Source organism: Blautia glucerasea, from assembly GCF_013304385.1.
Classification (GTDB): Bacteria; Bacillota; Clostridia; order Lachnospirales; family Lachnospiraceae; genus Blautia_A; species Blautia_A ammoniilytica.
In genome coordinates this window covers 57,672-115,342 of record NZ_JAAITU010000005.1, presented here as the reverse complement: position 1 = coordinate 115,342, position 57,671 = coordinate 57,672, and the positions used below count along the sequence as shown (strand labels likewise).

Sequence of the window (57,671 nt, the reverse complement as noted above, 5' to 3'; positions counted from 1 at the left end):
TTTTTGACAGGAGGTAGTTTAATGGGAAAACTAAAAGGTGTTATTCCGGTCATACCAACTCCTTTTACTGATGATGGTAAATATGTAGATTATGGCAATTTTGAAGATATAGTAGACATAGCAATAAGGGATGGAGCGCATGCAATTTGTCTATTTGCTGCTGGTGCAGAATTTTATAAGCTAACAATGGATGAAAGAAAAGAACTGTTCCAGAGAGCCATTCAGGCAAATAGAGGAAGGGTTCCGATTATTGCAACTGTAAGTAGTCATGCTACTGTTTTAGCAATAAGAGAAGCTACTTACTATGAGAAAAAGGGAGCGGCAGCATTGAATATTATGCCACCTAGTTATGCATCACCAACATCGGGAATGTTAGTAAACCATTTAAGAGAAATATCAGAAAATGTAAAAATTCCAATTATTATTCAGTATGCACCTGCTTTAAATGGAATGGCGATTTCGCTTCAGACATTTGAGGAAATCAGTGAACATCATTCTGGAGAGTTGTATATTAAGCTGGAAGCATCTCCTACAGGACCAGCGATTACAGCACTAAGAACAGCAACGAATAACAAATATGATATCATAGTAGGTAATGGAGGTGAATGCATGTATGAAGCACTACTTCGTGGCGCCTGTGCTGTAATGCCGGGAGCGGCATTAATTCGCCCATATCGTATGATTTATGATGCATTTGAAAATGGAGAGAAAGAAAAAGCTTTTGAGCTTTTTAATAAATATTTGCCCCACATTCACTTTATGCAAAGAGATATAGAATCCTTTGTTGCTCTTGAAAAAATCATTTTAAAGCGGAGAGGAATTATGAAAAATGCTGTATGTCGGCAACCGGGAAATTATCCGGACAAACAGACATTGTCACTTTTGGAGCAACACTTGGAATATGTATACAGAGAATTTCCTACGATATAAGAAGTGTTACATAATAAAAACATGCATGATTGAAATAGCTTGAAGAGTTCTTGTATTTATAAATATAATAAACTTGTTCGCTCTAGAAAAGAATCTTTAAAGAATAAGTGGATTGTGTAAATACTATTTACCTACAGGTTTGTTTCACATACAATTCATGACAGAGGATCTTCTTTTGGTTGGTTAGTTTTCATCTGGCAAGATGCAATACTAATCTTACGGGAAGATCCTTTTTTATTGATGAATATGTATTATGCATTATTGGTACATTGCGAATTTGTGTCATGTCAATAGTTATAAAACAAACGAAGTATAGCAAAGATAAGGAGGTTCCTATGGAAACAGTAAAAATCTGGGAGGAAGATGTGCTCATTCCTACTTATGAAATTGGTGTGGCAGAGAAGAATCCTATTTTTTCAGAAAAACGAGTTTATCAGGGGAGTTCAGGGAGAGTGTACCCGTATCCGGTAATTGAAACAATAGAAGATGAAAAACATGATAAGATCTGGAAAGCGTTATATCTGGAAAATCAATATTTGAAGGTAATGGTGTTGCCACAGCTGGGAGGAAGAATTCAGCGGGCCTATGATAAGACTAATAATTATGATTTTGTATATTATAATCATGTGATTAAACCAGCACTGGTTGGCCTGACAGGACCATGGATTTCCGGAGGAATTGAGTTTAATTGGCCGCAACATCACCGCCCAACAACTTATCTACCGGTAGATTATACCATGACAGAACACAAGGATGGCAGCAAGACCGTGATGGTCAATGACGTAGATCAAATGTACGGAACTAAAGGTATCACATCCTTTACTTTATATCCGGACAAAGCATATATTGAGATTCGCGGACAGCTTTACAACCGTACACCAATGGCGCAAACTTTCCTGTGGTGGGCGAACCCGGCAGTACCTGTAAACGACTATACACAATCTGTTTTCCCACCAGATGTACATGCTGTTATGGATCATGGAAAACGTGATGTATCTAAATTTCCAATCGCTACGGGTGTATATTATAAACATGACTACAGTGCAGGTGTGGATATTTCCAGATATAAAAATATTCCGGTTCCTACATCTTACATGGCAGAGAAATCCAACTTTGATTTCGTAGGAGGATACGATTATAGAGAAGAAGCAGGAATTCTTCATGTAGCAGACCACCATATTTCTCCTGGTAAGAAACAGTGGACATGGGGGTGTGGAGATTTCGGAAGGGCCTGGGATCGCAATCTTACAGATGAAGATGGTCCGTATATTGAGTTGATGACCGGTGTTTACACAGACAACCAGCCAGATTTTTCCTGGTTAAAACCATTTGAAGAAAAGACATTTAAGCAGTACTTTATGCCATACAAGAAAGTGGGCTATGTAAAGAACGCCACTATTGATGCAATGATAAACATGGAAATTGAAAACGATGAAATTTCTTTGTGTGTTTATGCAACAGGAGTGGAAAAGAATGCAAGAATAGTTCTGGAGAAGAAGGGTGAAGAGGTATTCGAGGAAATCGCAGATATTTCTCCTGTAGCTGTATATGAGAAGAAACTCAGCCTTCCAGTAGAGAATAAGACAGACATTACTGTCCGTGTGTTCAGTGCAGATGGCAGAGAACTTGTAGAATTTACTCCACTGGAAGAAAAGATTGCAAAGATCCCTGAGCCTGCAAAAGCAGCAAAAGACCCGAAAGAAATCCAAACCTGCGAAGAACTGTATCTGACAGGACTGCACATCGAACAGTACCGCCACGCAACCTATCTCCCGGACGACTATTATCTGGAAGGTCTGAAACGTGATGAAGGAGATGTCCGTCTAAATACTGCCTATGGCATGCTTCTGTTCCGCCGTGGCCTGCTGACAGAGAGTGAGAAGTATTTTCGCAAAGCTCTGGAGCGTATGACCTGGAAAAATCCCAACCCATACAACAGTGAAGCTTATTATGATCTTGGGTTGACTTTATTCTATCAAAGACGTTATGATGAGGCCTACGATGCATTCTTCAAGGCTACTTGGTCCAATGAACAGCAGGGGATGTCTTTCTATTTTCTTGCTGCTATTGCAACAAAGCAAGAAAAATTTTCACAGGCATTGGAACTGATTGAAACAGGTCTGATAAAGAATAGTCATAATGTTAAAGCACGTGGTTTGAAGGCAATAATTTTAAGAAAGCTTGGAAAAATCGAAGAAGCAAAACAGTGGATTGCAGAAAATCTTAAGATAGATCCATTTGACTATGTATCTGGTTATGAAGCAGTTCTTCTGACCGAAGGAGAAGAAAAAGCTATAAAAGAGCAGGCATTGAAGATTCAGATGCGCAATTTTCCACAGAACTTTATTCAAGCAGCCATTGATTATAGAGAAAGCGGATGTTTTGAAGAGGCAATTGGCATTTTGAATCTGTGTGATGTACAATGGCCAATGCTAGATTATTATAGAGCTGCTTGTCTGATGGATATGGGAAATACAGAAACTGCAAAGAAAAAGGTGATTATAGCTGATAAAATAAATCCATTTTGCTGTTTTCCAAACAGTCTGGAAGATATTGCAGTACTGGAATTAGCAATAAAACTACAACCACAGCTACCAAAAGCATATTATTACATCGGGAATATCTGGTATGACAAGCGTCAGTATGGAAAAGCACAGGATGCATGGGAGGCTTCCACAAAGCTGGATGATACTTATCCAACAGTACTACGAAACTTGTCCCTGGTTTATTATAATCAGAGCAACATGCCGGAAAAAGCAAAAGAAGTATTGGAAAAAGCCTTTTTTCTGGATACTACAGATGCACGTATTTTCCTGGAACTGGATCAGTTATATAAGAAACTTGGTTATTCTGTGGAAAATAGGATTGCATTTTATGAAAAATATCCGGAAACGTTTGCGAAAAGAGATGATGTGTTTATTGAATATATTACAATGCAGAATTTTGTAGGTCACCATGAAAAGGCATATGAACTTTTGATGGGACGTAAGTTCCATCCATGGGAAGGTGGGGAAGGAAAAGTTACAACTCAATATACCACTTCTTTGGTAGAACTGGCAAAAAAAGCAATCGTAAAAGAAAATTTTGCTAGTGCAAAAGCACTTTTGGAAAAAGCAATTACTTATCCGGAAAATCTTGGAGAAGGTAAACTGGAAGGAACAAAAGATAATCATATTTATTATTATATGGGACTGGCGGAGAAGGCACTTGGTAATGTTGAAAAATCCAAAGAATTGTTTGATAAAGCCAGCACAGGTACTTCTGAACCGGCAGGTATGATGTTCTACAATGATCAGCCAGCAGACATGATAATGTTCCAAGGTATGGCTCTTTTGGAACTGGGAGAGAAGGCAGCATCGAACTCCAGGTTTTACAAATTGATTAGCTACGGTGAGGCACATATTTATGACAAAGTTAAAATGGATTACTTTGCAGTATCATATCCGGATCTGTTAATTTTTAAAGAAGATTTTACCAAAAAAAACAAAGCTCATTGCTATTTCCTTATGGGTCTTGGAAATATGGGTCTTGGAAATACTAAGAAAGCAGTTGAGTGCCTGAAAGAAACATTGCAACTGGATCCACATCATCTGATGGCGAAGTTGTATTTGAAAAGTATAGAATCTGTTTGGTAATGTATAAATAAGCATTTGAGCAGGGTAGAAAACAGAGTAGTAGTTGAATTTCTGCCCTGTTCTTGTTATTATGAGCAAGTAGCGAAAGGAATTGCAGAATATCCGTTTGATTAGATTTGATAGTTATACTTTGAAACAAAGATTACTACAAGAAAAAACGCATCTGCAGGATTCAGTCTTTGAAAATCGGAATCCTGTAGATGCATTTTTGAATTGTATGGTAGATTTTATAAGTGATGCTCGACTTGAATCTATTACTTATTTCAACCTTCCTGGCCTTCTGTGGCAACCAAGCTGTAGAAGTTCAGCAGATACAGGCCGCAAAGGCCTACCAATGCATATATGATCCTGGAAAGCCAGGACATGCTTCCGAACAGCAATGCCACCAGGTTAATGTCAAAGAATCCGATCAATCCCCAGTTAATGGCACCAATCACTACTAAAGTCAGAGAAAAATATTGCATAAATTTATTACCCATAAATACCATCCTTTCTGTAACGAGGCAGGTTTACTCGTTCCTGCCCTCAGTATTCCCGGATCTCGGTGAAACTATGTACAGAAATATACAGGAGGAAACGTGCTTACAGAAATATATATCCAAAATCAAAATGAAAAACTGAAGGTTCAGGTAGTACGTTCCGGTCGAAAGACCATTGGTTTGGAAGTGAAACAGACAGGCAATATATATGCGCGGATTCCCTACAGTCTGTCAGATCCTAAACTGGTTCACTTTGTAAAAGAACATGAAGAATGGATCTTAAAAAAATATGGGGAAACGAGAAATACAGATTCAGGGAAAAAAGTGCCGGCTCCACCAGTTACCAGCCTGACAGCAGCAGACAAGACAAATATTGTGGGAAAAATTGCAGAGAGAGTAGAATATTACTGCAGAATTATGAATGTACAGGTGGGAAAGGTCACCATCCGCAATCAGAAAACAAGATGGGGAAGCTGCAGCTCCAAAGGGAATGTGAATTTTAATTATCTGCTGTATTACCTGCCAGAAGAACTTCTGGATTATGTGGTAGTCCATGAACTGGCTCACAGGCGGCATATGGACCATTCCCAGCGATTTTGGGAGGAAGTGGAAAAATACTGCCCAGACTACAGAAATTGCAGAAAAAAGCTAAAAGAATATCATACAGAATAAAAAACTGTGACTTACCTGATTATTGCTCAAAATCAGATAAGCCACAGTTTTTTATCTCAGTCGAGAAGACTCCCACCTCTTTCAGGTGGTGAGTAACAGCAAGTTCGTCTCAGTGGGAGTCCAATCTCCGACTGAGATAAACGCTCCGCAAGGATGCGCAGTGATTCTGTAAAGAATATGTCAGCTTACGCTGACCAGAATCACGCGCCAAGTCTCGCGGCTGCTCGACTTGAATTATTGCAACTTTAGAATCTGGGAAGTAGTAGCACCGCCGCCGAAGCTTAAACCTTCTCCAGCGACCAGAGTAACATCACTGGTATCATTCAGGGAAAAGGCCTGGCATACGCTGACCGTTTCACCAGGCTGGATCTCAGCCATATAATGGTCAAGGGCATCATCATTGGTATCCGGAATAGCAGCGGACAAAACCGTGTCATTCTGGTAAGCACTAAGAGAAACATCCACCATTGCACTGGAAGGTACAGAACTCAGGTTTGTGTAATCATAGTAAACAAGCAGACAGGGATTTCCTGCATAATCATTTGTTGTCTGATGTCTGGTATAACGGATCTGGAAATTAGTAGTTGTCATGTCAATAGAATCTGTCTGGCTTCCATCGGTACCGGAAGCAGCAGGATCATCTGACGTATTTTGCGCTGAGCCGTCCAAAGTCTGGTTGATCTCATTTTCTATATTTTTAACATTGGCAGACATAAGCTTTACCGTTGCATCATCCAGGGAAACAATCTTCCAGGTATCATCCGTTTTGATCACCGGATAAAGAATATCTGTTTCACTGTAAACCGGTGTTGTGGTTTTTACTTTTTCACAAAGGATGGAAGCAAGCTGAGTCTGAGCATCCTCCTGAGTGGGACTTTCGCCGGAAAGAGCCTTAGAAGCAATCTGACGGAGAAACTCGATGACGGTTTCCTTATAAATCTCAGTGCCGTCAATATAATGGATCCGGGCAGTGATCCGGGCAGTACCGTTATTCAGGCTGAAATCATTACGGATGATCTTGAAGGTCATCTTCTCGTTAATGCTTTTGAAAAACTCTGTATAAGCTTCATTTCGCAGATCAGCATCATCCAGTGCAGAAAGGTCATTGCTCTGCAGCATACCCTCCATTGCGGTAAAATCAAGCCTTTGAACAGCTGACAGATATTCCTCCACAGCCTCCTGAGGCTGAGTGCGCAGATACATATAATAACCGACAGCCCCGCCAGCTGCCAGAATCAGAACCAGCAAAAACAAAATCAGACCAGTACGCTTCTTTTTCTTGCGCTTTCGCCCCGATAAAACTGGCTCATCAACCGTTACATCCTTATCCTCGGCGTCAGATTCTTCAGTCTCATCTTCAACATCCGGGGTGTAATCGTCATCTTCAACCTCTGGGGTGTAACCGTCATCTTCAACCTCTGGGGTGTTCTCGTTATCTTTAACCTCTGGGGTGTAACCGTCATCTTCAACCTCTGGGGTGTTCTCGTTATCTTTAACCTCTGGGGTGTAACCGTCATCTTCAACCTCTGGGGTGTTCTCGTTATCTTTAACCTCTGGGGTGTTCTCGTTATCTTCAATATCTGGGGTGTTCTCATTGTTTTCAATATCCGGGACGCTATTGTCCTCCTCAGCCATATCACCTAACTGCTCATCGTATTTATTATCGTCCATAATACCTCCTGATAAAATTTACACAGTCAACAAATCATACCACAGATACAGTAAAATAACCATTGGCAAACTGAACATTTGATACAGAGTAGTGTTCGGTATAAGCAGAAAAGTATATGGATTATATATCATGCGAGGCTTTCGCAGATTTCGACCGGGCTAGCTTCTCTGTTATTTGCCGTGTCTGAACGCCGTAGGCGTGAGTTTGGCAAATGACAGAGATAATAAGCGTACGGGAGAAATCCGAAAACGAAGCCCTGATATATAAGACATATCTTTTCTGCATTATTATTTTATTATTACACACGTCTCGATAACTCAACGAAACATTTGCCAATCGTTACTTTACTGTATCCCAACCGCCCCCATTATACCAGAATCCGTTGACAATGGCAACGCAGCACCTTTATAATAATTAATATCTACACAAGGCGCAGAAAGGGGAAGAACATGAGCAAAAAATATGAAGGAAGCTTTTATTCCCAGGCAGACGGGCTGGAGATCTCGGTACTTGCTTTGATTCCGAATGCACACCCTTACAAAGGAATCCTGCAGCTGGTCCATGGCATGGCCGAACACAAAGAACGATATCTTCCATTTATGGAATACATGACACAGCAAGGCTTTTTGACGATCATCCATGATCACAGAGGCCATGGGAAAAGTGTGCGGAGAAAAGAAGACCTGGGGCACATGTATGGTGGCGGTGCAGATGCACTTTTGTTAGACATTCATACTGTGAACCAGGGACTAAGAGAAAGATTTCCGGATCTGCCCCTGATCCTGATGGGGCACAGCATGGGATCACTGGCAGTACGTGCTTACACAAGAGAGCATGATGATTGTATGGATATGCTGATCGTATGTGGCTCTCCAAGTAAAAATGTAGCCAGGCCATTAGGCACAGCCATAGCAAAAGTAGAGGGGAAGCTTTGCGGGATGGATCATAAAAGCAAGCTTTTAGAGACAATGTCCTTTGCTTCTTATTATGCAAAATTCCTGAAAGATGAGCAGTGTAAGGACTGGATCTGCTCAGACAAGGAAGTATGTGATGCTTATCACCAGTCAGACTACTGTGGTTTTACCTTTACAGATGATGGTTTTATTACTTTATTTGAACTAATGAAACGGGCTTACGATGTAAAACATTGGGAATGCAGAAAGCCTAAAATGCCAGTACTGTTTATCAGCGGAGGGGATGATCCTTGTATGGTCAATGTGCGTCATTTTGCAAAATCCGTGCAGGCTATGCGTCACGCCGGGTATCTGGATGTAAAAGGGAAAATATATCCTGGAATGCGTCATGAGATCCTTAATGAAAAAGGAAAAGAAAAAGTTTACCACGATATTTCCGTATATATCAAAAAGAAACTTTTTTAAAAATGAATAAAGAAACATCTGTTTGCAAATAATGAAGGTATAGAAACAATCCAAAAGGGGAAAACAGATGAAGAAAAAAGGATGGATCCTGCTTCTTGTGCTGGTATGTGTAGCTTTTCTGGTAAGCTGTGGTAAAAAAGCATCCAGTGATGATAGGCAGGGCGAGCTGGTATGGTCACAGGCAGAGGATAGGTTTCCCTCTGCCTGCATTTGTCATGTTTCCCAGTTTCATGGATTTCTTACATAAAGCTAAAAATAGCAATATTGACCTGCAATCATGGGATTGTTATAATTAATCGGTATGTCAATTTTAATAAACAGGAGGAACAACAAATGAGAGCCAGTGGAGTATTACTTCCGATATCCAGCATTCCATCCGATTACGGGATCGGATGCTTTTCAAAAGAAGCTTATGAATTTGTAGACCAGATTGCAAAAGGAGGACAGAAATACTGGCAGATCCTGCCGTTGGGACCTACCGGATATGGAGATTCCCCATATCAGGCCTTTTCCACATTTGCAGGAAATCCTTATTTTATAGATCTTGAAGCATTTATCTCTCTTGGACTTCTTACAGAAGAGGAATGCAGCAGCTGCGACTGGGGCGGAAGTGAAAGTTACGTAGATTATGAAAAGATGTACAATTCCCGTTTTCGTCTGCTGAGAAAAGCATACGAGAAATATAACTGTGAAGAAGACGCAGATTTCCAGGAATTTGTAAAGAAGCATAGCTTCTGGCTTGAGGACTACTGCCTTTATATGGCTATCAAAAATGAGCAAGACAATATTGGCTGGAATGAATGGCCAAAGGAGTTAAAGGTACGTGATCCGCAGGCCATGGATCAGGCAAAGGAGCGTCTGGCTGATGAGATCCAGTTCTACCGTTTCCAGCAGTACTGGTTTTACAAACAGTGGAGTGCACTGAAGACTTATGCCAACAAAAAGGGCGTGGAGATCATCGGAGATCTGCCAATCTATGTAGCCTTTGATGGGGCAGATGCATGGGCCAATCCATTGCTGTTCCAGTTTGATGAAGAGAATCAGCCGGTAGCGGTAGCTGGCTGTCCACCGGATGCTTTTTCCGCAACAGGTCAGTTGTGGGGAAATCCTCTTTATAACTGGGGTTATCATAAAGAGACAGGATATCAGTGGTGGATCCAGAGAATGAGCCATTGCATGGAAATTTATGATATGGTCAGGATCGATCATTTCCGTGGTTTTGATGAATATTATGCGATTCCATATGGTGATTCTACCGCAGAATTCGGAAAGTGGGAGCAGGGTCCAGGACTGGAACTGTTTAAAGTCCTTAGAAAAAATATCCGTCATTTGAATGTGATTGCAGAGGATCTGGGATACCTGACAGATACAGTTCTTCAGATGCTGAAGAAATCCGGTTTTCCCGGCATGAAGGTTTTACAATTTGCATTTGACAAAAGTGAGAATAGCGCTTATCTTACTTATAAGTATGATCATAATTGTGTGGTGTATACAGGTACTCATGATAATGAGACCACAAAGGGCTGGTACCGTGACTTAAGTCGTCATGATGCAGCTTTTGCCAGGGAATATACAGGATGCAAAGGGAAAAGTGCCGATGAGTGTGTATGGGGGATGATCCGTGAAGCCATGTCCTGTGTGGCAGATCTGGCGGTGATTCCAGTACAGGATTATCTTTGCCTGGGCAATGAAGCAAGGATGAATACTCCATCTACTTTAGGCAACAACTGGAAATGGAGACTGACAAAGGGTCAGTTTGACGAAGAGACCATCAAACGTATGCGCCGGATGACAAAAATTTATGGAAGAATCCAGGAGCAATAAAAAAGAATGAAAAAATTAATACGGTTTTTGAAAGGCTATGGGAAGGAAACTTTTCTGGCTCCTTTGTTTAAGATGCTGGAAGCTACTTTTGAACTGATCGTTCCGTTGGTGGTGGCCGGGATCATGGACATAGGGATCAAGAATAAAGATTCTGCCTATATTTGGCATCAGTGCGTGATCATGGTGCTGTTAGGCATGATCGGACTTGTGTGTGCACTTACAGCACAGTATTTTGCTGCAAAGGCAGCCACAGGTTTTAGTACGGCTCTTCGCAGGGAGATGTTTTCACATATCAGCAGCCTTTCATACCGGGAACTTGACCGGCTTGGTACACCTACGCTTGTAACCAGGATCACCAGTGATATTAATCAGGCACAGACTGGTGTAAATATGGTTCTGCGTCTGTTCCTGCGCTCACCTTTTATTGTGGTGGGAGCAGTGATCATGTCCTTTACTATTAATGTAAGGATTGGGGTTATTTTTCTGATCGCAGTACCTGTGATCTCCATTGTGATCTACCTGATCATGAAATGGACGGTACCTATTTACAAAAAGGCACAGGCTTCCCTGGACCGGATTTCGCTGATCACCAGGGAGAATCATGTAGGTGCCAGGGTAGTTCGTGCTTTTGGACGACAGTATGAAGAAAACAAAGATTTTTCAGAAGTAAATGACCAGTATACAGCCATCCAGATCCGTGCAGGAAAGATTTCCGCACTTCTGAATCCGGCAACAACTGTGATCATGAATTTTGCGATTATTGCTATTTTGTGGTACGGTGGGATCGAAGTAGGAAACGGGATTATCAGTCAGGGTGAGGTAGTGGCTCTTGTAAATTACATGAACCAGATCCTGATCGCACTGATCGCGCTTGCCAACCTGATCGTTGCAGTGACAAAGGCCATGGCTTCTGCTGTACGTATTAATGAGGTGCTGGATACCCAGTCTACTCTTACAGATGAGGGCACCAATGCACAGAAGGATAAGGCAGATACAGCAAGGGTTGAGTTTCGCAATGTGACCTTTACCTATGCCGACAGTCAGGTACCGGCGTTAACAGGGATTTCCTTTACAGCAAAGCCTGGGGAGACCATAGGTATCATTGGCGGTACAGGCTGTGGAAAGTCTACCCTTGTGAATCTGATCCCCAGATTTTATGATGTAACACAGGGAGAGATCCTGATCGACGGTAATTCTGTAAAGGCATATCCTTTTGCACAGCTTCGCACAAAGATAGGAATGGTTCCTCAGCATGCAGTGTTGTTTAAAGGCACCATCCGTGATAATATGAAATGGGGCAAAGCAGACGCAACAGACCAGCAGATCGATCTGGCTCTTTCCATTGCCCAGGCAAAGGATTTTGTAGATAGTAAGCCTGAAAAATTGGATACCATGATCAGCCAGGGTGGTGCCAACCTTTCCGGAGGCCAGAGACAGAGGCTGACGATTGCCCGTGCTCTTGTAGGAAAGCCTGAGATCCTGGTTATGGACGACAGTGCTTCTGCTCTTGACTTTGCCACAGATGCAGCCCTTCGTCATGCGATTCATGAGCAGACAAAGGGGATGACCGTATTTATTGTTTCACAGAGAGCAACATCCATCAAACAGGCTGACAAGATCCTGGTGTTGGATGACGGGGCATTGGCTGGTGTAGGAACACACAAAGAATTGATGGAATCCTGTCAGGTTTACCGCGAGATCTGTCTGTCACAATTATCAGAACAGGAGGTGAACCGATAATGGGAAAGAACAAAGATACAATGAGAAGGGTGTTGAAGTTTATCAGTCCTTACAAAGGAAAGATCATCCTGATGCTTCTCATGGCTCTTTTTACAGTGGCTTTTACCCTGTATACACCTATTCTGATCGGTGAGGGAGTTGATACCATTATCGGGCCCGGGAATATCAAAACAAAAGCATTGCTCAGGATCCTTGGTACTTTGGCAATGGTTGTGCTTGGAACGGCTGTCACGCAATGGATCATGAACCTTCTTACAAACCAGGTAACCTATGGAGTGGTACAGGATATCCGCAGTCAGGCATTTTCCCATTTGCAGGAGGTGCCGGTTTCCTATATTGACAGCAACCAGCCTGGTGATATTTTAAGCAGGATCGTTGCAGATGTAAGTCAGTTTTCCGATGGTCTTCTTATGGGCTTTACCCAGTTTTTTACAGGTGTGATCACCATTTTAGGAACCATTGGTTTTATGATGTCCATCAGTGTGAAGATTTCTTTAATCGTTATTTTGCTTACACCGGTTTCTTTATTTGTTGCCAGCTTTATTGCAGGCAGGACCTTTCAGATGTTTAAAGAGCAGTCTGAGAAGCGGGCTGAGATGACTTCCCTTGTGGAAGAGCTTGTGGGGAACCAGAAGGTGGTACAGGCTTTTTCCTACGAGGAGCGTGCCAGGGAACGGTTTGGAAAAGTAAATGAAGAACTTCGTGTATGTGGGATCAAGGCTATTTTCTTTTCATCCATTACAAATCCATCTACCCGTTTTGTAAATGGCCTGGTATACACCAGCGTAGGGATTTTTGGAGCTTTTGTGGTTATGCGTGGCGGTATGAGTGTGGGACAGCTGACCAGCTTCCTGAATTATGCCAATCAGTACACAAAGCCTTTTAATGAGATTTCAGGTGTGGTGACAGAGCTGGAAAATGCTCTTGCCTGTGCAAAAAGGATTTTTGATTTTATTGATACACCGGCACAGGAGCCAGATGTGGCTGACGCTGTAGAATTGGAAAAAGCAGATGGAAGTGTAAATGTGGAGAACATTTCTTTTTCCTACCGAAAAGAAGTTCCGCTTCTTCAGAATATTTCCATTGATGTAAAGCCAGGACAGAGGATTGCCATTGTAGGACCTACCGGATGTGGAAAGACTACGATGATCAATCTTCTTATGAGATTCTATGATGTGGATAAAGGACAGATCGTAGTAAGCGGCCATCCTATAAGAGAACTTACCAGAGACAGCCTTCGCAGGAATTTTGGTATGGTACTTCAGGAGACCTGGTTAAAAGCAGGTACGATTCGTGAGAATATTGCATATGGTAAGCCGGATGCATCTATGGAGGAAGTGATCCAAGCTGCAAAGCATGCCCATGCCCATAGTTTTATTAAGCGTATGCCCCAGGGGTATGATACTGTGATCACAGAAGACGGTGGTAATATTTCTCAGGGACAGAAGCAGCTTCTGTGCATTGCCCGCGTCATGTTGATGCGTCCTACTATGCTGATCCTGGATGAGGCTACCTCATCTATCGATACACGTACAGAGATAAAGGTCCAGCAGGCTTTTGCAGAGCTGATGGAAGGAAGAACAAGTTTTATCGTTGCACACCGTCTGTCCACCATACAGGAAGCAGACAGGATCCTTGTAATGAAAGATGGGAACATCATTGAGCAGGGCAGACATGAAGAACTGCTTGCAAAGGGAGGATTCTATGCAGGTCTGTATGAAAGTCAGTTTGCTGTGTCATAAATAAAGGAGGATAAGGGATTGGAAGAACCAAGAAAAGAGGAAAACCAAAATACAGGCGAAGAAAACCAGAATCAAAGTGGTCTGCCTGTGCGAAGCTGTATGCTGATGTGTCTGGCAGGTATATACCTGCTTTATACAGGCTATAAGTTGTGTAAAAATGTCATTGATGGCGTAGATGGGGGTGCCTGGTACTTTATGGTTGCAGGTATTGCATTCCTGGTGATCGGGGCAGGTATGCTTTTCTACGGCGGTAAAAACGTGATCAAAGATGACAAAGAAAAGCGTGCAAAAGAAGCCGAAGAAAAGGCCCGTCTTGCAAAAGAAGCTGCTGCAGCAGGAAATGCCAAAAAATCCATTTCAGACAGAGCCAATCTGGTGAAAGATCTGAATGAAGAGGCAGAAACTGAAGCACAGCCAGAAGAGCAGGAACAGGAAAAGACTGAAGAATGACCGGAAGAACAAAGGCAGACATACTCTGCCCTGGATGCCATCCGGAATCCTGGAAGTAAAAAAGATGCTGTATCTTTACAGAACCTTTGGAGACTGTAAAGATACAGCATCTTTGCATTTGGGCTATGTTCTTTTTTGGGGATTGTGCAGGGTTGACCAGCAAAAAGCCTGCACCATCAGGATTCCAATCAATGCGCCTATGCTGTCGATCCCTACATCCCGCAGGGAAGGACCACGGTCAGCCACAAAGGATTGGTGGTATTCATCCAGGCCTGCAAAGCCTACGCATATAATGCCTGCCAGGATCACCAGCCAGATCCCACGCACACCGTAAACGTAAAGCGGGAAGGAGATGGCTACAGCAAGCAGGAAATATTCGGTCATATGACCTGCCTTACGTACATAAAAATGGATAGTATCTGCAGAAACGGCAAGCTCTGCACTGCTTTTGTTCTCATTCAGAAGCTGATTCTTTGTTTCAACGATCTTGTATGAAATCTTGTAGCTTAATTGCCCGGACACCTCCCCGGTCTGGGCGGAGAAAGAATAGATTACATACATCATCAGGATCGCCGGAAGAAAAGAAAGGGGCTTCAGTAAAGTAATCATCAGCTTTTTCATGGCTATTAATATAACACCTGATAAATCAGATGTAAAGAAATATGTTGAACTGCACCGCCTTTTTTTATATAATGATGCCAGGCTTAAATGAATGATATGTGTGACATAAGCAGAGGATCTGGAGGTATATGAAGATGAGTTATGCAGATGAAGTGTTTATAAAGATGTGTCAGGATGTGATCCAGAATGGTACCAGCACAGAAGGGGAAAAGGTACGTCCTGTATGGGAAGACGGTACGTCCGCTTACACTATTAAACGATTTGGCGTAGTGAACCGGTACGATCTTCGCAGGGAATTCCCTGCACTGACCCTTCGTAAGACTGCACTGAAAAGTGCTATGGATGAAATCCTGTGGATCTGGCAGAAGAAATCTAATAATATTAAGGATCTTCACAGCCATATCTGGGACAGTTGGGCAGATGAGAACGGATCCATTGGCAAGGCTTATGGTTATCAGCTGGGTGTGAAGCACCAGTACAAAGAGGGGATGATGGATCAGGTAGATCGTGTACTGTATGATCTTAAGAATAATCCTTACAGCCGCAGGATCATGACCAATATTTATGTACACCAGGATCTTCATGAGATGAATCTATATCCATGCGCTTATTCCATGACCTTTAATGTGACCAAGGAGCCGGGCAAGGACAGGCTTACTCTGAATGCAGTGCTGAATCAGAGATCCCAGGATATTCTGGCTGCCAATAATTGGAATGTATGCCAGTATTCTATTTTGTTGATGATGATCGCTCAGGTATGTGATATGGAGGCAGGAGAACTGGTACATGTGATCGCTGACTGTCATATTTATGATCGGCATATTCCTGTAGTTAAGGAACTGATCGCCAGGACTCCATATCCGGCGCCTATGGTTAAACTGAATCCTGAGATCAAAGATTTTTATGATTTTACTACAGATGACCTGATCGTGGAGAATTATCAGACCTGGCCGCAGATCAAGAATATACCGATTGCTGTATAATAATTATCACAGGAGGAAAAGTTATCATGAAAATGATTGTTGCAGTAGATAAAAACTGGGGAATAGGAAAGAATAATGATCTTCTGGTCAGTATTCCGGCAGACATGAAAATGTTCCGTACGGAGACTTCCGGCAAGGTAGTTGTAATGGGAAGGAAGACTCTGGAAAGCTTTCCTGGAGGATTGCCATTAAAGAATCGTACTAATATTGTCCTTTCCGGAAATCCGGATTATCAGGTAAAAGGTGCTATTGTTGTGCACAGCCTTCAGGAGCTTCTGGAGGAAATAAAGAAATATCCAAAGGATCAGGTTTACTGCATCGGCGGTGACAGTGTATACAAAATGCTTTTGCCATATTGTGATACTGCTCAGGTGACGAAGATTGACTTTGCTTATGAAGCAGACAGGTATTTTCCCAATCTGGACGAGATGCCCCAGTGGCAGGTGGCAGCAGAAAGCGAAGAGCAGACATACTTTGATCTGGAATATCGTTTTGTCCGTTACGAAAGATGTAAATAAAACCAGCAAAAAAGGAGCCGTACGGCTCCTTTTTGTATGCATATATTGGAATTATATATGGGCTTATTCGATCACCTGGATCCAGCCTTCTGGAGCTTCGATCCGGCCCATCTGGATACCTGTCAGTGTTTCATACAGTTTCTGGGTAACAGGTCCCATTTTTTCCATTCCGCTTGGGAAGCAGATCTCTTTGCCATGGTCTACGATCTTTCCTACAGGAGAGATCACTGCAGCAGTACCGCAAAGACCACATTCTGCGAAATCTTTCACTTCATCAAAGTAAATCTCTCTTTCTTCTGCTTCCAGTCCAAGATAATGCTGTGCAACATAGATCAGGGAACGGCGTGTGATGGAAGGAAGAATGCTGTCAGACTTAGGAGTAACCACCTTTCCGTCTTTTGTGACAAAGATAAAGTTTGCTCCGCCGGTCTCCTCAACCTTGGTACGTGTTTTGGAATCCAGGTACATATTCTCATCAAATCCCTGTTTGTGGGCATCTACAATGGCATGTAAGCTCATTGCATAGTTCAGTCCTGCTTTGATATGGCCTGTACCGCATGGTGCAGCACGGTCAAAATCACTGACACGGATGGTGATAGGCTTTGCACCGCCCTTGAAGTATGGACCAACAGGTGTGGTGAATACACGGAACTGATATTCGTCAGCCGGCTTTACACCGATCACTGCGTTGGAACCGAACATATAAGGACGTACATATAAAGTAGCGCCTGAACCATAAGGCGGAACATAAGCAGCATTGGCTTTGATCGTCTCAACAACAGCCTTTACAAAACGGTCTTTTGGGAAAACCGGCATTTCCAGTCTTCTGGCGGAATTCTCCATACGCTCTCCGTTTAAGTCAGGACGGAAAGTAACGATATGGCCGTCTTCTGTAGTATAAGCTTTCATACCTTCAAAAACAGTCTGTGCATACTGAAGTACACCTGCACATTCGCTGATGGTGACAGTATCATCTGTGATCAGACCACCCTCATCCCATGCGCCGTTTTTAAAGTTAGATACATAACGATAATCGGTTTTTACATAGCCGAAGCCAAGATTGCCCCAGTCGATGTTCTTTTTTTCCATAACCAAAGAGCCTCCTCTTAATACAAATTCACAGTTCCCTGCCTTTATCTTTCATTAAAAGAATGATACTGTGTTTATTCTTTCACATTGTAAAACTTTTACGTGTCAAATTCAATAGCAAAACTGTAATTTCATGTTCGCTCTCTTGTTTTTTTTTATTGATTTCGCTATAATGAAAATCATACAGGCAACGTGGAGAAATAGGAAAGCCTGATTGGAGGAATACATGGAACATCAGGAGTGGGATGATCTGGGCGCAAAGATCCAGGACATTATTAACAGTGCAGTGAACGAGCAGGATTACCGAAAGCTCAGCAGGAATATTAATCAGACAGTAAATAAGGCTATTGATTCCGGCAGCGAGGCATTAAAGGGTGTACTGAACGGTGCTTTCGGAGGCGGTCAGACGCAGGATTACCGGACAAATGAGAACCCGGAGCATAATGCCAGAGCCTATGAGACGCATAAAGACCATGGATACCAGCAGCCGCCTTTTGGCAGATCTCAGGGGATCCCACCGAGAATGCACAAACAAAGCGGATATGGCTTATCCATGCCAGGGCTTTACAGGAAGACCGGGGGTGAGCGCGCCAAAGGGATCCTGATGACTGTTTTCGGCGGTGTTTTTACTGCCGGCTTTGGTGTTGCTTTTCTTGTAGCAGAAATTGCGGCAGCAGCAGGGGCAGCAGTTACGATGAGCACTGCAGTGACCCTTGGCGCCTTTACCGCAGCTGGTGCAGTGCTTCTTAAGGAAGGATGTAGCCGGATCGGCAGGGTTGGACGTTTCAACAAGTATATCCGTGCCCTTGGTCAGAGAACATACTGCAATTTTGACCAGCTGGCCAGGATCGCAGGCAAGCCTGTAAAATACGTAAAAAAAGACATTAAGAAGATGATTGGTAAAGGATGGTTCCTGGAAGGTCATGTGGATCAGCAGCAGACTTGTCTGATCACCAGCGATGAAACTTATCAGCAGTATATACAGACCCAGCAGGCTCTTGAAGAGCGGGCAGCTTCAGCACGGAAGGAAGAAGAGAAGAAGGCGTCAGCCGGGGCAGTAAGCGCCCAGGTGCAGGAGGTGCTTGATCGGGGAAATCAGTTTATTGACAAGATCCACAGGAGTAATGATGCTATCCCAGGAGAAGAAATATCAGCCAAGATCTCCCGTATGGAACTGATCGTCCGCAAGATCTTTGAGCGGGTGCAGGAACATCCGGAGGTGATTCCAGATCTGAAAAGGCTGATGGATTATTATCTTCCTACCACAGTGAAGCTGCTGGATGCATATGAGGATATGGACAGCCAGCCTGTCCAGGGAGAGAATATCCAGAACTCCAAGCTTGAGATCGAGAAGACTATTGACACCCTGAATACAGCTTTTGAGAAGCTGTTGGATTCTATTTTTGAAGATACAGCCATGGATGTGTCCAGTGATATTTCCGTATTACATACGGTGTTGGCACAGGAAGGCCTGACAGAGGATGAATTTACAAAGATGCGGAAAAAAGATGCACTGTAATTATCTGGCAGGTAGTATCCGACCAAGAGTTTTGGCATGTTTTTTGCCGGAAGTCGGAGATATACAAGGCATTCAAAAAGTAAAAGGAAAGAGGAGAACGTAATGGAAAAAGATTTTAAAGATTTTGAAACAGAAGCACCAACACTGACACTGGAGCCGGATTTCGGACAGGAAGAGACACCGAAAGTGGAGAAAGAGCCTGCAGAAGCTGCAGTAAAGAAAGAGATGGAGGAGACGATTCTTACACCGGAAGAACAAAAGCTGGTGGCTGATTTTGCAGCCAGGATCGATATTGAGAATACCAACCAGATCCTTCAGTATGGTGCAGGTACCCAGAAGAAGATGGCGGATTTTTCAGATGCAGCCCTTGCAAATGTAAAGACCCAGGAGCTGGGAGAAGCAGGAGATCTGATCGCAGAGGTAGTAGGAGAACTGCGTGATTTTGACGCCACTGAGGAGAAAGGGATTTTCGGCTTTTTCAAGAAACAGAGCAATAAGATTGAGGCAATGAAGAACCGTTATGCCAAGGCAGAGGTGAATGTACAGAAGATCGTTGATTCCCTCCAGGAGCACCAGATCCGTCTTATGAAGGATTCTGCTATGCTGGATAAGATGTATCAGCAGAACCTGAACTATTATAAAGAGCTTACCATGTATATCCTGGCAGGTAAGAAGAAGCTGGAGGAAGTGCGGAACGGCCGGCTGTCACAGCTGGAAACCAAGGCTCAGATCAGCGGATCTGCCCAGGATGCCCAGGAAGCAAAGGATCTGGATAGTAAATGTAACCGGTTTGAGAAGAAGCTGCATGACCTGGAGCTTACAAGAACCATTTCAATGCAGACTGCACCACAGATCCGTCTGGTACAAAATAACGATACCACTATGGTTGAGAAGATACAGACTACCATTGTAAATACCATTCCCTTATGGAAGAGCCAGATGGTGCTGGCACTTGGTATTGCCCATTCTACAGAAGCAGCAAATGCACAGCGGAAAGTGACAGACCTGACCAATGAGCTTTTGAAGAAGAATGCGGAAGCCCTTCATATGGCATCTGTGGAGACAGCAAAAGAATCTGAGCGCGGGATCGTTGATATAGAAACATTAAAGAAAACAAATGCAGATCTGATCCAGACTCTGGATGATGTGATGAGGATCCAGAAAGAAGGCAGGATCAAGCGTCAGCAGGCAGAGGTTGAGATGCAGCGTATGGAAGCAGAGCTTAAGAGCAAGCTTTTGGAGATCCGTAAGTAATCATTCATTATCCGGAAAGGGGTTGTGGCACATATATGCAGCAGCCCCTTTCTGGACGCACAAAGCGTAACAGGTTCCTCAAAAATTGAGAGGTCCTGGGAGTTTGAAGCGGACTTGTCCGCTTTGTTCAGAAAGGCAGATAAAAATGAGCACATATAGAGAGCATACAAAAGTAATACAGATTGGGAACAGGAAGATCGGTGGAGGAAATCCTATACTGATCCAGTCCATGACCAATACCAAGACAGAAGATGTACAGGCAACCACAGCACAGATCCTTGCCCTGGAAAAAGCAGGATGTGATATTATCCGTTGTGCTGTACCTACCATGGAAGCTGCACTGGCATTAAAGGAGATCAAAAAACAGATCCATATCCCGTTGGTGGCAGATATCCATTTTGACTACAGACTGGCCATTGCAGCTATGGAAAACGGTGCTGATAAGATTCGGATCAACCCGGGAAATATTGGAAGCATCCAGAGGATCAAAGCAGTAGTAGATGTGGCAAAAGAGAGGAATATCCCCATCCGTGTAGGCGTAAACAGTGGTTCCCTGGAAAAGGATCTGGTAGAGAAATACCACGGGGTGACAGCAGAGGGGCTTGTGGAAAGCGCACTGGATAAGGTGCATATCATAGAAGATCTTGGATATGACAATCTGGTGATCAGTATTAAGTCATCAGATGTACAGATGTGCGCCAGGGCTCATGAGCTGATCGTACAAAAGACCAGATATCCTTTGCATGTGGGAATCACAGAGGCAGGTACTCTTTATTCGGGAAATATCAAGTCAGCCATCGGACTTGGGATCATTTTATATCAGGGTATAGGAGATACGATACGTGTATCTCTCACAGGAGCACCTTTAGAAGAAGTGAAGTCGGCAAAGCGTATCCTGAAGACGCTGGGTCTTAGAAAAGGCGGGGTGGAAGTAGTATCATGTCCTACCTGTGGACGTACCAGGATCGATTTGATCGGTCTTGCCAACCAGGTAGAGACTATGGTTCAGGATATTCCACTGGATATTAAAGTAGCAGTTATGGGCTGTGTGGTAAATGGCCCTGGAGAGGCCAAGGAAGCAGATATCGGTATTGCAGGCGGAGATGGTGTTGGACTCCTGATCAAAAAAGGAGAAGTTGTACGTAAGATACCGGAGGACCAGCTTCTGGCTGTTCTTCGGGAAGAGCTAATGAATTGGAGTGAATAATGGAAAAGTCTTTTTTTGATGTATTTCCAGGACTGAAATTAAAGACAGAGCTTCAGGCGCTGCTTGAGGATGTAATAGTCACAAAGGTATCCTGTAATGCTGGAAAGACACAGCTGCGAGTATACATTAAAAGCAGCCGCTGGATCCATAAGAAACATATTTTTGAGTTGGAAGAGCAGATCCAGAGACAGTGCTTCCCAGGGATCGTCATGGGTGTTACTTTGATCGAACGGTTCTATTTGTCAGAGCAGTACACTCCTGAGAATTTTATGGAGGTTTACCGTTCCAGCATGGAGCTTGAACTTAAAAATTATAATATGCTGGAATACAATCTGTTCAAGCGGGCACAGATCACCTTTCCGGAAGCGGAAACGATGCAGCTGCAGCTGCCGGATTCTGTGATCGCCAGGGAAAAAAGTGAGATCCTGCTGGAGTATTTTCATAAGGTTTTCTGCGAACGGTGTGGTATGAACCTGAAAGCAGACATTGATTTTATTGAGACAGGAGAAAGCAAATACCGTAAAAACGCAGCCCTGCAGATCCAGCAGGAGGTGGAGAATGTGCTTCGCCATGCCAAGCTGGATGATGAGAAAACAAAAAGCGAAAGCCAGGAAAAGAAACAGACAGCTGATTCCGGCCAGGAAAAGGCCGCATCCGGTGAAACAACAAAAGGCAAAACCGTGCAGGCTCCTAAGGAGAAGAAGCCATTTGAGAAAAAAGGTAAATGGGGCGACCGTGGAAGCTACCGCAAGGATCCAAATCCGGATGTTATCTATGGAAGGGATGTGGAGAATGATCCTGTTCCTCTGGAATCCATTGTGGAAGTTGTGGGAGAGGTGACCATTCGTGGTCAGGTAATGGATGTGGAGGCAAGGGAGATCCGAAATGAAAAGACCATTCTGATCTTCCCTGTGACGGATTTTACAGACTCCATCACTGTAAAAATGTTCCTGCGAAATGAACAGGTGCCGGAAGTAACAGAGCATTTGAAAAAGGGAGCCTTTATTAAGCTGAAAGGTGTTACCACCATTGACCGTTTTGACAGTGAGCTGACCATTGGTTCTGTAAGTGGGATCAAGAAGATTGGAGATTTCCGCAGCACAAGGATGGATACAGCACCACAGAAAAGGGTGGAACTGCATTGTCATACCAAGATGAGTGATATGGATGGTGTTACCGAGGCCAAGGCACTGGTGAAACGGGCATATGAATGGGGACACCCGGCGATTGCCATTACGGATCATGGTGTAGTGCAGGCATTTCCTGAAGCAAATCATTGTTTTGACAGCTGGGGCGGATGTGTACCCAAGGACTCGGATTTTAAAGTATTGTATGGCATGGAGGCCTATCTGGTAGATGACTTGAAAGGTATGGTTACAAATCCAAAGGGTCAGACTCTGGATGGACGTTTTGTTGTTTTTGATATAGAGACTACCGGATTTTCACCTCTTACCTGCAGAATCATAGAGATCGGTGCAGTGCTGGTAGAAGGAGGAAAGATCACAGACCGTTTTTCCACCTTTGTAAATCCGGAGGTGCCTATCCCATTTCGTATCGAGCAGCTTACCAGTATTAATGATGCAATGGTTATGGAAGCACCAAAGATCCAGGAAGTTTTGCCAAAATTTCTGGAATTTTGTGAGGGAGCTACCATGGTAGCCCATAATGCTGATTTTGATATGAGCTTTATTATTGAAAACTGCAACCGGCTGGGAATAGCCCATGATTTTACTTATGTGGATACAGTTGGCATGGCCAGGTTCCTTCTTCCTGCCTTGAACCGTTTCAAGCTGGATACTGTGGCAAAGGCAGCTGGCGTGGCTCTGGATCATCACCACAGAGCAGTGGATGATGCAGAGTGTACGGCACGTATTTTCGAGAAATTTGTGGAAATGTGCAGAGAAAGAGATATTTTTGATGTGGATCAGCTGAATGAACAAGGAAAGGTTTCTACAGATACCATCAAAAAGCTGCCCACTTATCATGCCGTGATCTTTATGCGTAATGAAACAGGCAGGATCAATCTGTACAAGCTGGTAAGCCAGTCCCATATCAAATATTTTAACCATAAGCCAAGAGTTCCCAAAAGTGTATTTGAAGCACACAGGGATGGACTGCTCATTGGAAGCGCCTGCGAGGCCGGTGAGCTTTACCAGGCATTGCTTCGGAATGCACCGGAGCCGGAGATCGCAAGACTTGTGAATTTTTATGATTATCTGGAAATCCAGCCTTTGGGAAATAACTGGTTTATGATCGAGGATGAGAAGAATGATACCATCCACTCTAAGGAAGACTTGATCCAGATCAATAGGAAGATCGTTAAGCTGGGAGAGCAGTTTAATAAGCCGGTAGTGGCTACCTGTGATGTGCATTTTATGGATCCTCAGGATGAGATCTACAGACGGATCATCATGGCTGGCAATGGCTTTAAGGACGCAGACAATCAGGCACCTCTGTACCTTCGTACTACAGAGGAAATGCTGGAAGAATTTTCTTATCTTGGCAGCGAAAAGGCAGAAGAGGTGGTAATCACTAACACCAATAAGATCGCAGACATGATTGAGAAAATTTCCCCTATCCATCCGGACAAATTTCCGCCTGTTATTGAAAATTCCGACAGGGATCTGAAGGATATATGTTTCAAGAAAGCTCACGAAATGTACGGGGAGACGCTGCCGGCCATTGTGGAGGATCGGCTGGAGAAAGAACTGCATTCTATTATTTCCAATGGATATGCGGTGATGTATATCATTGCACAGAAACTGGTATGGAAGTCCAATGAGGATGGGTATCTGGTTGGTTCCCGTGGATCGGTTGGCTCCTCGCTTGCAGCCACTATGTCCGGTATCACAGAGGTCAATCCTCTGCCGCCCCATTACCTGTGCCCTAATCCGGAATGCAAATACAGTGATTTTGATTCTCCTGAAATCAAGGAATTTGCTGGAATGGCAGGCTGTGACATGCCGGACCGGATCTGCCCTAAGTGTGGTACAAAGATGACAAAACAGGGTTTTGATATTCCATTTGAAACATTCCTTGGATTCAAGGGAGACAAGGAGCCGGATATTGACCTGAACTTTTCCGGTGAATATCAGACAAATGCACATAAATATACAGAGGTGATTTTTGGAAAAGGCCAGACCTTTAAGGCCGGCACCATTGGTACCCTGGCTGATAAAACAGCGTTTGGTTATGTAAAGAATTATTTTGAAGAGCGAGGCCAGCATAAGCGGTACTGTGAGATCAATAGGATCGTGCAGGGCTGTACCGGAGTACGCCGTACCACAGGACAGCATCCTGGAGGGATCATTGTTCTTCCAAAAGGCGAGGAGATTGAGAAATTTACACCTGTACAGTATCCGGCAAATGATTCCAGCAGTGGTTTTATCACTACTCATTTTGATTATCACTCTATTGACGGTAATCTTCTGAAGCTGGATATACTGGGGCACGATGATCCTACCATGATCCGTATGCTGGAGGATCTGACAGGTCTTTCTGCCAGGAAGGTTCCGCTGGATGACAAGGCAGTGATGTCTTTGTTTGCCAGCACAGAGGCATTAAAGATCAAGCCAGAGGATATCGGAGGCTGTAAGCTGGGATGTCTGGGGATTCCTGAGTTTGGTACAGACTTCGCCATGCAGATGCTGATTGATACAAAACCAAAGTATTTCTCTGATCTTGTCCGTATTGCAGGACTATCTCACGGAACGGATGTGTGGCTTGGCAATGCACAGACATTGATCGAAGAAGGAAAGGCCACTATTTCCACTGCTATCTGTACCAGGGATGATATTATGATCTATCTGATCGGACAGGGTGTGGAAAGCGGTCTGGCATTTACCATCATGGAAAGTGTACGTAAAGGAAAAGGCCTGCGTGATGAATGGATCACAACCATGAAAGAGCACGGGGTTCCGGACTGGTATATCTGGTCCTGTAAAAAGATTAAGTACATGTTCCCAAAAGCTCATGCAGCAGCCTACGTTATGATGGCTTACCGTATTGCCTGGTTTAAGGTTTTCCAGCCACTGGCTTACTATGCAGCTTACTTCAGTATCCGTGCCACATCATTTTCCTATGAACTGATGTGTATGGGTAAAGAAAGACTGGAATACTATATGGCAGAGATCCGTAAGAAAGGGGATCTGGCTACCCAGAAGGAGCAGGCAACCCTGAAGGATATGAGGATCGTACAGGAGATGTATGCAAGAGGATTTGACTTTGTTCCTATTGACCTTTACAAGGCAAAGGCCCACAGGTTTCAGATCATGGATCAGAAGCTGATGCCTGCGCTGGATACCATTGACGGTTTGGGGGACAAGGCAGCAGACGCTGTTGTAGAAGCAGCAGCAAAAGGAAAGTTCCTGTCAAAGGATGATTTCCGTGACAGGACGAAGGTAAGTAAGACAGTGATCGATCTGATGGACGATCTGGGGTTATTTGGGGATATTCCTCAGTCCAATCAGATCTCACTGTTTGATTTCTCAAAAAATGCGGTGTAGGGAGGGACTATGACCACAGAAGAATTGCGCTATCTGCAGCGGCTTGCAGAGCTTTATCCAACGATTGGGAAGGCGTCCACAGAGATCATCAATCTTCAGTCTATTCTGAACCTGCCGAAAGGTACAGAGCATTTTCTTTCTGATATTCATGGTGAATACCAGGCTTTTTCCCATGTGCTGAGAAATGGCTCAGGGGCAGTCCGTAAGAAGGTGGATGACGTGTTTGGCCATACCCTAAGCAATCAGGATAAACGATCACTGGCAACGCTGATTTATTATCCGAAAGAGAAGATTGAACTGGTAAAAAAACAGGAAGAGGATATGGAAAACTGGTATAAGATCACTTTATACCGTCTGATCGAGGTATGCAAAACAACAGCCTCCAAATATACAAGATCCAAAGTAAGAAAAGCCCTTCCTGCAGATTATGCTTATGTGATTGAAGAACTGATCACTGAAAAGGCAGAGGTTCTGGACAAGGAAGCCTATTATGATGCGATTGTAGAAACCATCATTCAGATCGGCAGGGCAGAGAACTTTATTATTGCTCTGTGCGAACTGATTCAAAGGCTGGTAGTGGATCATTTGCATATCCTTGGAGATATTTATGATAGAGGACCTGGCCCCCATTTCATTATGGACCGATTGATGTCCTACCATTCCCTGGATATCCAGTGGGGGAACCATGATGTAGTATGGATGGGAGCTGCTGCAGGACAGCAGGCATGTATTGCCACTGTGATCCGTAATAGTGTCCGATATGGCAATCTGGATATTTTGGAGGATGGCTATGGGATTAACATGATGCCGCTGGCAGCCTTTGCAATGGAAGCATATAGGGATGATCCCTGCATAGCTTTTTCAGGGATTTCCAGTCCATCTAATTACAATGCAATGGAAAAAGAATATAGCCGGAAAATGCATAAGGCCATTGCAGTGATCCAGTTCAAGCTGGAGGGTCAGCTGATCATGAACCATCCGGACTTTGATATGGAAGATCGACTCCTGCTTCATCGGATCCATCCGGAAAAAGGAACGATTACACTTCCTGACGGAAAAGAATATCCACTTTTGGATAATTGTTTTCCCACTGTGGACTGGACACATCCTTATCAGCTTACTAAAGAAGAACAAACAGTGATGGAACGGCTTACTTCCGGTTTTGTTAATTGTGCAAAGCTTCAACAGCATATGCGTTTTCTTCTTGACAAAGGAGGGCTTTATAGGGTATATAATGGGAATCTGCTGTTTCATGGAAGCATTCCATTAAATGAAGACGGATCCTTTAAGAAAGTACAGATCTATGGGAACATATACAAAGGAAAAGCCCTTTATGATACCCTGGAATCCTATGCAAGACGGGCTTTTTATGAATTGGATGATAAGGAACTGGAAAAAAGCAGGGATATACTGTGGTACATCTGGGCAGCACCTAATTCACCGCTTTTCGGAAAAGATAAGATGACTACTTTTGAACGGTACTATATAGAAGATCCGGGAACTCATCAGGAGAATAAAAATGCTTATTACCGCCTTCTTGAGAATGAAAAAGTAGTTGATCATATTTTGGAAGAATTTGGATTGGACGGAGCAGAGGGCAGGATCATTAACGGCCATGTACCTGTGCATCAGCTAGAGGGAGAGAATCCCGTGAAGTGTGGTGGGAAGGTGATCGTGATCGATGGCGGTTTTTCCAAAGCTTATCGGAAAGTTACGGGGATCGCCGGATATACCCTGATCTATAATTCCTATGGTCTGGCACTGACTGCCCATGAGCCTTTTACTTCTGCAGAGGATGCAGTGATCAGAGAACAGGACATTGTTTCAAACCGTGTGGCAGTTCATTATACTTCCAGACGGCGCCTGGTTGGGGATACAGACAATGGAAAGGCACTGAAGGAGCGGATCAGTGAATTAAAATGGCTTCTGGAAGCCTACAGGAGAGGCATTATCAAAGAGAAAAAGTGACTGAACCATTAAAGGATCAGGCATTGATTTCTATATAAAAGTCCATCAGGGCAAATAAAAACAGAGGAGAATCGAAAAAATGGGTGGAATTTTTGGAGTAGTTTCAAAAAACAGTTGTGTAATGGATTTGTTTTTCGGAATCGATTATCATTCACATCTGGGAACGCGCAGAGGTGGAATGGCTGTTTATGATAGGGAAGAAGGCTTTAACAGGGCAATCCATAATATCGAGAATTCACCATTCAGGACAAAGTTTGATCGGGATGTGGAGGAACTGCACGGAAATGTAGGAATCGGCTGTATTTCTGATAATGAGCCTCAGCCTTTGCTTGTACGTTCCCACCTGGGGAATTTTGCCATCACCACAGTTGGTAAGATCAACAATCTGGAGGAACTGGTACAGAACTGTTTCAAAAACGGATGCTCACATTTCCTTGAGATGAGCGGAGGCAGCGTAAATCCTACGGAAATGGTGGCAGCTTTGATTAATCAGAAGGGCAGTATCCTGGACGGGATCCGCTATGCACAGGAAGTGATCCAGGGATCTATGACTATGCTGATCCTGACACCGGAAGGACTGTATGCAGCCCGTGACCGTCTGGGAAGGACACCTTTAGTGATCGGCAGGAAAGAAGGAGCCTGCTGTGCTTCTTTTGAAAGCCATGCGTACATTAATCTGGGTTATGAAGATTATAAGGAATTAGGCCCGGGCGAGGTAGATTTCCTTACACCTGAAGGGGTGGAAGTGCTGCAAAAGCCAGGGGATAAAATGCGCATCTGCTCTTTCCTCTGGGTATATTATGGGTATCCAACTTCTACCTATGAAGGAGTCAATGTAGAAGAAATGCGGTACAAATGCGGAGACATTCTGGCAGGCAGAGATGCAGGGGAGATTTCACCGGATATTGTAGCAGGTGTGCCGGATTCAGGTATTGCCCATGCCATTGGATATGCCAATCGTTCCGGAGTGCCTTTTGCACGACCATTTATTAAATACACACCAACCTGGCCCCGTTCTTTTATGCCTACTCAGCAAAGCCAGCGTAATCTGATCGCCAGGATGAAACTGATCCCTGTACATAAGCTGATCAAAGGGAAAAGCCTGCTGATGATTGATGATTCCATCGTTCGTGGTACACAGCTTCGTGAAACTACAGAATTTCTTTATAATAATGGGGCAAGAGAGGTGCATATCCGTCCTGCATGTCCGCCATTGCTCTATGGCTGCAAGTATCTGAATTTCTCCAGATCCAAATCAGAAATGGATCTGATCACAAGGCGGATCGTGGCAAAAAGAGAAGGGGATCATGTGGATCCGAAAGTGCTTGCAGATTATGCAAATCCGGATTCACAGAACTATAAGGAAATGCTGGAAGAGATTCGTAAAGAACTGAATTTCACTTCCCTGAAGTACCATCGTCTGGATGATCTGGAAGCATCCATTGATATTGAGCCATGTAAGCTTTGCACTTATTGCTGGAATGGTGTAGAATAATTGTTCCATAAAACTAAAACAAAACATGCATTGTGTGTGCCTAGGAGCTGGATCAGCTTCCGGGAAGCATACAATGCATGTTTTTTAGTGATACAGCTTTTTGTTATCGGTACGGCCAACCAGATAATCAATGCTTGTATTATAATAGTTTGCAAGTCGGATGAGCATTTCAATTGGTATATTCCTGGATCCTGTTTCATAATGGGAATAGGATCGCTGGCTGATATGCAGTATTTCGCTGATTTGTTTCTGAGAAAGGTCAGCATCCGTACGCAGATCCTGAATGCGCTGAAATCTCATACAGTATTTCTTCTTTCCGATTTTTTTCTTTTGTATTTCTATGAAAACGTCTATTCGCAGTATAAAACAGAACCAATTAAACTATTGCAAATAGGAGCATAATGGGCTATACTAAAATCTATCTATCTATTCAAAAACAGTCTGGAATTCATGTGCAGTATTCTGAAAATCATCTACAAAAATCCATGAGAATTTTATTTTAAAAAGGCAAAAACACAGGTCGGGGCAGCGCTTTTTGCAGAAAGGAAATCATGTTTGCAAGTGTATTGTCAGCCAGTATTTTAGGAATGGAAGTGTGTCCCATTCAGGTGGAAGCAGATGTAAGTGACGGTCTTCCATCCTTCACAATGGTAGGGTATCCGTCAGCTCAGGTAAAAGAGGCTCAGGACCGGGTCCGTACTGCTCTCCGCAATAATGGGATCAGTCTGCCACCTAAAAGAGTAACCGTGAACTTTGTACCGGCAGATATCAAAAAAGAAGGGGCAGGATTTGATATACCTGTAGCTGCAGCTGTTTTATCTGCGGCAGGGATCCTTCATCCAAGCCTGCTTGAAGGCGTGATGCTTGCCGGGGAGATCAGCCTGAACGGAGAGATTTATCCTGTGCCGGGTATTCTTGCCAGAGTGATCAAAGCAAGGGAATTAAAGTGCAGATATTGTATGGTTCCCTATGGTAATCTTCAGGAGGCCAGGCTTGTAAAAGATATGCCAGTGATCGGCGTAAAGGATCTGAAAGAATTGATTCGATATCTGAAAAATCCGGAAGATTTTCATAAAGAAAATCCTGACAGACCAAGCCCTAAAGAAACAGAAAATGAGTGCAAGACCAGGGTGGATTTTCTGGATATCCATGGTCAGGAAGGAGCCAAAAGAGCCTGTGAGATCGCAGTGAGCGGATTTCACAATATTCTGTTTATCGGCCCTCCTGGAGCCGGCAAAACTATGTTGGCAAAGCGGCTTCCCACCATTATGCCACAGCTTACTTTTGAAGAAAGCCTGGAGCTGACCAGGATCTACAGTATTGCTGGATTGTTGTCTGCTGACAGTCCGTTGATCTGTCAAAGACCTTATCGAAGTCCTCACCATACCAGTTCTGCCCAGGCAATGGCAGGAGGAGGCAGGATTCCTGGTCCGGGAGAGGTGACCCTGGCACACAGAGGTGTGCTTTTTCTTGATGAAATGCCGGAATTTTCAAGGAGAAGCCTGGAAATCCTGCGGCAGCCCATGGAAGATAAAGTGATCCAGCTTTCAAGAGCCAGCGGGACCTTTACATTTCCGGCAGGCTTTATGCTGGCAGCAGCCATGAACCCTTGTCCATGTGGCTTTTTTCCGGATATGAACAGGTGCCGCTGCACTCCTGGAGAAGTGAGTCACTATCTGGGGAAGATCAGCAATCCTTTGCTTGACCGGATCGATCTTTGTACGGAGGTATCGCCTGTATCTTTTCAGCAGATGAATGGCGCGCCGGAAGGAGAATCCTCTGATACGATCCGGGAAAGAGTAGAGCGAACCAGGCAGATCCAGCTGGAAAGATATCAAAAGGAAAACATATGCTTTAACGGAGAGCTTTCCGGCAGACAGATCCAGAAATACTGCGGGGTTACAGAAGAAGGAAACAGGCTTCTTGAACAGGCATTCCGAAAAATGGAACTTAGTGGCAGAGCGTATCACAGAATACTGAAAGTGGCCAGAACCATTGCGGATATGGAGCAGGAGGATAAGATACATGTTTCCCACATTTCGCAGGCTTTATCCTATCGTGCATTTGACAAAAAATACTGGGTATAAATGAAGAAACAGTGAGGTATTTTATATGGAAGGAAAACAAACAGAAATAAGAAAGATCACCATAAACAGTAAGGAATATCCCAAGCGTCTTAAGAAGCTGTCAGGTATGCCAAAAGAACTTTATGTAATAGGAAATCTGCCGGAAGACAATGCACCCACAGCAGCTGTGGTAGGGGCCAGAATGTGCAGCGCCTATGGAAAAAGGCAGGCTCATTGTTATGCAAAGGTACTGGCAGAATACGGGATCCAGGTGATAAGCGGTATGGCATTGGGAATCGATACTCAGGGACATTTGGGCGCATTGGAGGCAAAAAGGCCAACTTATGCAGTGCTGGGCAGCGGCGTGGATGTGTGTTATCCTGCAGCCAACCGGAAGCTTTACAATCAGATCCTGGAAACCGGAGGAGGGATCATCAGTGAATTTCCTCCCGGGATGCCGCCAAAGGCAGGACATTTTCCTGCACGAAACAGGATCATTAGTGCTTTGGCAGATGTGGTGCTGATCGTGGAAGCCAGAGAACGAAGCGGATCTTTGATCACTGCAGGCTTTGCTCTTGATCAGGGAAAGGCAGTGTATGCCCTTCCGGGACAGGTGGATCAGACTCTTTCACAGGGCTGTAATCAGCTGATTTTTGATGGGGCAGGCATTGCCTGGTGTCCGGAAATCCTGCTTGGGGAATGGGGGATTTTTCCTGAAAAGAAGGAGACAGCAGGAGAAAAAAAGAACTTAGGACTTGCAAGAGATTTGGAATTGGTGTATAGTTGTCTCGATTTACGACCTGAAAACCTGGATTATTTTATTCAAAAAACAGGATTTTCAGCAGGAAAAACAAGCGGGCTGCTGATGCAGCTTCAGGTATTGGGGCTTGCCAGTGAGGTGGGCAGACAGCATTATGTTAGATGTAAGTAACATGTGACTACATTATGATTTAGCTTAGGAGAGTTATCATGGCAAAGTATCTGGTGATAGTTGAGTCACCTGCAAAGGTAAAGACAATTAAGAAGTTTTTGGGGGCAAATTATGAAGTAGAGGCATCAAACGGACATGTACGGGATTTCCCAAAGAGTCAGTTTGGCATTGATGTGGATAATGATTTTGAACCGAAATATATAACCATCCGTGGAAAGGGAGAATTGCTTGCCAAACTTCGTAAGGCAGCGAAGAAAGCAGATAAGATCTATCTTGCAACGGACCCTGACCGTGAGGGAGAGGCTATTTCCTGGCATTTATCACAGGCTCTGAAAGAGGATCCAAAGAAAATGCACAGGATCACCTTTAATGAGATCACAAAGACTGCAGTAAAGGATTCGCTGAAGCATCCAAGAGAACTAAATCTGAACCTGGTGGACGCACAGCAGGCAAGGCGTATGCTGGATCGTATGGTGGGTTATACCATCAGTCCTCTTTTATGGGTAAAGGTGAAGAGAGGCTTAAGTGCAGGAAGGGTACAGTCTGTAGCTTTACGTATCATCTGCGACAGAGAGGATGAGATCAATTCTTTTATTCCGGAAGAATACTGGAGCCTGGATGGAAACTTCATTGTAAATGGAGAGAAAAAGCCACTGGAAGCCAGATTCTATGGCACAGACAAGCGGATGGAGATCCATAATAAGCAGGAGATGGACCAGGTACTGAAGGCTCTGGAGGGGCAGGAGTATGAGATTTCCGAGGTAAAGAAAGGAGAACGCACCAAGAATGCGCCACTTCCTTTTACTACCAGTACTCTTCAGCAGGAGGCTGCCAAAACATTGAATTTTTCTACGCAGAAGACCATGCGTCTGGCACAGCAGCTGTATGAAGGCGTGGATATCAAGGGCAGCGGCACAGTAGGTGTGATCACCTATCTGCGTACAGATTCTACCAGGATCTCTGAGGAAGCTGACAGTGCTGCAAGAGCTTATATTGGAGACAATTATGGTGAGCAGTATGTTTCCCATTTCGAAAAAACAGTGAAAAAGGGACAGAAGATCCAGGATGCCCATGAAGCGATCCGACCTACAGATATCAGCAGGACTCCTCAGATGATCAAGGACTCCCTTTCAAGAGATCAGTTCAGGCTTTATCAGCTGATCTGGAAACGCTTTGCAGCCAGCCGGATGGCAGCAGCCAAGTATGAGACCACATCTGTGAAGATCCGGGCAGGGGAATATACCTTCACAGTTGCAGCTTCCAAGGTGGCCTTTGACGGTTTTATGTGTGTATACACCCAGGAAGATGATGAGAAGAAGGGCAATGTATTAAGCCAGAGTCTGGAAAAGGGCATGAAGCTTTCCTTAAAGGAATTAAAGCCACAGCAGCATTTTACACAGCCGCCGGCTCATTATACAGAGGCTTCCCTTGTAAAAACCATGGAAGAACTGGGAATCGGACGCCCAAGTACTTATGCGCCTACCATTACCACGATTATCAGCAGAAGGTATGTGTCCAAAGAGCAGAAGAACCTTTATGTAACCGAACTGGGTGAAGTTGTAAATAATATTATGAAACAGGCATTTCCAAGTATTGTAGATGTGAATTTTACAGCTACCATGGAAGGTCTTCTGGACTGCGTGGAAGCAGGGACAGTACAGTGGAAGACAGTTGTCCGTAATTTCTATCCGGATCTGAAAGCAGATGTGGATGCTGCACAGAAGGAACTGGAAAAAGTAGATATCCAGGACGAAGTTACAGATGTGATCTGCGATAACTGCGGACGTCATATGGTGATCAAATATGGTCCCCATGGCAGATTTCTTGCATGCCCTGGATTCCCGGAGTGCAGAAACACTAAGCCATATTATGAAAAGATTGGTGTACTGTGTCCTAAGTGCGGCGGTGAGGTTGTGCTGAAAAAGACCAAAAAGGGCAGAAAATATTACGGCTGTGAGAACAATCCGGAATGTGATTTTATGTCCTGGCAGAAGCCGTCTAAGAAGAAATGCCCAAAATGCGGTAATTATATGGTGGAAAAAGGCAATAAACTGGTATGCAGCCAGGAAACCTGTGGATATGTGGAACAGAAAACAACCGATGATGAGGATAAATAATGCTTTTTTCAGTCAATATTTATTAATAAGATATATTTCCTGAAAAATCGGGTAAAATAAAAAAATAGTAAAAAATGTCTTGTAAATATCCTGCAAAACGTGTAGTATGATTATATCAGATTACAGGATTGCTTCATAAAAGAAGTGAAAGGAGGACAATATGAGCGTTCAGTTACTGGATAGAACAAGGAAGATTAACAAGCTTCTTCACAACAGCAGCTCCAGCAAGGTGGTATTTAATGATATCTGCCAGGTTCTGATGGAGACTCTAAGCTCCAACATTCTTGTACTTAGTAAGAAGGGTAAGGTATTAGGTATAAGCTTATGTCCTGGAGTTGAGGAAATCACAGAACTGATTGAAGATAAAGTTGGCGGCTATGTGGATGGAATGTTGAATGAAAGGTTTCTGGGCGTTCTGTCTACCAAAGAAAATGTAAATCTCCAGACGCTTGGGTTTGAGCATGTATCTGCAAGCTACCAGGGGATTATCAATCCCATTGACATTGCAGGTGAGAGACTTGGCACGGTATTTATGTACCGTAAGGACCGGCCATATGATATAGAAGATATTATTGTCAGCGAATACGGCACTACTGTTGTAGGGCTGGAGATGATGCGGGCGGTGCATGAAGAGAATGCGGAGGAAGACCGTAAGAAGCAGGTTGTGAAGTCTGCTTTTAATACTTTATCATTTTCGGAATTGGAAGCCATCATCCATATCTTTGATGAATTGAATGGGGATGAGGGGATACTGGTTGCCAGCAAGATTGCTGACAGAGTAGGGATCACCCGTTCCGTTATTGTGAATGCACTTCGCAAATTTGAAAGTGCAGGTGTGATCGAATCACGTTCTTCAGGTATGAAAGGAACTTATATTAAGGTTTTGAATGAAGTGATCTTCGATGAACTGGAGGAGATCAAAGCCCAGAAGAATAACAAGAAAGCCTGAACAGGGCTGGGATATCAGATGATCAGAAGGCTGTTGCAGAGATTGCAGCAGTCTTTTTTATGTAATAGGAAATTACTCCGTAATGTTCCTATTACATAAAAACGCTCCGCGAGGATGCGACCAGATGCATGAGGAATATGTCTGCTAAAGCAGACTGCATCTGGCGCGCAAAGCGTAACAAGTCCCTCAAAGATTGAGGGATACAGGGAGTTTGAAGCGGACTTGTTCGCTTTGTTCCGTAATCAGGAAATTATTCCGTAGGTCCTTATTGCTAAAAATGCATCGCAATGATGGGCTTTGTGTATACTGTATCTGTAGGATTCTGGCTTGGCTTGCTGGCTGTTTCTCTTGCTGCTATGTTTACATCATTTTTTTATAAAAATAAAAAAATTAGAAAACAAGAGAAAAATAAAGAATAAATAAGATTTTAAAAGAATACACTGTAATCTATAAGCGTGAAAAGAGTTGCAGAAAAGCGATAAATTCAATAATATAGGGACAGTGATTAGCACTCATATTAATTGAGTGCTAGTAAATTAGAAATGAAGAGCATTGCAATAATAAAGGAGGACATAAATCATGAAGTTAGTACCATTAGGTGACAGGGTTGTATTAAAACAGTTAGAAGCAGAAGAAACTACAAAGTCCGGTATTGTTCTTCCTGGTCAGGCACAGGAAAAACCACAGCAGGCAGAGGTTATTGCTGTAGGTCCTGGCGGCGTTGTTGATGGCAAAGAAGTAAAAATGGAAGTTGCTGTAGGAGATAAGGTTATCTACTCCAAATATGCAGGAACAGAAGTGAAGCTTGAAAACGAAGAATATATTGTTGTAAAACAGGGCGATATTTTAGCTGTTATTAAATAAAAACAGGAGGATTGATGATCATGGCAAAAGAGATTAAATATGGCGCAGAAGCCAGAGCAGCACTTGAAGCTGGTGTGAATAAATTAGCTGATGCAGTAAGAGTAACACTTGGACCGAAAGGAAGAAACGTAGTTCTTGATAAACAGTTCGGTGCTCCGCTGATCACTAACGATGGTGTTACCATTGCGAAAGAGATCGAGCTTGAGGATGCATTTGAAAATATGGGTGCACAGCTGATTAAAGAAGTAGCATCCAAAACCAACGATGTTGCAGGTGATGGTACTACAACTGCTACAGTACTTGCTCAGGCAATGGTACATGAGGGAATGAGAAACCTGGCAGCAGGTGCAAACCCGATCATTATGAGAAAAGGTATGAAGAAAGCTACAGATGTTGCTGTAGAAGCAATCAAGAAGATGAGCCAGAAAGTAAGTGGCAAATCCCAGATCGCAAATGTAGCAGCAATTTCTGCAAGTGATGAAGAGGTTGGTAAGCTGGTAGCTGATGCTATGGAGAAGGTTTCCAATGATGGTGTTATCACTGTGGAAGAATCCAAGACTATGCATACAGAGCTTGACCTGGTAGAAGGTATGCAGTTTGACCGTGGATACATTTCAGCATATATGTCCACAGATATGGAGAAAATGGAAGCAACACTGGAAGATCCATATATCCTGATCACAGATAAGAAGATCAGCAATATCCAGGAAGTTCTTCCGCTTCTGGAGCAGATCGTTCAGGCTGGAGCAAAGCTTCTGATCATTGCAGAGGATGTTGAGGGTGAGGCTCTTACTACTCTGATCGTAAACAAATTAAGAGGAACCTTCCAGGTAGTGGCTGTTAAAGCTCCTGGCTATGGTGACAGAAGAAAAGAAATGCTTCAGGATATTGCAATCCTTACAGGCGGTACAGTGATCTCTGATGAGGTTGGTCTGGAACTGAAGGATGCTACAATGGCTCAGTTAGGCCGTGCAAAATCCGTTAAAGTTGCAAAAGAGAATACCGTTATCGTTGACGGTCTTGGAAAGAAAGAAGATATTGCAAACCGTGTTGCACAGATCCGTGCTCAGATTGAGGAGACAAAATCTGATTTCGACAGAGAGAAGCTTCAGGAAAGACTTGCAAAACTGTCTGGCGGTGTAGCTGTGATCCGTGTTGGTGCTGCAACTGAGACAGAGATGAAAGAAGCAAAACTTCGTATGGAAGACGCTCTGGCAGCTACAAGAGCAGCTGTTGAGGAAGGCATTATCGCAGGTGGCGGTTCTGCTTACATCCATGCTACCAAAGAGGTTGGTGAGCTGGCTGCATCTCTTGAGGGAGATGAGAAGACCGGTGCCAACATCATCCTGAAAGCACTGGAGGCTCCTCTGTTCCGTATTTCTGCAAATGCAGGACTTGAGGGATCCGTGATCATCAATAAAGTAAAAGAGTCTGAGCCAGGAATTGGTTTTGATGCTCTGAATGAAAAATATGTGGATATGGTTAGTGCAGGTATCCTTGATCCTGCAAAAGTTACCAGAAGTGCCCTTCAGAACGCTACAAGCGTTGCATCTACACTGCTTACAACAGAGTCTGTTGTTGCAAACATTAAAGAAGATGCACCGGCAGTACCGGCTGGCGGACAGGGAATGGGTATGATGTAATCCCAGCCACATTATAAAGAGGCACATCATAAAGAAAGTATAAATTGGGGTCGGCGTCATAGACGCTGGCCCTGTTTTGTGATATACTGAAAAAAATGTCAGGAATAGTAGAAGATGTACTGGAAGCTGCTCACTTGAATTGAGCTTTCTGACAATTACAAAAATTAAAAACAAAAAAAGAAATAGGAGAAGATGTTATGAGTGACTTATATCAGGAGCATCTGGTAAAGAAAGAGCGAACAGCAGCGGATTCTGCAGTCCGGATCGCAGTGATAGGATTTACTGCACTTTTTGTTGTGGCAGGTTTGTTTATCACACCAATTGCTCTGCTTCTGGCACTGGTTCTTGGTCTGGCAGGGTATTTTATACTGTTTCCAAGGACAGACCTGGAGTACGAGTATCTTTATGTGAACGGTGAACTGGACATTGACAAGATCATGGCCAAATCCAAGAGAAAAAGAGTTAAAAATCTGGATATTAAGAATGCAGATCTGGTAGCTCCCCTTACCTCCCACAGGATGGATTATTACAACAATAACCAGAAGATGAAGGTGTACGATTTTTCTTCTGGAAATGCAGAGCACAAGCGTTTTGCCATGATCATCAGAGATAATGGAGAGTCCTGCAAAGTGATCCTGGAGCCGGATGAGAAGATGATCCAGGCGATTCGGAGCAGTGCGCCAAGCAAGGTCTTTCTGGACTGAGTAAACAGGTTGTGACAAGGTCTTTTTGGCCTGACCCAGTGTGTCATGGCAAGGTTTTTCCGGCCTGACCCAGTGTGTCATGCTAAGAACTTTTAAGGCTAACCCGGTATTGACACTGATTATTTTTTTTGCTAAACTATGGAACAATACATAAAAAATAAAACACAAAACATTTAACAAGGGAGGAAATGCAATGGGTACTATCATTGGAGAGGGCATTACATTTGACGATGTTCTTTTAGTTCCGGCGTATTCAAAGGTAATTCCGAATCAGGTTGATGTAACCACGTATCTGACCAAGAAAGTAAAATTAAACATACCGCTGATGAGTGCAGGTATGGATACCGTTACAGAGCACAGAATGGCGATTGCCATGGCCAGACAGGGTGGTATTGGTATTATTCACAAGAATATGTCTATCGAGGCGCAGGCTGATGAGGTAGATAAAGTTAAGCGTTCCGAGAACGGCGTTATCACAGACCCATTCTATTTGTCCCCAGAGCACACATTGAAGGATGCCAACGACCTGATGGCAAAATTCCGTATTTCAGGTGTTCCGATCACAGAAGGCAGAAAGCTGGTAGGTATCATTACCAACCGTGACCTTAAGTTTGAGACAGACTTTTCCAAGAAGATTAAAGAATGCATGACTTCTGAAGGACTGATCACTGCAAAAGAAGGGATCACTCTTGAAGATGCAAAGAAGATTCTTGCCAAGTCCCGTAAAGAGAAGCTTCCCATCGTTGATGATGACTTCAACTTAAAGGGACTGATCACTATTAAGGATATTGAGAAGCAGATCAAATATCCGCTGGCAGCGAAGGATTCCCAGGGACGTCTGCTCTGTGGTGCAGCTGTAGGTATTACAGCTAATGTACTTGCACGTGTAGAGGCACTGGTTGCAGCTAACGTAGATGTGATCGTGATCGATTCAGCCCACGGCCATTCTGAGAATATCCTCCGTGCTGTTCGGGAGATCAAGGCAGCATATCCGGAGCTTCAGGTGATCGCAGGGAATGTAGCTACAGGAGCAGCTACAAAGGCTCTGATCGATGCAGGAGTGGATGCTGTTAAAGTTGGTATCGGACCTGGATCTATTTGTACTACCCGTGTGGTTGCCGGTATTGGTGTTCCGCAGATCACAGCAGTTATGGACTGTTACGAAGTGGCAAGCCGTTATGATATCCCTATCATTGCAGATGGTGGTATTAAGTATTCCGGTGATATTACTAAGGCGATCGCAGCAGGTGCTAATGTGTGTATGATGGGAAGCATGTTCGCAGGATGCGATGAGAGTCCGGGAACATTTGAATTATATCAGGGAAGAAAGTACAAGGTATATCGTGGTATGGGATCTATTGCAGCTATGGAGAACGGCAGCAAGGATCGTTATTTCCAGGAGAATGCCAAGAAGCTTGTTCCTGAAGGTGTTGAGGGCCGTGTAGCATACAAGGGCCATTTGGAGGATACTGTATTCCAGTTAATGGGCGGTCTTCGTTCAGGTATGGGATACTGTGGCGCCGAGAATATTGAGATACTGAAGACAACCGGCAGATTTGTTAAGATCTCCGCTGCATCTCTGAAAGAGTCTCATCCTCATGATATCCACATTACAAAAGAAGCACCGAACTACAGTGTAGATGATAAATAAATATGACAGATAAATCTCCCAGGCCGTCTTTTCCAAGGCGGCCTGATTTACATAAAGAGAAAAGAACAATACCTGGAAAAAGGCAGCGGATACGGCAGCGTAACCGGCGGCTAATCCTTGCGTGCAGCCTTTTGCTGCTGATCCTTGTCTGCATGATCTGGCTGATCAACAGAAAGTATACAGCAGATCAGTCAGAGGAAATGACCAGTCAGAATGCATCCAGTGCAGAAGGTACTTCCGATGGCCCTCAGCAGTGGCAGGAACAGGGAGCACCGTATATTGATGTGCAGCTGCTTACCCCTAATGAGTATTCCAGGCCGCAACTGCCCATTGCACAGGTTAATTATATTGCCATTCATTATACAGCTAATCCGGGAGCCTCTGCACAGGACAACAGGGATTATTTTGAGAATCTGTCCTGGACCCATGAGACAAAGGTAAGCAGTCATTTCGTGATTGGACTGGAGGGCGAGGTGATCCAGTGTATTCCATCTTCTGAGATGTCCTATGCCACCAATTCCAGGAACGTAGACACTTTGTCTATTGAGTGCTGCCATCCAGACGAGACCGGGAAGTTTAATGATACCACTTATGAATCTTGCGTAAAACTGGCAGCCTGGCTTTGTGTGCGTTTTGGACTGGATCAGGATGCAGTGATCCGGCATTATGATGTAACAGGGAAAGAATGCCCTAAATATTATGTGGATAATCCTCAGGCCTGGGAGCAGATGAAGGCTGATATACAGGCTCGCATTCAGGAGATTCAGGCGGTTCAAGTCGAGTAGCCGCGAGACTTGGCGCGTGAATAGGTTTTTCAACACCAAATATTTTTGGGGGCTTGAAAATAGGAAAAATCTATTGTATAGTAAAAAAGAGCTGCACAACTGGCGGATCGTAGGGCAAACCTACAGGGAGTGCAGTATATGAAAATGTCGACCGCCTGGGCAGCCTGGTAAGAGGGCTTCCCAGGTTTTTTTGTACACAAAAAAGAGAAAAGGTAAAGCAAAGGAGCAAAGATTATGGAAATGTTGTCACTGGAAAAAGAACTGAAAGAAAATTCTTATCCTGGCAGAGGGATCGTGATCGGACGGTCTGCAGATGGAACAAAGGCTGTAACAGCATATTTTATCATGGGCAGAAGTGAAAACAGCAGAAACCGTATTTTTGTAGAAGAAGGAGAGGGGATCCGTACACAGGCCTTTGACCCTTCCAAACTGGTTGATCCAAGTTTGATCATTTATGCTCCGGTACGTGTTCTGGGCAATAAGACGATTGTTACAAATGGTGATCAGACAGACACCATCTATGAGGGAATGGATCATCAGCTTACATTTGAACAGTCCCTTCGCAGCAGAGAATTTGAGCCAGATGGACCAAACTATACGCCTCGTATTTCCGGTGTTATGCATGTGGAAAATGGTTCCTACAGCTATGCAATGTCTATTTTGAAAAGCAATAATGGGGATCCATCTTCTTGCAACAGATATACCTTTGCCTATTCAAATGCAAAAGCAGGAGAAGGACATTTTATCCACACATACAAGTGCGACGGGAATCCGCTTCCAAGCTTCGAAGGAGAGCCTAAGCTGGTAGCCATCCCGGATGATATGGATGCATTTGCAGATTTGTTGTGGAACAGCCTGAATCCTGACAACAAAGTATCTCTGTTTGTAAGATACATTGATATTGCAACAGGCAGCTATGCATCAAAGATCGTAAACAAGAATCAGTAATCAGAAGAAGGAGGAGACAATAATGAAAGAATTAGAGTTAAAATATGGATGCAACCCAAATCAGAAACCTTCCAGGATTTACATGGAGGATGGATCAGAACTTCCAATCAAGGTTCTTTCAGGAAGACCTGGATACATTAATTTTCTGGATGCATTTAACGGATGGCAGCTGGTACGCGATCTGAAGAAAGCTACCGGTCTCCCAGCTGCCACATCTTTCAAGCATGTTTCACCTGCAGGGGCTTCCATTGGCCTTCCGCTGACAGAGACTCTTGCAAAGATCTACTGGGTAGACGATATGGATTGGAAGAACTTTTCACCGCTGGCATGTGCATATGCAAGAGCAAGAGGTGCAGACCGTATGTCATCCTTTGGAGATTTCATTTCCCTTTCTGATGTGTGTGATAAAGATACAGCCCTTTTGATCAAGAGAGAGGTATCTGACGGTGTGATCGCACCTGGATATACACAGGAGGCATTGGAGATCCTTCAGCAGAAGAAAAAAGGCAACTACAATGTGATCCAGATCGATCCGGACTTTGTGCCTGCACCTGTAGAACATAAGCAGGTATATGGTGTTACTTTTGAACAGGGAAGACAGGAGCTGGCTATTGACGATCAGCTGATCTCCAATATTGTGACTATTAAGAAAGATCTTTCAGAAGAAGCAAAAAGAGATATGAAAGTGGCTCTTATCGTCTTGAAGTATACTCAGTCCAATTCTGTATGCTACGTAAAAGACGGACAGGCTATTGGTGTTGGTGCAGGACAGCAGTCTCGTGTGCATTGTACAAGGCTGGCAGGACAGAAGGCTGATAACTGGTTCCTTCGTCAGAGTCCGAAGGTGCTGAACCTGCCTTTTAAAAAGGAGATTTCAAGAGCAGAACGAGACAATGCCATTGATGTGTATATTGGTGAGGAATACATGGATGTTCTGGCTGACGGTAAGTGGGAGAAAACCTTTACACAGAAACCGGAGATTTTTACAGCCCAGGAGAAACGTGCATGGCTGGATCAGATGACAGATGTAACACTTGGTTCTGATGCATTCTTCCCATTCAGCGACAATATTGAGCGTGCACATAAAAGTGGTGTGAAGTATATTGCACAGCCTGGTGGATCTGTAAGAGATGCAGATGTGATCGCTACCTGTGACAGCTATGGAATGGTTATGGCATTTACCGGAATCCGTCTGTTCCACCATTAATTGATTTTAAAGAAAGCAGAGCTATAAATATAGTAATAAGACAGCAGGACTTCTTAGCGTATAGCAGGAAGTTTTGCTGTTATTTTATGTAATAGGAAATTACTCCATAATGTTTCCTTGTATAAAAACGCTCCGCAGGATGCAGCAATTGACTGGAAGATTCTAAACAAAAAAAACCGGAAGAAAAATCTTCCGGCATCAAGAGCGATAGACGGGGCTCGAACCCGCGGTCTCGACCTTGGCAAGGTCGCGCGTTACCAACTACGCCACTATCGCATTTGTTATTGCTTGTCTCAAGGACAAGACATATATTACCATATAAATGAGTGGTTGTCAAATGGTTTTTTGGAAAAATTATATTTTTTTTATTATTTTAAAAACTCAAAAAATTTAAAAAAGTTGTTGACAAAGTGACGGATATGATAGTATAATAGCAAAGCAAGTTGTGACAGGGATGAATACTTTTTTACAGCTTGATACATGGGGTCTTAGCTCAGCTGGGAGAGCATCTGCCTTACAAGCAGAGGGTCATAGGTTCGAGCCCTATAGGCCCCATACTTATGAATATATGGCGAGATAGCTCAGTTGGCTAGAGCACACGGTTCATACCCGTGGTGTCGAGGGTTCAAATCCCCCTCTCGCTACTTGTGATGTACCAACAATTTTATATGGCGAGATAGCTCAGTTGGCTAGAGCACACGGTTCATACCCGTGGTGTCGAGGGTTCAAATCCCCCTCTCGCTACTATACGAGAACTGCAGATCATGTGTATCTGCAGTTTTTTTTGCTTTATAGGATACCAGTGTTACAAGGTCTTTCATCCACTTATGAGCAAACTCATGTGGATGAAAGGCCTTTTGACCCTGGTATCATCCTTGCATTTCATATGGGAAGTTTTTTACAAACTGGTCAATATAATAAATGGCTGCGCCTACAGCTGATGCTTCTGTACGATAATGGCAGGCATGGATAAAGCTTCCATCATTTTCAAAAGGATTCAGCTTTATGGCTTTTTTGCGGAACAGATCCAGGTAATCAGCCATATAAGCACCTACATTACCACCAAGGATAATATTACAGTCAAAGCACATTCTAAGATTATTTACGGCAATAGCCAGATAGTCCAGGTAGCTGTCGAAAACATTTCTGATTCCCTGATTATTACCTGTTTTCAGGATATCAAAAAATTCTTTTAAATTCCCATCTGTAAAATCTGTAAGGGCGTTTGCTGTACAATAAGCGTCAAGACAGCCATAACTGCCACAGTAACATTTCTTACCATGAGGGATAAGGGCCATGTGACCAAATTCACATCCCCGGTTGTGATCCCCTGTGTATAAAGTCCGTCCATTTATATAAGCACCGCCTACGCTGCTGGAAAGGGAAAGATAGATCAGGGAACTGGTATAATGCCCACGCCAGCTTTCTGCAAGTCCTGCAGAATTGGAGTCATTGAAAAAAAGAAAAGGCTCATGGATATAGCTGGACAAAATACTGTAAATATTAAATGGAAGAGGGATTACGGTAGCGTAATTGATAGTTTTGTGGTCATCCCCTAACAGCACTGGTACAGAGATCCCGGTGCCAAGAAGACAGGAACGGTCAGGAAGATTCTGGGAGATCATATCTTCGTATTCCCTAGCAAGAGTTGAAAAATACTGATCGCTTGCTTCAAAGGGAATACGCAGACGTCTGGTATCCAGAATGTTCAGGCCAAGATCTACCAGAACAATGGAAAGATGGTTCCTAGTGATGTCAATTCCGGCTGCATATCTTGCTTGAGGAACGTATTCATAAAGGGTTGCCTTTCTTCCACCTGTAGACTGGGATTCTCCTGCACTTTTTACAAGCCCTGCATTGCACAGGCTGTTCAGACAGCGGGTAGTGGTGGGAAGACTGATATCTAGAGTCTGGGAAATCTCCTGCCTGGAACAGGATGCTCCATAATATAATAATCGGTAAATATCCCCGGAGGTTTTTGATTTTGCCAGGTATTCGTCCATTGTTTTACTCCTTTTTTAACAACAGATCCTGTGTCCATAGTTATGCAGCCATAGGCAAATCAGATCTTTTGTATTTTCATCATTATACCATTTATAATATTTAAAATCCAGAACTTAAATAAAAACTTTTATTAAAATAATTATAAAAGAATACGAAAATACTTAGATATTAAGACAGAATACGAAAATAATCTTATAAATAGAAAAAACTTATATAAAACTATTGACATAAGTGCGAGCCGATACTATACTTTTATTAAAAAGCAAAAGGGGGTTTTACATATGAGTCATGTAAAAATGATGCAGAAAGGTGCTTTTATGAGAGGCACAGACAAGATGATTGTAAAAGAGATTCCAGTACCGGAGATCGGAGATAAAGAAGTTCTTGTATCGCTAGAGTATGTGGGAATCTGTGGATCTGATGTACATTATTACCATAATGGCTGCTGTGGTGCTTACAAGGTAGATCTTTCCCAGGATTACATGCTTGGACATGAATGTGCAGGAACCATTGCAAAAATCGGTAAGGATGTTACCAGCCTGAAAGTAGGAGACAAGGTGGCACTTGAACCGGGTATCACCTGCGGAAAATGTGAATTCTGTAAATCTGGCCATTATAATCTATGTCCGGATGTGGTTTTTCTTGCAACGCCACCAGTACAGGGATGTAATGAAGAATATATGGCATTTCCTGAGGATATGTGCTTTAAGCTTCCTGATAACGTTTCTACAAAGGAAGGCGCATTGATCGAGCCATTATCTGTAGGATTTTATGCGGCAGAGCAGGGGGCAGTAGGTACAGGAGACACTGTAGTGATCCTGGGATCAGGATGTATCGGACTTGTAACACTGCTTGCATGTAAGGCGCACGGCGCCGGTAAGATCATCGTTGCAGATCTGGTGCAGGCACGTCTGGATAAGGCTATGGAGCTTGGTGCCACTGCAGTTATAAACAGTGGCAAGGAGGATGCACTGGCAAAGATCCGTGAGCTTACAAATGGCCGTGGTGCTGATGTGGTATTTGAGACTGCTGGTTCACCAGTAACCATAGCACAGACTCCGTTTATTGTAAGAAGAGGTGGCACTATTACGTTGGTAGGTATTTCCGCACAGGAAGAGATCAGCTTTAATTTTGCACAGATCATGGATAAGGAAATTACTATCAAGTCCGTATTCCGTTATAAGAATATTTATCCGAAAGCAATTGCAGCTGTATCCAGCGGTGCTATCAATGTTAAGAGTATTGTTACTCATGAGTTTGATCTGGAGCACATTCAGGATGCTTATGATGAAGCTGTGCATAACAAGACAGATCTTGTGAAAGCCGTTGTAAAAATTAAATGAAAAATGAAACAAAATGCTTGACAATGAAACAAAAACATGGTAATTTATAAAAAATAATTTAACAAGATAAACCGTTGAAGCGGAGATAAAAACAGCTCAGCGCGCACAGAGAGTCCGGGAAGGTGAGAGCCGGGTGGAATGCAGGCTGTTAAATGGACCGCAGAGGGCACAGGGAAAGGCATTTATTAATGGCCAAGTATTCTGTGACGTGAAGGCATACGTCAGTTGCCAGGAATATGATAGTATTCCTCAAAGTGTACGGTCCGTCCGTAAATCAAGGTGGCACCGCGGGTGAATGATACTCGTCCTTGACAGAAGCAGATTCTGTCAAGGGCGTTTTTTATTTATATAAATATCTGAAAACATACCTTCAGACAGAGCTGTCAGATGATATTCACATAATCAAAAACTGATCAGGAGGTGTTCCTATGTACCCATCATTAGAAACTGTAAAACAACTGGCATCACAGGGAGACTACAAAAGGATTCCGGTATGCAGGGAATTATTTTCCGATAAGTATACACCTGTGGAAGTGATGCGCATGTTGAAAAAAGCAAGCCATCACTGCTATCTGTTGGAAAGTGCAAGCCAAAGTGAAGCATGGGGCAGATATTCATTTCTTGGATATGACCCGGTGATGGAAATTACCTGCTGTGAGGGTGAAATGAAGATCCGGAATACCGGAGAAAACGGAAATCAGGAAGAGAAGATCTGTCATGTAACTCATCCTGGAGAAACCCTGCGTCAGGTACTGGATCAGTACAAAAGTCCTAAAGTAGAAGGCCTTCCTACATTTACCGGCGGCCTGGTTGGATATTTTTCTTATGACTATATCCGATACAGTGAACCGAAACTGAAGCTGGGATCTAAAGGACAGCAGGATTTCAGGGATATGGACCTGATGCTTTTTGACCAGGTGATCGCCTTTGATCATTACAGACAAAAGCTGCTTCTTATCACAGGGGTAAAAACAGAAAATATAGATATTTCTTATCAGGAAGCCCAAAAGAAGCTGCAGGACATGGCAGATCTGATCAAAAAGGAAGATAAAATGGAATTTCCTCCTATTCATTTGCTGTCAGAAATCCAGCCTGAACTTCCGGAAAAAGAATATTGTCAGATCGTAGAAAGAGCAAAGCAGTATATTAAAGAAGGAGATATTTTCCAGGTGGTGCTGTCCAATCCTATGAGGGCAAAGGCAGAAGGAAGTCTGTTTGATACTTATCGCGTGCTGCGGGCAACCAATCCATCTCCTTATATGTTCTATTTTTCCAGTGACGACATTGAGATCGCAGGTGCATCTCCGGAAACTCTGGTGAAGCTGGATCAGGGCAAGCTTAGTACTTTCCCGTTAGCCGGAACCAGGCCAAGAGGGAAGGACAGGGAAGAAGATCTGGCATTGGAGGCAGAACTTCTGAAAGATGAAAAAGAACTGGCTGAGCATAATATGCTGGTGGATCTGGGAAGAAACGATATCGGAAAGATTAGTAAGATCGGAACTGTACAGGTGGAAAAATACCTGGATGTAGAGCGGTATTCCTGTGTGATGCATCTGGGGTCTACTGTGATCGGGCAGATCCGGGATGACAAAGATGCAGTGAATGCAGTGGATGCCATTCTTCCAGCAGGAACTCTTTCCGGCGCACCTAAATTTCGCGCCTGTCAGATCATTGATGAACTGGAAAAAAGTAAACGTGGTATTTATGGGGGTGCCATCGGATATATGGACTTTACAGGAAATCTGGATGTATGTATTGCCATCCGTCTTGTGTATAAAAAGAATGGCGAGATCTGTATCCGATCTGGTGCAGGAATCGTGGCAGACAGTGTACCTGAAAAGGAATTTATGGAATGTAAAAATAAGGCAAAAGCGGTGGTTCGTGCACTTGCCCAGGCAGAGGAGGGAATCCAATGATCCTGTTGATCGATAATTATGACAGCTTTTCTTATAATTTATACCAGCTGATCGGCTCTGCAAACAGTGATATTAAGGTGATCAGAAATGATGAATACACAGTAGATGAAATCATGAAAATGAAGCCAGAGGCCATTGTTCTTTCCCCGGGGCCCGGAAGACCGGAGGATGCAGGAGTATGTGTGGAGGTGATCCGTACTTGTGGAAGAAAAATCCCGATCCTGGGTGTTTGTCTGGGGCATCAGGCCATTTGTCAGGCCTTTGGAGGAACTGTAACCTATGCAAAAGAATTGATGCATGGGAAACAAAAAGAGATTATCCAGACCTGTGAGAACCGTTTGTTCGCAGGACTTCCTGAAGTATTTAAGGCAGCCAGATACCACTCCCTGGCAGCAAAAGAAGAAACCCTTCCAGAAGAATTAAGGGTTACTGCCAAGTCGGAAGATGGGGAAGTAATGGCTGTGGAACATACAAAATACCCTGTGTTTGGGGTGCAGTTTCATCCGGAATCTGTGATGACACCGGATGGGAAAAAGATGATTGAAAACTTTTTGGACAGCATCAGATAAAAACAAGATTTTCTGGACAGCATCAGACAAAAAAACGAGGAGGATGAACTATGATCAAAGAAGCGATTATCAAATTATCAAAAAAAGAGGATCTTACTTATAAGGAAGCAGAAACGGTAATGAATGAGATCATGAGCGGAGAAGCAACACCTGTACAGATGTCAGCATATCTTACAGCCCTGTCTCTGAAAGGAGAGACCATTGACGAGATCACTGCATCGGCAGCAGGCATGCGTGCTCATTGCGTAAAGCTTCTCCATGATATGGATGTACTGGAGATCGTAGGAACTGGCGGAGACGGTGCCAACTCCTTTAATATTTCCACTACCTCAGCCCTGGTGATCGCAGCAGGCGGTGTGCCAGTGGCAAAACACGGAAACAGGGCAGCTTCTTCCAAATCCGGTGCAGCGGATGTGCTGGAAGCATTAGGGGTAAAGATCACAGTTTCACCGGAAGAAAGTGCAAGGATCCTGAAAAAGATCAATATCTGCTTCCTGTTTGCACAGAATTATCATTTTGCAATGAAGTATGTGGCACCGATCCGAAAGGAATTGGGAATCCGCACAGTATTTAATATTCTTGGTCCTTTAAGCAATCCTGCAGGTGCAAATATGGAACTGATGGGTGTTTATGATGAAACATTGGTTGAACCTTTGGCACAGGTTATGGCTAAGCTGGGTGTTGTAAAAGGTATGGTGGTATACGGACAGGATAAGCTGGACGAGATTTCCATGAGTGCGCCTACAACTGTCTGCGAGATCCGTGATGGATGGTTCCAGTCTTATCAGATCCGGCCGGAGCAGTTCGGGTATAACAGCTGTGCGAAGGAAGAACTGGCAGGGGGGACTCCTGAGGAAAATGCACAGATCACCAGAGATATTCTGGAGGGCAGGGAAAAAGGGCCCAAGCGTCAGGCAGTATGCTTAAATGCAGGTGCATCCCTGTATATTACCGGAAAGGCCAAAACCATAGAAGAAGGTGTAAGGATGGCCGAAAGCCTGATCGACAGCGGCGCTGCTGTAAAGAAGCTGGAAGAATTTATATACGAAACTAACCATTGAAAAGGGACTGGAAATTATGAATATTTTAGAGGAAATCGGTGAAAAAACAAAGGAGCGGATCCGGGAAGAAAAGAAACAGTGTTCTCTGGAAGAGATGCGTAATAGGGCAGAGCATACAACAGAAAATAAAGAAAAACCTGGTTTTTTACAGGCACTTAAAGTACAGGGAATGTCTTATATCTGTGAAGTGAAAAAAGCTTCTCCATCTAAAGGGCTGATCGCCCCAGAGTTTCCCTGGCTTGATATTGCAAAGGAATATGAGGCAGCAGGGGCAAGTGCTGTTTCCTGCCTTACAGAGCCTTTCTATTTTATGGGACAAAACGGTTACCTTGAAAAAATCGCAGAAGAAATAAACATACCGGTACTTCGCAAGGATTTTACAGTGGATGAATATATGATCTATCAGGCAAAGGCACTGGGAGCCAGTGCAGTGCTTTTGATCTGTTCTCTTCTTGATGATGTTAAGCTGCGTAACTTTTATCAGCTGACAAAGGAGCTTCATATGGATGCTTTGGTGGAAGCTCACGATGAAAAAGAAGTTCTCCGTGCTTTGGATTGCGGGGCTAAGATCATTGGAGTAAATAACAGGGATCTGAAAACCTTTCAGGTGGATACAGGGAACAGTATCCGGCTTCGGAAAATCGCACCTGTTGATGCTGTTTTTGTATCAGAAAGCGGGATCCGTACCTCCGAAGATATTCACAGGCTTCGGGAAAATGATATTCAGGCTGTATTGATCGGCGAAACGCTGATGCGCAGCCCGGATAAAAGAAAGGCACTGGAACACTTAAACGGGGGCCCCTTATGCCAAAAGTAAAGATTTGTGGTTTAAGAACTATGGAAGATATACAGGCAGTAAACAGCTGCAAGCCTGATTTTGCCGGATTCATTGTTGAATACCCTAAAAGCAGAAGATCGATTACTTCTGATGAGTTAAAGAAGCTGATTCGTCAGCTGGATCCTTCTATCTGTGCAGTTGGAGTGTTTGTAAATGCACCATTTGTGCTGGTGGCTGACCTTTTAGATCAGAAGGTGATCCAGATGGCACAGCTTCACGGACAGGAAGAGGAAGCCTATATCCAGCAGCTGCAGGATGAAACAGGAAAAAAGGTGATCAAAGCTTTTTCTGTAAAAACGGAAGAAGATATTGCCAAGGAAAAAGCAAGCATCGCAGATTATATCCTTCTGGATCAGGGCAGCGGAGGCACTGGGAAAACCTTTGACTGGATGCTGGCAGGGGGGATTTCCAGACCTTATTTTCTTGCAGGAGGACTTGGAGTGGATAACCTGGAAAAAGCTGTGCATTACTTAAGCCCCTGGGCTGTGGATCTTAGCAGCAGTGTGGAAACAAATGGAAAAAAAGATCCTGAAAAGATCAGACAGGCAGTAGAACTGGTGAGAAAGCTATAAAATGGCAAAAACTTTTGAAATACAAGCAGGAGGATAAGAAATATGTCTAAAGGCAGATTTGGAATACATGGAGGCCAGTACATTCCGGAAACACTGATGAATGCAGTACTGGAGCTGGAAGAGGCCTATGAGCATTACAAGAATGACCCGGAATTTAACAGGGAATTAACAGAGCTTTTTAATGAATATGCAGGCCGTCCATCCAGACTTTATTATGCAGCACATATGACAGAAGATCTGGGTGGTGCAAAGGTTTATCTGAAAAGAGAGGATCTGAACCATACAGGAGCCCACAAGATCAACAATGTGCTGGGGCAGGTGCTTCTTGCAAAGAAAATGGGAAAAACCCGTGTGATCGCAGAAACAGGTGCAGGGCAGCATGGAGTGGCCACAGCTACTGCAGCCGCCTTGATGGGGATGGAATGTGAAGTCTTCATGGGGGAGGAAGATACCAAAAGACAGGCATTAAATGTATACAAAATGAAGCTTCTGGGAGCAAAGGTACATCCTGTAACTTCCGGCACAGCAACCTTAAAGGATGCAGTTTCTGAAACCATGAGAGAGTGGACGAACCGGATCGCAGATACCCATTATGTACTTGGCTCTGTAATGGGACCCCATCCTTTCCCTACCATTGTACGTGATTTCCAGGCTGTGATCTCCAAAGAAATTAAGGAGCAGATGCTGGAAAAGGAAGGAAAGCTTCCGGATGCTGTTCTTGCCTGCGTAGGCGGCGGCTCCAATGCAATCGGTACCTTTTACCATTTTATTGAAGATAAGGAAGTACAGCTGATCGGCTGCGAGGCAGCAGGCCGGGGCATCCATACTGCAGAGACTGCAGCTACCATTGCAACAGGAAAACTGGGGATCTTCCATGGAATGAAGTCATATTTCTGCCAGGATGAATATGGACAGATCGCTCCGGTGTATTCCATTTCCGCTGGATTGGATTATCCGGGGATCGGACCTGAGCATGCCCACCTGTATGATACAGGAAGAGCACAGTATGTACCTGTAACAGATGATGAAGCAGTGGATGCTTTTGAATATCTTTCAAGGATCGAGGGCATCATCCCCGCCATTGAAAGTGCCCATGCAGTGGCCTATGCAAGAAAGATCGTACCGGACATGAGAAAAGACCAGTGTGTAGTGATCACGATTTCAGGACGTGGAGATAAGGATTGTGCAGCAATTGCCAGATACAGAGGGGAGGATATCCATGAATAAGAATATAGCAGCAGCATTTGGTAAAGGAAAAGCATTTATTCCCTTTGTTACCTGCGGGGATCCATCCCTTGATGTAACAGAGCAGATCGTATATGCAATGGAAGAGGCAGGGGCAGATTTGATCGAGCTTGGGATCCCATTTTCCGATCCAACAGCAGAAGGGCCTGTGATTCAGGCTGCCAATGTAAGAGCATTAGGCGGAGGCGTAACAACAGACAAGGTTTTTGATATGGTGGTTCGGATTCGTAAGAAAACCAGGATCCCTATGGTGTTTATGACTTATGCAAATGTGGTTTTTTCCTATGGAACTGAAAGATTTATCAAAAAAGCGTCTGAAGTCGGAATGGACGGACTGATCCTTCCGGATGTACCATTTGAAGAAAAGGAAGAATTTGACAGCGTGTGCAAAGCATATGGAATAGATTTGATCTCCCTGATCGCACCTACTTCCCACGAAAGGATCGCAATGATCGCAAAAGAGGCGGAAGGTTTTGTATACTGTGTGTCTTCTCTTGGAGTAACCGGTACTAGAAGCCAGATTACCACAGATATCGGGGCAATGGTGCATCTGGTAAAAGCAGAAAAACAGATTCCCTGTGCGGTAGGCTTTGGAATCAGTACACCGCAGCAGGCAGCTAAAATGGCAGAACAGTCCGACGGGGCGATCGTAGGTTCTGCTATCGTCAAGCTGTGTGCCAGGTATGGAAAGGATTGTGTGCCTTACGTAAAGGAGTATGTGAAATCTATGAAGGATGCTGTACGTAACGTATAGCAGATCCGGCAAAGCAAAAAAGAGGGCAAAAAGATTGACTTTTTTCCCTCTTTTTTTTATATTATAACATGAATATGTAGAAAATATGTAAAAAGAGGGCCTGAACTTGGAGAAGAAACTTTTTTTTGTATTTAATCCAAAAGCCGGAAAAGGCAAGATCAAAACCGCTTTAATGGATATTGTGGATATTTTTAACAAGGGTGGTTATGAAGTGGTCATCCGTGCCACACAATATCCCAAAGATGCATATGAAATGACCAGGAAGTATGCAGACAAGGTGGATCTTGTGGTATGCAGCGGCGGCGATGGCACACTGGATGAGGTGGTTGCAGGACTGGTTGAGACAGGAAGCAAGGTTCCGGTAGGATATATTCCGGCAGGAAGCACCAATGATTTTGCAGGAAGCCTGTTTATTCCCAAAAATATGGTAGCTGCAGCAGAGATGATCATGGAAGAGAATGTGTACCGCTGTGATATCGGGAAGTTTAATAAACAGACATTTACTTATATTGCCGCATTTGGACTTTTTACGGATGTGGCCTATGAGACTGACCAGGATCTGAAGAATATTCTGGGACATCTGGCATATCTGCTGGAGGGGGTCAAACGTCTGTTTGATATTCAGTCTTACCATATGAAAGTAACAACAGAGGATGAAATCTTTGAAGATGATTTTATGTATGGGATGATCACCAATTCCAGATCCGTTGGAGGATTTAAGAATCTGACCGGAAAAAATGTGGATATGAATGACGGCCTGTTTGAGGTGACCTTGATCACCACGCCTAAGAATCCGATGGATATGCAGGAGATCATTGCAGGACTGATGTCCGGTAAGGATAATTCAGACCTGATCTATACCTTTAAGACAAGCAGGATCCGGATTCAGTCAGATGAGGCTGTGGCATGGACGCTGGACGGGGAATACGGCGGAGATCACAAGGAGGTTGAGATCCGGAATCTGCACAGAGCATTGAACCTATATCTGACAGGTTCCAAGAATTCTTGAGGATCTGAGAAAAGGGTACTGAACAGTTACGGACAACTGTGAAATACCCATAGACAGAAATGTGTGATTAGTGGAGAGGAGATTATTAATTAATGGAAGATTTTGTGAAAGTGACGGATATTTTTGGATGTGATGTATTTAATGATTCCGTTATGCAGGAGAGACTGCCCAAGAAGGTTTATAAGGAACTGAAAAAGACCATAGAAGAAGGCAAAGAGCTGTCTATGGAAGTGGCTGATGTGGTAGCACATGAGATGAAGGAGTGGGCTATCGAGAAAGGGGCAACCCATTACAGCCACTGGTTCCAGCCACTGACAGGTGTAACCGCAGAGAAGCATGATGCATTTATTACAGCACCTATGGAGAATGGTAAGGTGCTGATGAGCTTTTCCGGTAAAGAACTGATCAAAGGAGAACCAGATGCCTCTTCTTTTCCATCCGGAGGTCTTAGAGCTACCTTTGAAGCAAGAGGCTACACTACATGGGACTGTACCTCACCGGCTTTTGTACGCCATGATGCAGCAGGCGGTACCTTATGTATCCCTACCGCTTTCTGCTCCTATACAGGAGAGGCACTTGACCAGAAGACTCCTCTTCTTCGTTCCATGGAGGCAGTGAATACACAGGCACTGCGTCTGATCCGTCTTTTCGGTAATCATACATCTAAGAAGGTGACTCCCTCTGTAGGTGCAGAGCAGGAGTATTTTCTGATCGATAAAGAAAAGTTTAAACAGAGAAAGGATCTTGTTTATACAGGCAGGACTTTATTTGGTGCCATGCCTCCGAAAGGCCAGGAGATGGATGACCATTATCTGGGAACCATCCGCCAGAGAGTATCTGCTTATATGAAAGAAGTAAATGAAGAATGCTGGAAGCTGGGCGTTTCTGCTAAGACACAGCATAATGAAGTTGCTCCTGCACAGCATGAGCTTGCACCTATTTATGCGCCTGTAAATATTGCGGCAGATCATAACCAGATCATGATGCGTATCCTGAAAAAAGTGGCAAGCCGTCAGGGGATGCGCTGTCTTCTCCATGAGAAACCATTTGCAGGCGTGAATGGTTCCGGAAAGCATAATAACTGGTCTTTGACTACCGATGACGGGATCAATCTGCTGGATCCAGGCAAAACTCCTCATGAGAATGTTCAGTTCCTTCTTGTACTTACCTGTATTCTGAAAGCAGTTGATGAGCATGCAGATCTTCTTCGGGAGTCAGCAGCAGATGTGGGAAATGACCAGAGACTTGGCGGCCATGAGGCTCCGCCGGCAGTGATTTCTGTTTTCCTTGGAGAACAGCTTGAGGATGTGCTGGATCAGCTGATCAGTACAGGAACTGCTACCCACAGTAAGAGCGGGGAAAAGATGAATACCGGTGTAAGTACACTTCCGGACTTCATGAAGGATGCAACAGACAGGAACCGTACTTCACCTTTTGCATTTACAGGTAACAAGTTTGAGTTTCGTATGGTTGGTTCCAGAGATTCGATTTCCTCCTGCAATGTTGTATTGAATACTATTGCAGCTGAGGCTTTTAAAGAGGCATGTGATAGACTGGAATCTGCAGAAGATTTAGAACTTGCAGTGCATGATTTGATCAAAGAATACGCTACTGACCACCAGAGGATCGTATTTAGCGGCAATGGCTATGCACCGGAATGGGAAGCAGAAGCAAAACGAAGAGGCCTTCCTATCCTTCCGTCCATGGTAGATGCCATTCCTGCACTGACTACAGAGAAATCCATAAAGCTGTTTGAGAATTTCCGGGTATTTACCAGAACAGAGCTGGAATCCCGTGCAGAGATCCAGTATGAGATTTATGCTAAAGCGATTAATATCGAGGCCAAGACCATGATCGATATTGTTACCAAACAGATCATCCCGGCAGTGATCAGGTATACGACGGTGCTTGCTGATTCCATTAATTCTGTAAAGGCAGCAGGGATCACAGACGTAAGCGTACAGGCAGATCTTCTGAAAAAGACCAGCAAGCTTTTAAAAACAACCAACAGTGCCATGAATAAGTTAGGCAAGCTGGTTTCCCAGGTAGAGTCTTACCCGGAAGGACGGGAACGGGCTGTTTTCTTTAGGGAAAAGATCGTACCTGCGATGGACGAATTACGGAAGCCGGTTGATGAATTGGAAATGATCGTAGATAAAGAGATGTGGCCAATGCCTTCTTACGGAGACCTTATTTTTGAAGTCTGATCCGGGAGCAAAAGGTTGGATACTTATATGAATGAATTTGATTTTTTAAGAGAACAGGCTGTTTCCGAAGACCTGATCAAAGAGATTTTGGAATTCAGAAAAGAATACACGGTTGCTGCAGATGCTGTTGGGCGTGTGCAGCAGCCTGCAATCCATTTCTATGGAAAAGAAACCTTGGAAATGGCCATGGCTGCCCTTCTCCAGGGGGAAAATCTTCTTCTCACAGGGCCTAAGGCTACTGGTAAAAATATACTGGCAGAGAATCTTGCCTATATTTTCGGCAGACCGATCTACAATGTATCTTTTCATGTGAATACCAACAGCGGAGATCTGATCGGTACAGATACTTTTGAGGACAATCAGGTAAAACTTCGGAAGGGCAGTATTTACCGGTGTGCCCAGCATGGGGGCTTTGGTATCCTGGATGAGATCAATATGGCGAAAAATGATGCTGTTTCCGTGCTGCATGCTACTCTGGATTACCGAAGATCCATTGATGTGCCAGGGTACGATAAGATTGATCTTCATCCGGCAGCCAGATTTATTGGAACCATGAATTACGGATATGCAGGTACCAGAGAATTAAATGAAGCCCTGGTTTCCAGA

General features: G+C 43.8%; 46 protein-coding genes, 4 tRNA genes and 1 riboswitch (2 of these 51 cut by a window edge). Of the genes, 43 read left to right on the top strand and 7 right to left on the bottom strand.

Translation table 11 applies throughout. The features are described from left to right. The 3 genes from G5B11_RS03720 to G5B11_RS03710 all read left to right on the top strand — a co-directional run. Positions 1 to 17: the final stretch of an N-acyl homoserine lactonase family protein gene (locus G5B11_RS03720; protein WP_173726931.1), read on the top strand. 712 nt of this gene lie to the left of the window's left edge; only the last 17 of its 729 coding nucleotides appear in the window; the start codon falls outside the window, past its left edge; the stop codon is at positions 15 to 17. A gap of 4 nt (positions 18 to 21) precedes the next feature. Beyond that, complete coding sequence (locus tag G5B11_RS03715; protein ID WP_173726930.1) at positions 22 to 930, top strand: dihydrodipicolinate synthase family protein; 909 nt, start codon at positions 22 to 24, stop codon at positions 928 to 930. A gap of 335 nt (positions 931 to 1,265) precedes the next feature. After that, positions 1,266 to 4,565, top strand: a complete 3,300-nt coding sequence (locus G5B11_RS03710) for a DUF5107 domain-containing protein (RefSeq protein ID WP_173726929.1) — start codon at positions 1,266 to 1,268, stop codon at positions 4,563 to 4,565. A gap of 263 nt (positions 4,566 to 4,828) precedes the next feature. On the opposite strand, the gene G5B11_RS03705 is transcribed toward G5B11_RS03710, so the two are convergent. Beyond that, positions 4,829 to 5,044 carry a DUF378 domain-containing protein gene (locus tag G5B11_RS03705; RefSeq protein WP_173726928.1) on the bottom strand — a complete coding sequence of 72 codons (216 nt, stop codon included), beginning with the start codon at positions 5,042 to 5,044 and terminating at the stop codon, positions 4,829 to 4,831. A 99-nt stretch (positions 5,045 to 5,143) separates the two neighbouring features. Between G5B11_RS03705 and G5B11_RS03700 the strand changes: the two genes are divergently transcribed. Then, the gene (locus tag G5B11_RS03700; RefSeq protein WP_330603052.1) at positions 5,144 to 5,716 is read left to right on the top strand and encodes a M48 family metallopeptidase; all 573 of its coding nucleotides are present in this window, start codon (positions 5,144 to 5,146) and stop codon (positions 5,714 to 5,716) included. A 234-nt stretch (positions 5,717 to 5,950) separates the two neighbouring features. Here the strand turns inward: G5B11_RS03700 and G5B11_RS03695 are convergent, their stop codons facing one another. Continuing rightward, entirely contained in the window at positions 5,951 to 7,387 is a 1,437-nt protein-coding gene (locus G5B11_RS03695) for a DUF5067 domain-containing protein (RefSeq protein ID WP_244092902.1), read from the bottom strand. Positions 7,388 to 7,837: 450 nt separating this feature from the next. Here G5B11_RS03695 and G5B11_RS03690 point away from each other — a divergent pair, with 450 nt between their 5' ends. From G5B11_RS03690 to G5B11_RS03665, 6 genes are all read left to right on the top strand, one after another. Continuing rightward, entirely contained in the window at positions 7,838 to 8,767 is a 930-nt protein-coding gene (locus G5B11_RS03690) for an alpha/beta fold hydrolase (protein ID WP_173726927.1), read from the top strand. 67 nt (positions 8,768 to 8,834) lie between these two features. Continuing rightward, positions 8,835 to 9,014 (top strand): hypothetical protein, encoded by a 180-nt coding sequence (locus tag G5B11_RS03685; protein ID WP_158421298.1) that lies wholly within the window; start codon positions 8,835 to 8,837, stop codon positions 9,012 to 9,014. Beyond that, entirely contained in the window at positions 8,978 to 10,591 is a 1,614-nt protein-coding gene (gene malQ / locus G5B11_RS03680) for a 4-alpha-glucanotransferase (protein WP_330603049.1), read from the top strand. Before G5B11_RS03685 ends, malQ begins: the two co-directional genes overlap by 37 nt. A gap of 6 nt (positions 10,592 to 10,597) precedes the next feature. Beyond that, positions 10,598 to 12,331, top strand: coding sequence for an ABC transporter ATP-binding protein (locus G5B11_RS03675; protein ID WP_173726925.1), 1,734 nt, complete (start codon positions 10,598 to 10,600; stop codon positions 12,329 to 12,331). Continuing rightward, positions 12,331 to 14,073 carry an ABC transporter ATP-binding protein gene (locus G5B11_RS03670; protein ID WP_158421301.1) on the top strand — a complete coding sequence of 581 codons (1,743 nt, stop codon included), beginning with the start codon at positions 12,331 to 12,333 and terminating at the stop codon, positions 14,071 to 14,073. Before G5B11_RS03675 ends, G5B11_RS03670 begins: the two co-directional genes overlap by 1 nt. Before the next feature lie 18 nt (positions 14,074 to 14,091). Further along, complete coding sequence (locus tag G5B11_RS03665; protein ID WP_191868057.1) at positions 14,092 to 14,523, top strand: DUF308 domain-containing protein; 432 nt, start codon at positions 14,092 to 14,094, stop codon at positions 14,521 to 14,523. Between the two features lie 123 nt (positions 14,524 to 14,646). Here the strand turns inward: G5B11_RS03665 and G5B11_RS03660 are convergent, their stop codons facing one another. After that, positions 14,647 to 15,144: a VanZ family protein gene (locus G5B11_RS03660; protein ID WP_158421303.1), complete on the bottom strand. Its 498-nt coding sequence runs from the start codon at positions 15,142 to 15,144 to the stop codon at positions 14,647 to 14,649. A 134-nt stretch (positions 15,145 to 15,278) separates the two neighbouring features. On the opposite strand from G5B11_RS03660, the gene thyA reads away from it, so the two are divergent. Next, positions 15,279 to 16,127, top strand: a complete 849-nt coding sequence (gene thyA / locus G5B11_RS03655) for a thymidylate synthase (RefSeq protein WP_173726924.1) — start codon at positions 15,279 to 15,281, stop codon at positions 16,125 to 16,127. Positions 16,128 to 16,153: 26 nt separating this feature from the next. After that, complete coding sequence (locus tag G5B11_RS03650; protein WP_173726923.1) at positions 16,154 to 16,645, top strand: dihydrofolate reductase; 492 nt, start codon at positions 16,154 to 16,156, stop codon at positions 16,643 to 16,645. 63 nt (positions 16,646 to 16,708) lie between these two features. Here G5B11_RS03650 and G5B11_RS03645 read toward each other — a convergent pair whose 3' ends face one another. Continuing rightward, the gene (locus G5B11_RS03645) at positions 16,709 to 17,734 is read right to left on the bottom strand and encodes a branched-chain amino acid aminotransferase (protein WP_158421306.1); all 1,026 of its coding nucleotides are present in this window, start codon (positions 17,732 to 17,734) and stop codon (positions 16,709 to 16,711) included. Positions 17,735 to 17,960: 226 nt separating this feature from the next. On the opposite strand from G5B11_RS03645, the gene G5B11_RS03640 reads away from it, so the two are divergent. From G5B11_RS03640 to G5B11_RS03615, 6 genes are all read left to right on the top strand, one after another. Further along, positions 17,961 to 19,253, top strand: coding sequence for a 5-bromo-4-chloroindolyl phosphate hydrolysis family protein (locus tag G5B11_RS03640; protein ID WP_173726922.1), 1,293 nt, complete (start codon positions 17,961 to 17,963; stop codon positions 19,251 to 19,253). Between the two features lie 102 nt (positions 19,254 to 19,355). Then, on the top strand, positions 19,356 to 20,507 hold the full coding sequence (locus G5B11_RS03635; protein WP_173726921.1) for a toxic anion resistance protein: 1,152 nt from the start codon (positions 19,356 to 19,358) through the stop codon (positions 20,505 to 20,507). Between the two features lie 145 nt (positions 20,508 to 20,652). Further along, positions 20,653 to 21,714, top strand: coding sequence for a flavodoxin-dependent (E)-4-hydroxy-3-methylbut-2-enyl-diphosphate synthase (gene ispG, locus G5B11_RS03630; protein ID WP_173726920.1), 1,062 nt, complete (start codon positions 20,653 to 20,655; stop codon positions 21,712 to 21,714). Beyond that, the gene (locus tag G5B11_RS03625; RefSeq protein WP_173726919.1) at positions 21,714 to 26,219 is read left to right on the top strand and encodes a PolC-type DNA polymerase III; all 4,506 of its coding nucleotides are present in this window, start codon (positions 21,714 to 21,716) and stop codon (positions 26,217 to 26,219) included. Before ispG ends, G5B11_RS03625 begins: the two co-directional genes overlap by 1 nt. A gap of 9 nt (positions 26,220 to 26,228) precedes the next feature. Then, positions 26,229 to 28,187, top strand: a complete 1,959-nt coding sequence (locus tag G5B11_RS03620; protein ID WP_173726918.1) for a fructose-1,6-bisphosphatase — start codon at positions 26,229 to 26,231, stop codon at positions 28,185 to 28,187. Positions 28,188 to 28,266: 79 nt separating this feature from the next. After that, positions 28,267 to 29,682 carry an amidophosphoribosyltransferase gene (locus G5B11_RS03615; RefSeq protein ID WP_158421312.1) on the top strand — a complete coding sequence of 472 codons (1,416 nt, stop codon included), beginning with the start codon at positions 28,267 to 28,269 and terminating at the stop codon, positions 29,680 to 29,682. 84 nt (positions 29,683 to 29,766) lie between these two features. Here G5B11_RS03615 and G5B11_RS03610 read toward each other — a convergent pair whose 3' ends face one another. After that, on the bottom strand, positions 29,767 to 29,982 hold the full coding sequence (locus tag G5B11_RS03610) for a helix-turn-helix domain-containing protein (RefSeq protein ID WP_158421313.1): 216 nt from the start codon (positions 29,980 to 29,982) through the stop codon (positions 29,767 to 29,769). Between the two features lie 251 nt (positions 29,983 to 30,233). On the opposite strand from G5B11_RS03610, the gene G5B11_RS03605 reads away from it, so the two are divergent. The 11 genes from G5B11_RS03605 (at position 30,234) to G5B11_RS03555 (ending at position 43,547) form a co-directional block, all read left to right on the top strand. Beyond that, positions 30,234 to 31,769, top strand: a complete 1,536-nt coding sequence (locus G5B11_RS03605; protein WP_173726917.1) for a YifB family Mg chelatase-like AAA ATPase — start codon at positions 30,234 to 30,236, stop codon at positions 31,767 to 31,769. A gap of 25 nt (positions 31,770 to 31,794) precedes the next feature. Then, on the top strand, positions 31,795 to 32,679 hold the full coding sequence (gene dprA, locus G5B11_RS03600) for a DNA-processing protein DprA (RefSeq protein ID WP_173726916.1): 885 nt from the start codon (positions 31,795 to 31,797) through the stop codon (positions 32,677 to 32,679). A 38-nt stretch (positions 32,680 to 32,717) separates the two neighbouring features. Beyond that, positions 32,718 to 34,796 (top strand): type I DNA topoisomerase, encoded by a 2,079-nt coding sequence (gene topA, locus G5B11_RS03595; protein WP_173726915.1) that lies wholly within the window; start codon positions 32,718 to 32,720, stop codon positions 34,794 to 34,796. 160 nt (positions 34,797 to 34,956) lie between these two features. Next, positions 34,957 to 35,745 (top strand): GTP-sensing pleiotropic transcriptional regulator CodY, encoded by a 789-nt coding sequence (gene codY / locus G5B11_RS03590; RefSeq protein WP_158421317.1) that lies wholly within the window; start codon positions 34,957 to 34,959, stop codon positions 35,743 to 35,745. A gap of 579 nt (positions 35,746 to 36,324) precedes the next feature. Then, positions 36,325 to 36,609: a co-chaperone GroES gene (locus G5B11_RS03585; protein ID WP_158421318.1), complete on the top strand. Its 285-nt coding sequence runs from the start codon at positions 36,325 to 36,327 to the stop codon at positions 36,607 to 36,609. Positions 36,610 to 36,629: 20 nt separating this feature from the next. Then, positions 36,630 to 38,252 (top strand): chaperonin GroEL, encoded by a 1,623-nt coding sequence (groL, locus tag G5B11_RS03580; RefSeq protein WP_158421319.1) that lies wholly within the window; start codon positions 36,630 to 36,632, stop codon positions 38,250 to 38,252. A gap of 197 nt (positions 38,253 to 38,449) precedes the next feature. After that, entirely contained in the window at positions 38,450 to 38,956 is a 507-nt protein-coding gene (locus G5B11_RS03575; RefSeq protein WP_173726914.1) for a DUF6106 family protein, read from the top strand. A 193-nt stretch (positions 38,957 to 39,149) separates the two neighbouring features. Next, entirely contained in the window at positions 39,150 to 40,607 is a 1,458-nt protein-coding gene (gene guaB, locus G5B11_RS03570) for an IMP dehydrogenase (RefSeq protein WP_158421321.1), read from the top strand. A 2-nt stretch (positions 40,608 to 40,609) separates the two neighbouring features. Further along, positions 40,610 to 41,392, top strand: a complete 783-nt coding sequence (locus G5B11_RS03565) for a peptidoglycan recognition protein family protein (RefSeq protein WP_173726913.1) — start codon at positions 40,610 to 40,612, stop codon at positions 41,390 to 41,392. A gap of 85 nt (positions 41,393 to 41,477) precedes the next feature. Next, positions 41,478 to 41,560, top strand: a riboswitch (ZMP/ZTP riboswitch). Between the two features lie 66 nt (positions 41,561 to 41,626). Next, entirely contained in the window at positions 41,627 to 42,340 is a 714-nt protein-coding gene (locus G5B11_RS03560) for an IMP cyclohydrolase (protein WP_173726912.1), read from the top strand. A 22-nt stretch (positions 42,341 to 42,362) separates the two neighbouring features. Continuing rightward, the gene (locus G5B11_RS03555; protein ID WP_173726911.1) at positions 42,363 to 43,547 is read left to right on the top strand and encodes a phosphoribosylaminoimidazolecarboxamide formyltransferase; all 1,185 of its coding nucleotides are present in this window, start codon (positions 42,363 to 42,365) and stop codon (positions 43,545 to 43,547) included. 203 nt (positions 43,548 to 43,750) lie between these two features. Here the strand turns inward: G5B11_RS03555 and G5B11_RS03550 are convergent. Continuing rightward, a tRNA-Gly gene (locus G5B11_RS03550) sits at positions 43,751 to 43,823 on the bottom strand. Positions 43,824 to 44,029: 206 nt separating this feature from the next. Between G5B11_RS03550 and G5B11_RS03545 the strand changes: the two genes are divergently transcribed. The 3 genes from G5B11_RS03545 (at position 44,030) to G5B11_RS03535 (ending at position 44,291) form a co-directional block, all read left to right on the top strand. Beyond that, positions 44,030 to 44,102 (top strand) — tRNA-Val (locus G5B11_RS03545). A gap of 15 nt (positions 44,103 to 44,117) precedes the next feature. Continuing rightward, positions 44,118 to 44,191: transfer RNA gene (locus G5B11_RS03540), tRNA-Met, on the top strand. 26 nt (positions 44,192 to 44,217) lie between these two features. Continuing rightward, positions 44,218 to 44,291, top strand: a tRNA-Met gene (locus G5B11_RS03535). Between the two features lie 125 nt (positions 44,292 to 44,416). Here G5B11_RS03535 and G5B11_RS03530 read toward each other — a convergent pair. Next, a complete protein-coding gene (locus tag G5B11_RS03530) occupies positions 44,417 to 45,550 on the bottom strand; it encodes an ROK family transcriptional regulator (RefSeq protein ID WP_173726910.1) in 1,134 nt (377 codons plus the stop codon). 282 nt (positions 45,551 to 45,832) lie between these two features. Between G5B11_RS03530 and G5B11_RS03525 the strand changes: the two genes are divergently transcribed. From G5B11_RS03525 to G5B11_RS03475, 11 genes are all read left to right on the top strand, one after another. Next, positions 45,833 to 46,894, top strand: coding sequence for an NAD(P)-dependent alcohol dehydrogenase (locus G5B11_RS03525; RefSeq protein WP_330382902.1), 1,062 nt, complete (start codon positions 45,833 to 45,835; stop codon positions 46,892 to 46,894). Positions 46,895 to 47,322: 428 nt separating this feature from the next. Beyond that, complete coding sequence (gene trpE / locus G5B11_RS03520) at positions 47,323 to 48,810, top strand: anthranilate synthase component I (protein ID WP_173726909.1); 1,488 nt, start codon at positions 47,323 to 47,325, stop codon at positions 48,808 to 48,810. Continuing rightward, entirely contained in the window at positions 48,807 to 49,379 is a 573-nt protein-coding gene (locus G5B11_RS03515) for an anthranilate synthase component II (RefSeq protein ID WP_173726908.1), read from the top strand. The genes trpE and G5B11_RS03515 overlap by 4 nt, the downstream gene beginning before the upstream one ends. 50 nt (positions 49,380 to 49,429) lie before the next feature. Continuing rightward, positions 49,430 to 50,440: an anthranilate phosphoribosyltransferase gene (gene trpD / locus G5B11_RS03510; protein WP_173726907.1), complete on the top strand. Its 1,011-nt coding sequence runs from the start codon at positions 49,430 to 49,432 to the stop codon at positions 50,438 to 50,440. Between the two features lie 16 nt (positions 50,441 to 50,456). Continuing rightward, positions 50,457 to 51,257 (top strand): indole-3-glycerol phosphate synthase TrpC, encoded by an 801-nt coding sequence (gene trpC, locus G5B11_RS03505; RefSeq protein WP_173726906.1) that lies wholly within the window; start codon positions 50,457 to 50,459, stop codon positions 51,255 to 51,257. After that, positions 51,245 to 51,850: a phosphoribosylanthranilate isomerase gene (locus G5B11_RS03500; RefSeq protein ID WP_173726905.1), complete on the top strand. Its 606-nt coding sequence runs from the start codon at positions 51,245 to 51,247 to the stop codon at positions 51,848 to 51,850. The genes trpC and G5B11_RS03500 overlap by 13 nt, the downstream gene beginning before the upstream one ends. Before the next feature lie 42 nt (positions 51,851 to 51,892). Further along, the gene (trpB, locus tag G5B11_RS03495; RefSeq protein ID WP_173726904.1) at positions 51,893 to 53,077 is read left to right on the top strand and encodes a tryptophan synthase subunit beta; all 1,185 of its coding nucleotides are present in this window, start codon (positions 51,893 to 51,895) and stop codon (positions 53,075 to 53,077) included. After that, positions 53,070 to 53,849, top strand: coding sequence for a tryptophan synthase subunit alpha (gene trpA / locus G5B11_RS03490; protein ID WP_173726903.1), 780 nt, complete (start codon positions 53,070 to 53,072; stop codon positions 53,847 to 53,849). The genes trpB and trpA overlap by 8 nt, the downstream gene beginning before the upstream one ends. Positions 53,850 to 53,955: 106 nt before the next feature. Beyond that, entirely contained in the window at positions 53,956 to 54,858 is a 903-nt protein-coding gene (locus G5B11_RS03485; RefSeq protein WP_173726902.1) for a diacylglycerol/lipid kinase family protein, read from the top strand. A gap of 92 nt (positions 54,859 to 54,950) precedes the next feature. Next, positions 54,951 to 57,065, top strand: coding sequence for a glutamine synthetase III family protein (locus G5B11_RS03480; protein WP_158421334.1), 2,115 nt, complete (start codon positions 54,951 to 54,953; stop codon positions 57,063 to 57,065). 27 nt (positions 57,066 to 57,092) lie between these two features. Further along, positions 57,093 to 57,671 carry the 5' portion of an AAA family ATPase gene (locus G5B11_RS03475; protein WP_158421335.1) on the top strand. Its footprint extends 339 nt past the window's final position, so only the first 579 of its 918 coding nucleotides appear in the window; it begins with the start codon at positions 57,093 to 57,095; its stop codon lies off the right edge, out of view.

Excerpts from the sequence above, each read along its gene's own strand:
- G5B11_RS03715 (WP_173726930.1), top strand. The coding sequence starts at position 22 with ATGGGAAAACTAAAAGGTGTTATTCCGGTCATACCAACTCCTTTTACT.
- G5B11_RS03710 (WP_173726929.1), top strand. The coding sequence starts at position 1,266 with ATGGAAACAGTAAAAATCTGGGAGGAAGATGTGCTCATTCCTACTTAT.
- G5B11_RS03705 (WP_173726928.1), bottom strand. The coding sequence starts at position 5,044 with ATGGGTAATAAATTTATGCAATATTTTTCTCTGACTTTAGTAGTGATT.
- G5B11_RS03695 (WP_244092902.1), bottom strand. The coding sequence starts at position 7,387 with ATGGACGATAATAAATACGATGAGCAGTTAGGTGATATGGCTGAGGAG.
- G5B11_RS03690 (WP_173726927.1), top strand. The coding sequence starts at position 7,838 with ATGAGCAAAAAATATGAAGGAAGCTTTTATTCCCAGGCAGACGGGCTG.
- G5B11_RS03685 (WP_158421298.1), top strand. The coding sequence starts at position 8,835 with ATGAAGAAAAAAGGATGGATCCTGCTTCTTGTGCTGGTATGTGTAGCT.
- G5B11_RS03675 (WP_173726925.1), top strand. The coding sequence starts at position 10,598 with ATGAAAAAATTAATACGGTTTTTGAAAGGCTATGGGAAGGAAACTTTT.
- G5B11_RS03670 (WP_158421301.1), top strand. The coding sequence starts at position 12,331 with ATGGGAAAGAACAAAGATACAATGAGAAGGGTGTTGAAGTTTATCAGT.
- G5B11_RS03660 (WP_158421303.1), bottom strand. The coding sequence starts at position 15,144 with ATGAAAAAGCTGATGATTACTTTACTGAAGCCCCTTTCTTTTCTTCCG.
- thyA (WP_173726924.1), top strand. The coding sequence starts at position 15,279 with ATGAGTTATGCAGATGAAGTGTTTATAAAGATGTGTCAGGATGTGATC.
- G5B11_RS03650 (WP_173726923.1), top strand. The coding sequence starts at position 16,154 with ATGAAAATGATTGTTGCAGTAGATAAAAACTGGGGAATAGGAAAGAAT.
- G5B11_RS03645 (WP_158421306.1), bottom strand. The coding sequence starts at position 17,734 with ATGGAAAAAAAGAACATCGACTGGGGCAATCTTGGCTTCGGCTATGTA.
- G5B11_RS03640 (WP_173726922.1), top strand. The coding sequence starts at position 17,961 with ATGGAACATCAGGAGTGGGATGATCTGGGCGCAAAGATCCAGGACATT.
- G5B11_RS03635 (WP_173726921.1), top strand. The coding sequence starts at position 19,356 with ATGGAAAAAGATTTTAAAGATTTTGAAACAGAAGCACCAACACTGACA.
- ispG (WP_173726920.1), top strand. The coding sequence starts at position 20,653 with ATGAGCACATATAGAGAGCATACAAAAGTAATACAGATTGGGAACAGG.
- G5B11_RS03625 (WP_173726919.1), top strand. The coding sequence starts at position 21,714 with ATGGAAAAGTCTTTTTTTGATGTATTTCCAGGACTGAAATTAAAGACA.
- G5B11_RS03620 (WP_173726918.1), top strand. The coding sequence starts at position 26,229 with ATGACCACAGAAGAATTGCGCTATCTGCAGCGGCTTGCAGAGCTTTAT.
- G5B11_RS03615 (WP_158421312.1), top strand. The coding sequence starts at position 28,267 with ATGGGTGGAATTTTTGGAGTAGTTTCAAAAAACAGTTGTGTAATGGAT.
- G5B11_RS03610 (WP_158421313.1), bottom strand. The coding sequence starts at position 29,982 with ATGAGATTTCAGCGCATTCAGGATCTGCGTACGGATGCTGACCTTTCT.
- G5B11_RS03605 (WP_173726917.1), top strand. The coding sequence starts at position 30,234 with ATGTTTGCAAGTGTATTGTCAGCCAGTATTTTAGGAATGGAAGTGTGT.
- dprA (WP_173726916.1), top strand. The coding sequence starts at position 31,795 with ATGGAAGGAAAACAAACAGAAATAAGAAAGATCACCATAAACAGTAAG.
- topA (WP_173726915.1), top strand. The coding sequence starts at position 32,718 with ATGGCAAAGTATCTGGTGATAGTTGAGTCACCTGCAAAGGTAAAGACA.
- codY (WP_158421317.1), top strand. The coding sequence starts at position 34,957 with ATGAGCGTTCAGTTACTGGATAGAACAAGGAAGATTAACAAGCTTCTT.
- G5B11_RS03585 (WP_158421318.1), top strand. The coding sequence starts at position 36,325 with ATGAAGTTAGTACCATTAGGTGACAGGGTTGTATTAAAACAGTTAGAA.
- groL (WP_158421319.1), top strand. The coding sequence starts at position 36,630 with ATGGCAAAAGAGATTAAATATGGCGCAGAAGCCAGAGCAGCACTTGAA.
- G5B11_RS03575 (WP_173726914.1), top strand. The coding sequence starts at position 38,450 with ATGAGTGACTTATATCAGGAGCATCTGGTAAAGAAAGAGCGAACAGCA.
- guaB (WP_158421321.1), top strand. The coding sequence starts at position 39,150 with ATGGGTACTATCATTGGAGAGGGCATTACATTTGACGATGTTCTTTTA.
- G5B11_RS03565 (WP_173726913.1), top strand. The coding sequence starts at position 40,610 with ATGACAGATAAATCTCCCAGGCCGTCTTTTCCAAGGCGGCCTGATTTA.
- G5B11_RS03560 (WP_173726912.1), top strand. The coding sequence starts at position 41,627 with ATGGAAATGTTGTCACTGGAAAAAGAACTGAAAGAAAATTCTTATCCT.
- G5B11_RS03555 (WP_173726911.1), top strand. The coding sequence starts at position 42,363 with ATGAAAGAATTAGAGTTAAAATATGGATGCAACCCAAATCAGAAACCT.
- G5B11_RS03530 (WP_173726910.1), bottom strand. The coding sequence starts at position 45,550 with ATGGACGAATACCTGGCAAAATCAAAAACCTCCGGGGATATTTACCGA.
- G5B11_RS03525 (WP_330382902.1), top strand. The coding sequence starts at position 45,833 with ATGAGTCATGTAAAAATGATGCAGAAAGGTGCTTTTATGAGAGGCACA.
- trpE (WP_173726909.1), top strand. The coding sequence starts at position 47,323 with ATGTACCCATCATTAGAAACTGTAAAACAACTGGCATCACAGGGAGAC.
- G5B11_RS03515 (WP_173726908.1), top strand. The coding sequence starts at position 48,807 with ATGATCCTGTTGATCGATAATTATGACAGCTTTTCTTATAATTTATAC.
- trpD (WP_173726907.1), top strand. The coding sequence starts at position 49,430 with ATGATCAAAGAAGCGATTATCAAATTATCAAAAAAAGAGGATCTTACT.
- trpC (WP_173726906.1), top strand. The coding sequence starts at position 50,457 with ATGAATATTTTAGAGGAAATCGGTGAAAAAACAAAGGAGCGGATCCGG.
- G5B11_RS03500 (WP_173726905.1), top strand. The coding sequence starts at position 51,245 with ATGCCAAAAGTAAAGATTTGTGGTTTAAGAACTATGGAAGATATACAG.
- trpB (WP_173726904.1), top strand. The coding sequence starts at position 51,893 with ATGTCTAAAGGCAGATTTGGAATACATGGAGGCCAGTACATTCCGGAA.
- trpA (WP_173726903.1), top strand. The coding sequence starts at position 53,070 with ATGAATAAGAATATAGCAGCAGCATTTGGTAAAGGAAAAGCATTTATT.
- G5B11_RS03480 (WP_158421334.1), top strand. The coding sequence starts at position 54,951 with ATGGAAGATTTTGTGAAAGTGACGGATATTTTTGGATGTGATGTATTT.